Here is a 57,671-nt window from a genome sequence, read left to right as displayed (position 1 = left end):
CTACAGCGTCAGGCGAAGACGACCTTCCCGAAGAGGTCTCCGCCGATCATCCGCTCGAAGCCTTTTCGGGCTTCCGCCAGCGGCAGCACGGTGTCGATCACGGGGCGCAGCCCCGTGGCGACGAGCATCGACACGAGCCCTTCCAGCTCGATCCGGTTCCCCATGGTCGACCCGACCACCTCGACCTGTTGGAAGAAGACCCGTGCCAGCTCGACCGGCACCGTCATCCCCGAAGTCGCTCCGCACACGACGATCCTGCCCCCCGGGCGCACCGACCGCAGCGAGTGTCCGAGGGTCGCCTCCCCGACGCTCTCCATCACGGCGTCCACCCTGGCGGGCAGGCGCGCCCCCGACTCGAACACCTCGTGAGCGCCCAGCTCGAGGGCCTTGGTTCGTTTCGCCTCGCTGCGGCTCGTGGTCCACACCCTGTACCCGGCCGCCCTGGCCAGAGCGATCGCGGCCGTCGCCACGCCGCCGCCGGCACCCTGCACGAGGACGGTGTCACCGGGGCGGAGGCCCGAGCGGCTGAAGAGCATCTTGTATGCGGTCAGCCAGGCGGTCGGAAGGCACGCCGCCTCCTCGAAGGACAACTCCGCGGGCTTGGCGACGAGGTTGCGCTTGGGGACGGTGACCTTCTCCGCGATCGTCCCCTGGTGCTTCTCCGACAGCAACGACCGCTTCGGGTCGAATGTCTCGTCCCCCCTCCCTGCGCTGGGGTCGCCGATCACGGCGTGAACGATCACCTCGTTGCCCTCGGGGTCTACGCCGGCGGCGTCGCAGCCGAGGATCATCGGGGTCTGCTCGGCGGTGAGGCCGACGCCGCGCAGCGACCAGACGTCGTGGTGGTTCAGCGAGCTTGCGCGCACGTCGACGGTCACCCAGCCGTCGGGCGCCTCGGGATCGGGGCGTTCGCCGACCTCGAGAGCCGAGATCGGATCGTCGGGCGAGACGCGGGCGGCGTAGGCGGCGAGCATGCGGCCGAAGTTAGCGGCCCGGGAGTGGACTGGCGTAGGGTGGCCAACCGCGCGCCCGTGCGCCGCCGAAACGCCTCATAAGGAGGGGAGATGGGCCAGCAGGTCCCGTTGGTCGACTACCTGGTGCTCGGGGACCACCCCCACCTGGTGACGAAGGAGTGCAAGTCCTGCGGGGCCCGGTTCTTCGACCGGAGAAACGCCTGTGCGTCCTGCGGGAAGGCCGAAGGTTTCAAGCAGGTCGACGTCCCGACAGAGGGCGAGCTTCGTGCGTACACGATCGTCGCCTACGCGGCGCCCGGCATTCCCGTCCCGTTCGTGGCCGGCGTGGTGGACTGCGACGGCACAAGTGTCAGGGGGAACGTGATCAACACTTCGCCCGACCCCGAGCATGTGCGCACCGGAATGAAAGTGCGTCTCGCCACTTACGTGGTCGGGACCGACGACGAGGGAACCGAAGCGATCGGCTTCGGCTTCGAGCCCGTGGAGGGGAACTGACATGGCAAGCGACGACATCTGGATCCTGGGAATCCACATGACGAGGTTCGGCAAGCACCCCGAGCTCGACACGGTGGACCTGGCGGCGGAGGCTGCGATGGCGGCGCTCGCCGACGCCGACGTGACAGTCAAAGACGTAGGTGTCCTGGCTGCCGGCAACCTGATGGGCGCCGGCGCTCCGATCGGCCAGCAGGTCCAGAAGCAGATCGGCCAGACTGGGATACCGGTCTACAACGTCGCCAACGCCTGCGCGACAGGCGCGACAGCGCTGCGGACGGCGATCATGGCGGTCAAGGCCGGCGAATGCGACATGGGCCTCGCAGTCGGTGTGGAGAAGCTCGCAGGTGCCGGACTTCTCGGTGGTGGTGGGCAGGCAAAGAAGGACTCCAACAAGTACGAGCCGAGGGGTCGCTACGGTGCTGTCGTCCCGGTCGATGGGCGAATCGGCACGGAAACCATGCCCGGCGTCTTCGCCCAGATCGGCATGGAGTACGGGCACAAGTACGGCGGCACCTCGTTTGAGCTCTTCGCGCGGATCAGCGAGAAGAACCACGCCCACTCCACCCTGAACCCCCTGGCCGCCTACCAGAAGAAGTTCACGCTCGACGAGATCATGAACGACGTCATGATCGCCTACCCGAACACCCGCCCGATGTGCTCGGCCAACTGTGACGGTGCCGCCGCGGCGGTCGTGGTGTCCGGGTCGAAGCTCAAGACCCTCGATCCCGACCAGCAGCGGCGGGCGGTGAAGGTGTCTGCATCGATCCTGACGACGGACCCGTGGCAGGAGGCCTGCCAGGTGCTGCCCGACGTCAACACCCTCACCCGGAACGCCGCGCAGCAGGCGTACACACAGTCCGGCGTCGCCCCGGAGGATCTCGACCTCGTCGAGCTGCACGACTGCTTCGCAACAGCGGAGCTCGTGCACTACGACAACCTGATGCTCTGCAAGCCAGGTGAGGCCGTCCCGTTCTTCGAGTCGGGTGCCACGTGGCGCGACGGGAAGACCCCGGTGAACGTGTCCGGTGGCCTCGAGTCGAAGGGCCACCCGATAGCAGCGACCGGTATCGCCAACATCTGGGAGGTCTGCCAGCACCTCCGCGGTGAGGCCAAGGACCGCCAGATCGACAACGCCAAGGTCGGCCTCGCCCACGTGATCGGGCTCGGCTCCGCCTGCGGGGTTCACATCCTCGAACGCGCCGCGTAATCGGGTAATCAGGCCGAGGGGTGGGGTCCCAATTCCAGGGTCGGCCCCGCCGGAGAGGTCGTTTAGTATCGGTTCACATGGAAGAGCCGCAGGAGACCTCGACTACATCCGACGACACGGCCGCCTTCCAGCGTTTCTACGCGGAAGGGCCGGCGGCGGAGCAGCCGGAGCGCGGAATCCTCTACCGCATGTTCGTGGGTTGGTGGCGCGACCGGTCCTGACCGGGTACGTCTCGTAGCCAACGAAACAGTGCAACCAGAACCACAAGTCGACCCCGAGCAGCGGATAGAGCAGGCTCTCGAGGCATTCGCCGAGGGCGCGATACCTCACAAGCGCAAGTTCACCGCGGACGAGCTGGCGGAGGAAGCGGGTGTGGACGGGGAGCTGGCGCGGCGGCTCCGAAGAGCGATGGGCCTACCGGACGTGCCCCACGACGAGGCCGCCTTCTTCGAGGAGGACCTGCACGCCCTGGAGAAGGCCAAGGCGCTCATGGACGAGGACGGGCTCAGCCCGGCCGAGATACTCCACCTCACGCGCACGCTCGGGCTCGCGGCATCGAGGATGGCGGACGCCGTCGTCGGGTTCTGGGTCGACCGTGTTACCAGCGATGTTGCAACCGGCCGGGAGGGGGCGTTGTCCACCCCGCCCGAGCAGCGAGTCGACGACCTGGAATCGGTCGTCGGATACCTGCTCCGGCGCCACCTGCTCGACTCGGTCTCGCGCAAGCTGGCCGAGACGGCGGCCAGCGAGGGCAGCGGCCGGGCCGTCGCCGTAGGTTTCGCAGACCTTGTCGGGTTCACGTCCCTCAGCGAGCAGTTGAGCGACACCGAGACCGCCGAGCTGATCGAGCGTTTCGAGGTTCTCGCCCTCGACATCGTGGTCGGCGGTGGGGGGCGCGTGGTCAAGATGATCGGCGACGAGGTCATGTTCGCGTCCGACCCTGCTCTCGTCGCCGAGATCGCGGTCTCCCTGGCGGAGTCTTTTGACTCGCCCGACCTTCCTTCTGTGCGGGTCGGCGTGGCTGTGGGCAGCGTGCTGGCGCAATCGGGAGATCTCTACGGTCCGGTGGTCAACCTCGCGTCGCGCGCCACCATGGCGGCCCGCCCCGGTACCGTCCTCGTGTCGGCGGCCCTGGCTGAGACCATCTCCCGCGACGAGAGGTACACCGTCAGGCCTATCCGTCCCCACAAGCTCAAAGGGATCGGAACCGTGGAGCTCAGCGTCCTTCGCCGCGCGAACGAGAAGGAAAAGGTGGGCGGCGGGCACAAATAGATAGGTCATGCCCGACGGTGACGAACGCTTCACCGCCCTTGCCGACCAAGCGGAACTGCTGGCCAACCGAGACGTCAGCTCGGTCGAGCTGGTCGAACGCGCCATCGCAGCGGCGGAAGATGTGCAGCCGGTCCTGAATCCCTTCCGCGTACTGCGCGCTGATGCGGCGATCGAAGAGGCGAGGGCGGCAGACAAACGCCTGGCGGAGGGAGAGCGGCTCCCGTTGCTCGGGGTACCGATCGCGATCAAGGACGACAGCGACATAGCGGGAGAGACGACTCCTTTCGGCTGTGCGGGAGACTTCGAGCCAAAGGCGGACGACGGCGAGGCGGTTCGCCGCCTGCGAGCGGCCGGAGCCATAGTGATCGGCAAGACGAACAGCCCTGAGTTCGGGCAGTGGCCATGGACCGAGAGCAGCGCGTTCGGGGCGACTCGCAACCCGTGGAACACCGGCTACTCCCCGGGCGGGTCGTCGGGTGGATCGGCTGTGGCCGTAGCTACCGGGGTGGTCGCGGCCGCTGTCGGGTCGGACGGGGCTGGATCCGTACGAATTCCCGCCTCTTGGACGAACCTCGTCGGTATCAAACCTCAGCGGGGGAGGATCTCCACCTGGCCCGACCCGGAGGCGTTCAACGGGATCACTGTGTACGGCCCCCTGGCGCGCACCGTAGGCGACGCCGCGCTGCTGCTCGACGTGCTCACTGGGAACCACCGGTTGGACCTTCACAAGCCCCCGGCGCCGGCGGAGCCGTTCGCGGCCTCGGCGACGAGATCGCCGCGGCGGTTGCGCATCGCGCTCTCCACCCGGATCCCCTTCAGCCTCGTGAGGACATCACTCGACGGCGAGGTGAGCGCGGCGGTCGAGTCGGTCGCGCAGGACCTCGCCGGGCTTGGCCACGACGTGGAGGAGGAGGATCCCGCTTACGGGCTGATCGGGCTGTCCTTCGTCCCGCGCTCCACAGCGGGGGTGGCGGACTGGTGCAACCGCGTGCCCGACGAAGACCTGCTCGACCCCAGGACTCGCGCCAACGGTCGCCTCGGCCGCATCCTGAGCGGGCCCCCGCTTCGTTTGGCGCGACGCCTCGAGCCGTTCTTCGCGGCAAGGGTGGGGCGCATATTCGAACGCTTCGACGTCATCCTGGCGCCGACGACCGCCAAGCCGCCCATCCCCATAGGAGCGTTCGAGGGGCTCGGGGGCTGGGCCACCGACCAGTTGATGGCCGGCGCCTGCCCGTACGCCTGGCCGTGGAACGTGCTGGGGTGGCCGGGGGTGAGCGTCCCGGCCGGATTCACCAGGAAGGGACTGCCCGTGGGAGCCCAGCTCATCGGTCCCGCTTGCAGCGAGAGCCTCCTGATCAGCCTGGCGGCCCAACTCGAACCGGTCAGGGGCTGGGCGGGGCGCCACCCAGAGTGGCGCAAATGAAGTTCCGGGCTGTGCCTGCCGAATCATTCATCCGGACAAGGGGTAGGGTCCCGGGTGTACCGTTTCGGCGTATTCAGGGGGATATGAACGTGTTGTCCTGTGACGTGCCCGGCCTATGGCAGAAGGACAGAGTAAGGCTGCCGTCGAATAGTCCCTCAATACATCCCGCGGCCGCTGCGGCTGCGGACAGTCATTGGATCCGGGGGATGGCTAAGTGAGCGCTCGAAGAAGTGGTCTCTGGCGTTACGGTCGCTGGGCAGCCGCGGCCACAGCCGGCGGCATGATCGCCGCAGGCGCCTTGGGTCTGGCGACGGGCGGGACGGCGGTCGCGGACGGCGACCCGGGCGTCGGTTCCTCTTATGCCCAGGGCTTCCAGGTGACACCCCACGAAGGCTCATTGGCTGTCGGGGCGGTCTTCGACGAGGCTCTTGCCGGGCACACCGACAAGATCGCGCGCGCCCAGTCCCAGGGCCTCGATCTCGGTGCGGTCGGAACGTCGATCAAGGGCTACAACTGCGGCCAGCAGCCGACTGCGCTGGCGAACTACGTGCCGGACCCAATACAGGCGGAGACGCCGTCCACGGGCGGCACCGACCAGTCGTCCGCAGGGCCCAGCCCGAGCGACCATAACTCTGACGGCAGCGTCGAGCACGTGCTCGCTTCGGACACCCCCTACGGCGAAGCGGATACCACCTTCGCCGGCCCAGTCAACGCGGCCAACAACTTCATCGGCATATCGGGTGTTGCCAGCAAGGCGTGGTCCGGTCTGGTCAACGGAGCCCGAGACGCGGCCGCGACCGCCGACATCGGTCAGGTCACTATCGCCGGCCTGGTGACACTGAGCCATCTCCACTGGCAAGTTGACTATCCGGCGAACGGGAAGGCCACCAGCACCTTCACGATCGGGCAGGCCACGATCAACGGAACGGCCGTCCCGACGGCCGACCCGTCGCAGGTGCTGAACGCCGCCAACCAGGTTCTCAGCAACATCGGGGTGACGATCAGCGGCCCGAGCCCGACCTTTGCCCCGCCGACCGGGTACAACCCGTCGGGCATCCAGTTCGAGTCGCCGCTCCAGATCGCGGTCGTCCCCAACAGCAACCGCAACGGGGTCACCGACCCGGTGATCTCCGGCGTGGTGGAGCCGAACTACTACCCGCTGGCCAACGGTCTGGAGAACGGCTTCGCCAACACGTCAGCCCCGTGGAACTCGCTGGCCCCGGTGGAGCAGAACGACCCGACCGGCCAGCTCGAGCAAGCGCTCTGCCAGACCGACACGCCGATCACCGTCGCCGACATCACGGTCGCTTCCTTCACCGCCGCCGGCTACTTCAACATCGCACTCGGCGGTGTCAACGCTTCCAGCGGCCCGCTCCCAACCAACAGCTTCAACCTGGCCGAATTCAGCTTCGGCAGCCTTTCGAGCGGGTCGAGCTCGCTCCTGCCCGGCAGCAGCGGTTTGGACGCGACCGCGGGAACACCAGCAATCGCCGGGGTTCCCGGGCAGGCAGTATCGGGACCGTCCTCCACGGGCTCCAACAACCAGCAACGAGTCGTACCGGCAGCATCAGTGACAACTGAGGCAGCAGGACCGCTGCTCGGGATCGGCTTGGGCGTGCTCGGTTTACTCGGGCTACTGGCCGAAGCAGACCGGCGGATGATCCGACGCACCCTCAACACCGCAAGCTTCGAGGAGTAACAACTCATGGCAGTTTCCCCCAATGGGACCGCGCCCGGTGTTCGAAACCGGTTGATGCGTGGCTACGGCCCGGCAGCTGCATTAGCGGCGCTTGTCGTGATCGTCGCCCTCCTGGTGCCCTCGAGGATCCCGAAGACGACCAACGTCGTCTCGGCGGGCACTGGCACCCAGGCCGGCGCAGTGCAGTCCGGATCGAGCGGCCCAGCTGTCACCACGGGTGGCACGGCGGGCTCGGCTGGGTCAGCCGGCAGTGCTGGATCGGCCGCCTCGGCCGGGGCCACCAAGTCGGCCAGCGGCACGGTGGCAGCGTGCAACGGCCAGTCCCTGCAGGTGCCGGGTGACCCGTACTCGCCGCCGTGCGAGACGTTCTCGGGCAGCAACGGCGGCGCCACCTGGCAGGGGGTCACTGCGAACACCATCGACGTATCGGTGCGCCTAACGACGGACCAGAGCTTCCAGAACACCCTCGCCCAACTCGCCGGAGCCCAGCTGCGTGACAGCAATGCCGACAACCAGCGCACCCTGACGGCGCTGGCGAACTACTTCAACACCCACTTCCAGTTCTACGGCCGCAAGATCGTCCTCCACTTCTTCACCGGCCAGGGATCGCTCTCCAACGAGCTGCAAGGGTACGGCGAGGCGGCCGCCGAGGCGGATGCCGAGACGGCGAGGGGCATGCACGTCTTCGCCGACCTGACCGCCGAATCCGAGCCGTACGCGACCGCGCTCTGGAAGCAGGGCGGCCAGGGAGCCATCCTGGGCTTCGGCGATCCCTACATGCCGAACTTCTGGCACACTCAGCACGCCCCATACGACTGGTCCATCGCGACCGACGGCACCAAGGTGGCCACTGCCGCCGCCAACTATGCCGTGGCCAAGCTCTGCTCACCCAACGGCGGGACACAACCACCCGCTGTCTACGCGGGCGCGGGTCTGAACACGAAGCCCCGCGTGTTTGGAGGCATCGCCCCGGAGAACGAGCTCTACAAGGTCTCGGCCGACGTGTTCAAGCAAATAATGGGTGCCCACGGGTGCACGCCGAAGCAGTACTACTACCCGCTCGACCTCGGTCGTGAGTCGCAATATGCGGACAACCTCGTCGCTCAGATGAAATCCGACGGCGTCACCACTATCATCTGCGGCTGCGATCCCATCTTCCCGGTGTACCTATCCGGTGCCGCCGCTCAGCAGGGTTGGTTCCCGGAGTTCATCGATATCGGTACGGCCCTCACCGACCAGGACTACGTGGGCCAGCTGTACAACCCGAAGTTCATGGCACACGCCTTCGGCATCAGCCCGAACGCGCCGAGCATCCCGTACACGCAGACGATCGGCTACGCGGCCTACAAGACCCAGCGCAGCGACGAACCGTCGTTCTTCGTGAACCTCATCTACCTGCAGATGGACATGCTGGCTATCGGGATCCAGTTGGCCGGCCCGAATCTCACACCGACGTCTTTCCAGGCGGGAATGTTCAAGTTCACCCCGCGGGTGGGCCCGGCCGGTCTTTGGGGATGGAACCCGCAGCAGTACACAACGCCCAACGACGTGCGTGAGATCTGCTGGAGCAACACGACCATCTCCCCTTACAACAGCAAGCAGGGGGCGTTCGTGAACTACACGAACAATGCCCGCTGGGACCTGAACAACATCCCCGCGGGTAAGCCCGCCTGCCCGATCCCGCAGTCATGAGTGCCGCTGCCATCGCCCTGCGACGCTGGCGGGGTCTATCGGGCCGGGCGCGGGTCGCCTCGGTGATCGCAGCGGTGGTTGTCGCCTATTTCGTCGCTCTCCTCACCACCGGACCGCACGGGTACGTCCACCAGAAATCCCCCATCGGGATCATCCTTCTTGGCCTTGTGTATGGCTCTGTCAATGCCCTGGGCGCTATGGGCCTCATCCTTGTGTACCGTGCCAACCGGTTCATCAACTTCGCACACGGCGCAATGGGGAGCATCATCGGCGTCCTCGCGATCGGCCTGGTGAAGGTTCACGGGCTCAACTACTGGATCGCGCTGCCCGTCGCGGTCATCGCCGGCGGTGCACTCGGCGCGCTGATCGAGGTGTCGACAATCCGGCGGTTTGCGAACGCTCCCCGTCTGATCCTGCTCGTCGCCAGCATCGGCCTCGCCCAGGTGCTCGGCGGGCTCGAGTTGCTCGGGTCCAAGCAGGAGGGGTTCACATCATTAACCGGCGCATTCACGCCACCATTCAGTGTGGCAGTGCACGTCGACGTCTATACGTTCCACAGCGCCGAGATTCTCGCGGTCGCCGTCGTGCCAGCCGTGCTCGCCTTCCTCGGCTGGTTCCTCTTACGGACAGACGCCGGCATAGCCATCAGGGCGGCAGCCGAGAACAGCGACCGCGCCCTACTGCTGGGTGTCCCAGTCCGGCGGCTCGCCACGATCGTGTGGACCCTCGCCGGAGCTCTCGCGGTCCTCACTTACATGCTGTCCGCGCCCTTCGAGGGGGTCAAGCCCGGGGTTGCTTCGAACGGCCCCACCGTCCTGGTGCCCATGCTCGCAGTGGCGATCGTCGCGCGCATGGAGTCGATGCCCACCGCCTTTGGGGCCGGCATCGCCCTAGGAATTATGGACTCTCTCGTTCGATGGAACACGACTGGAAGTCCTGCCCTGGTGTGGCCCATCTATTTGGGGGTCATAATCGTCGCCCTTCTCGCCCAGTCGGGGAAGTTGTCGAGAGCCCAGGAATCCGGCACGTCCTCGTGGTCCGCCGTAAGCGTGCTGAAGCCCATACCGGACGAGTTGAAGAAGCTCCCCGAGGTGATCTGGTTCCGCCGGGCGCTCCTCGCTGCGGTGATCGCAGCGTTCATCGTCATCCCACACACATGGGGATCGAGCAACCAGCTTTTGGCCGGATTCGCGATCGTCTGGGCAATGGTCGGCGTGTCGCTGGTGGTGCTGACCGGTTGGGGCGGCCAGATAAGTCTCGGACAGTTCGGCATAGCCGGTGTGGCGGGTGTCGTTGGCGGCAACATGGTCGCCCACTGGAACGCGGACTTCTTCTTCGTGATCCTCGCGGCGGGTGCCGTCGGCGCGCTGGTAGCGTTGCTCGTCGGGCTTCCTGCTCTAAGGATCAAGGGACTGTTCCTGGCCGTGACGACGCTTGCGGTCGCGGTCGCACTCGACCAGTACTTCCTCAACCAGTCGACTCTCCCCCAGTTGATCCCTCTCCAGGGAGTCCGGCGTCCACTGCTGCTGCAGCGATTCAACCTGGACAACAACTACGAGCTCTACCTCACCTGCCTCGCATTCCTGGCTCTGACCATCCTCGCCACCATGGGCATGCGAAAAGCAAGAGCGGGTCGTGTGCTCATAGGCGTGCGTGACAACGAGCGGGCGGCTGCATCGGTATCGGTGCCGACCACCAACGTGAAGCTGGCGGGGTTCGCGGTGGCCGGCGTGATCGCGGGCGTGGCCGGCGCACTCGACGTCTACCTCCTTCAGGCGCTCAACCCGGGCAGTTTCGCACCCGTGGACAGCATGACCGTCTTCGGGTACTCGGTGATCGGCGGTCTCGGTTCGGTTACGGGCGTGCTCCTCGGGGTGCTCATCTTCAAGTACCTGGAGTCGATCACGGCGTTCGGACAGTTCCACCTCGCGGTCAGCGGCGCGGCATTGCTGTGGGTCCTTCAGGTCATCCCGGGTGGTTTCGGCCAGGTGGTATATGACGTGAGGGACCGCTTGCTGAGGGTCGTCGCCAGCCGGCGGGGGATCCTCGTGCCGAGCCTCGTCGCCGACAAGCGTGCTGCCGACGGAGGCGGCCGCCAGGACGACCTTCTCACGGCCATCGCCTCGGGTCAGGCCGCGACATCCAACGGCCACGGGAACGGCAATGGTTCCGCCCATTCCGTCAAGGCGGCGGAGACAGCTCCCCTGGAGGTGAAGTCTTGACGCCCCGCCGATCGACTCCCAACCAGGACGTCGTCGACGTGACGACCGAGATCGAACCGATCACGGACCCTCTGCTGGCATGCCGCGGCATCGACATGGCCTACGGCCCCGTCCAGATTCTCTTCGGGGTCGACTTCGACGTGTGGCCTGACGAGATCGTCGCCCTCCTCGGCACCAACGGTGCCGGTAAGTCGACGTTGTTGAAGGGCATCTGCGGTCTGGTGCGGCCCAAGGCCGGCAAGGTGACGTTCAAGGACGAGGACATCACGAAGCTGTCAGCGGACGTCACCGCAAAGCGTGGGATCTCGCTGATGCCCGGCGGCAAGGGAGTCTTCCCGACGTTGACGGTGGCCGAGAACCTGCGGATGGCTGCGTGGCTCATACGCGACGACCAAGAGCGGATCGAGATCGCACGCGACGAGGTGCTGGACCTGTTCCCGGTCCTGGCACAGCGCCACAACCAGATGGCCGGGAACCTGTCCGGGGGAGAGCAGCAGATGCTCGCGCTCGGTTCCGCGCTGATGACCCAGCCCGAGCTACTCATGATCGACGAGCTGTCCCTTGGCCTGGCGCCGACCATCGTCGGCCAGCTCCTCGAGGTCGTGAAGGAGGTGCACAGCCGCGGGACCACGATCGTGATCGTCGAGCAGTCCATCAACGTGGCGCTCAACCTCGCCAAGCGCGCGGTGTTCATGGAGAAGGGTGAAGTCCGTTTCGAGGGGCCCGCTGCAGAGCTACTCGAGCGACCCGACATCCTGCGGTCCGTGTTCATCGCCGGTGCCGGCGCCCAGGACGCGGCCGAGTCCGCGCTCGACGTCGAAGGGCAGAAGAAGCCCGCGAGGACCCGCTCCACCAAGAGCCGGGCGAAGGCAGAGGCGCCGCGCGTCCCGCCCGATGCGAAAGTGGTGCTTCAGTGCCGCGACCTGGTGAAACGCTTCGGTGGCATCACCGCGGTGGACCACGTCGACCTGGATGTCCGCCAGGGGGAGATCGTCGGTCTGATCGGCCACAACGGGGCCGGCAAGACCACCCTCATGGACTGCGTCTCGGGATTCCTGGAGGCCGACGGCGGGCGGATCATCCTCCGCGGCGTCGACGTCACCGACTGGCCCCCGCACCAACGCGCAAGGGGCGCGATGGGGAGATCGTTCCAGGACGCGCTGCTCTTCCCGTCCTTGACGGTCGCGGAGACGATCGCGGTGGCATGCGAGCGGCACCTCGCCAGCCGTGACATGTTCGCGGCGGCCCTGCAGCTTCCCGCGTCCTACGAGTCCGAACTGGCGATGTCCTACGTGGTCGAGGAGATGATCGACCTGATGGGCCTGGGTGCCTACCGGCAGAAGCTCACGGGAGAGCTCTCGACCGGAACCCGCCGCATCGTGGACCTGGCGTGCATCGTGGCCCAGGATCCGAAGGTGCTGCTACTGGACGAGCCGTCCGGAGGTGTGGCGCAGAAGGAGACCGAGGCTCTCGGGCCCCTGCTTCGGCGCATCCGGGAACGCACCGGCTGCTCGATCCTCATCATCGAGCACGACATGCCGCTGCTCAGCGGCCTCTGCGACCGGCTGATCGCCCTGGAGCTCGGCTCTGTCATAGCCGAGGGGACCCCTACCGAGGTCCTCAACCACCCTGCTGTCATCGCCTCCTATCTCGGCACGGACGAGAAGGCGATCGCCCGCTCGGGCTCGCTCGCCTAAAGAGCCTCTTTAGACCGTCAGGCTCACGCGGTCGCCGGCGCGGCCGCCGTCTGCTGCCCCCCGGCCGTCGCGCGTGCGCTGCCACGGCGGACCATGGTGTGCGCTGCGTCGGAGTCGTTGACCGTCAGAGCGGCTACCGCTGCGAGGACCGCAACGCCGGCCGCCACCATGAACGCCGTGTGATACGAGGAGAGGTTGGGCAGGACCCGGTGCGAGACGATGCGAACCGGACCGACCGCCGCGATGACACTGCTCAGCATCGCCACACCGACGGCGCCGCCGAGCTGGCGTTGGGCGTTGAAGACCGTGGACGCCCTCCCGGTGTCCGCAGCCGAGATCGTCGCGAAGCCTGCCGCCTGTGCCGGCACGAAGACGTGAGACATCCCGTACCCGCTCACGAAGAGCAGGAGTCGCATCCACCAGAGGTTGGTGTCGCTGCCGATCAGCGTCATGAGCCCGAGAGTCACGGCGAGGATGAGAAGGCCGCCGATCATGACGCGACGTGGGCCGAGCACGGGGTAGAGCAGGCGTGTCACCACCTGCGCGCCGAGCATCACGCCCAACGCCTCGGGAAACGTGCTCAGACCCGACTGGAGGGCGGACAGACCGAGCCCGTCCTGGAAGAACAGTGCGACGAGGAACAGGAGCCCCAGGAAAGCGGCCGACCCGAGCGCCAGCACCACGCAGGAGCTGCGAAACAGCCGGTCTTTGAACAACCTGATGTCGATCATCGGTTGCGGCGTGCGCAGCTCTATCAACACGAGTACGACCAGCAGGAGCGCCCCCGCGCAGATGGTGCCGAGGATCATCGGGTCGGCCCAGCCGCGGAACGGCCCCTCCGACACCCCGTACATGGCCAGACCGAGGCCCGCTGCGGAAAGCACGAACCCGGCGACATCGAAGGCCCCGGCCGCGTGCTCGCGCCGTTCCTCCAGGAAGTAGAACCCGAACATGAACGCGGCTATGCCGATCGGAAGGTTCACGTAGAACACCCAACGCCACGAGACCTCGGTGACGAACAGGCCACCGAGGACCGGGCCGAGCGCGGGGGCCATCGCCGTCGGCACGACCAGGATGCTCGACGCCCGCACCCGCTCCGCCGGCGGGAAGGTGCGGTAGAGGAGGGCCATCCCGACCGGCACCATGAGGCCGCCACCGACTCCTTGCAGGATCCGGAACACGACCAGTTCGGGCAGGCTTGTCGCGGCGCCGCACAGCGCCGATGCAGCCGTAAAGATGACGACCGAGGTGAGCATCACCTTCTTGCTGCCGAAACGGTCGCCGAGCCACCCGGATGCGGGGATGAACACCGCGAGGCTGACCAGGTATCCGATCGCCACGGTGTCGACCGAGTCCGGCCGGACGTGGAATTCGCGGCCCAGGGTCGGAAGGGCGACGTTGACGATCGTGGCATCCATGATGTTCATGAACATCGCCGCGACGAACACGACGCTGACCGCGATCTTCTGGTTCATCGGGCGGGCGAACACGTTCCGTCGAGGCTACCGAAGGGGCCCCGAGAAGCGGCGGGGGTTTAAGGAGGTACTGCGACCCTCTTTACGCGACGCTCGCCCAGTCCTTGAACCCCGTCGGGTCGTGCCTTCCGATCGAAGCGTGCTCGAACAGGCCCCAACCCTCCTGGCCCTCGCACATCGCTCGTGCCGCGTGGTCGACGACCCCGAACGGGACACGCGCCGCAACCGTCGGGTCAGCGAGGTCGTAGACGGCGGAGTCGATCCAGTTCCGACCACGCCACTGGCCGTGCGACCATTCGGGGTCGCCTCCGTAACCTGCGCCTACGTGCAGAGCGACCGATGTGAGTGTTTCTACTTCGACGTCGATCGAGCGGCGATCCGGCGTACGCATCCGGAGCGTGGCCCGCTCCGGATGGCGCGAACCGGGGCGGTACGTGATGTCGACCTCTGGCCACCCGAGCTGCTCGTGGCGACCGTCGGCCCACATCCGGCTGGCGGCGTTGAGAGTTCGCGTGCCGTCGGGGTCCTCCTGCATGATGACGATCAGGGCGAAGTCCTCGAACCGCACCGGTACGTACAGCCACCAGAAGCCCTCACGGGCGTCGTCGGCCGAGCGCCCCGGGGGTTCGGATTCTCCCACCGGCCGGATTCCCCAGGAGCGGTCACGGCTGCCCAGCCAAACGTCCGGGATCACCGCGTGGTCGGTGCCACCGGCGTGCAGCGTCCCGGACCAGGTGCCGACCTGCGCGAAGCGGCAACCCTCGACGATGACCCTGCTTCCCGAGTGCAGGAGGTGGCGCGGCTCGTCGACGCACGCGAAGGACCCGTCCCACGTCAGATCGAAAGCCACGCCCCGCTCAGGTGTGTCGCACACCAGCCGCACCTTCGAGAGCGGTTCGAGCACTTCCACGCGGTAGGGACCGACCGCCGCGTTCAGTCCGCGCTCGCCCAGGGCGTCGGACATCCTGACCGTCCACTGCTTCTCGGCCGCGCGGACCGTCGCGTAGGCGTCGGTCACGCCGAGGTTGGGGTACACGCCGAGACCGGTCACGAGGAACACGTCGCTCGTGCGGTTGGTCGCGTTGAAGTAGCAGCGGTCGTAGAAGTTGCGGTCGCTGCTGCCCACCTCCCGCATCGACAGCGGAAGCTGGTGGATCGGGTATTCGTCGAGGGGCGAAGGCAAGCGGGGCTCCTCGCGTCCTAACGTTCGGGTAGGAGCGAGTAGCTGGGGAAATTGCCGTACAGCTGCTCGTCGGCGCCTTCGAGAAGTGCGAGCAGATCGCGGTGCTCGGTCATCGAGTCGACCGCCTCGGGGGCGACGGAGACGCACCGGCCGTAGGTCTCCCACCACGACGTGCCGGGCTTGAGCATCAGTGCCATGCGGTGACGTTAGTGGGTCGTGCTGTCAGGCCTCCCCGCCCGGCGCCTACGGTGTGTCGCCATGGAGATGGCCGCGTAGTCGCCATGGAAAAAGTAGTGGTACTGCTGGCCGGCGACGGGACCGTCGGGTGGCCCGACTTGCTGGATGACCTGGCAGGGGCTTCCTCGGGACAGCTGCGCCATCGCGGCGCGTCGTGCATCCAGGTGAACGTTCTCGACGAGTCGCTCGGGCCTCCGCACGGGATACCGCCGGCGGCGGGTTCGTTGCAGGTGGGCGCGATGGTTTCGTACTGGGTCTCCGCCGCCGGCGAGCACGGCATACACGCGGACATCCTGCCTCCGCTCGAGGAGGGAAGGTGGTACGGGTACCTAGTGGCCGAGGCACTTCAACTCACTGGCCCGCCGGCACCCGGCGACGGGAGCAGGAGCACCGGGTTCACGCAGATCGTCCCGCTGAGCGTGCCCGCCGGCCTCAGCTGGGCGGAGTGGCGCAGGCGGTGGCAGGCCGGCCACACCGCGGTCGCGATGGAGACCCAGTCGAGCTTCCGCTACGTGCAGAACGTCGTCGTGAGGCCGCTCGACGAGGGCGCGCCGGCGTTCGCCGCGGTAGTGGAGGAGTCGTTTCCTTTGGCGGCCGCGTCGGACACGGCCGTGTTCTATGACGCTGACGGCGACCCGGAATGCCTTGCCGAGAACACCCGGCGGATGATGGAGAGCTGCGCCAACTTCATAGACGCGCCTGTGCCCATCGCGTGGACGGCGGAGTACCGGCTGCCGGACTAGAGAGGTTCAGCGAACCTCTCTAAACGCGTGCGGCCGCGGCCCGCCCTGCGCGACGGCCGAAGAACGTGCCGTCCCCCAACGAGGTGCCGCTGGAGTATCCCCACGACGGTATGCCCGACGTCGCGCGGCCCGCCGCGAAGAGCCCCGGGATCGGGTCTCCACCGGGACCGACCACCTCGCCGCGCACTGTCGTGACGAGCCCGCCGAGGGTGAACACGCTGTAGGGGAGGCCGGTGAGCTTGATGGCGCCGAACGGAGCCTTGAGCGGCCTCAGGAACTCCGCTCGCTTGTGGAACAGGAGGTCCTCGCCGCGCTCGGCGTGCTTGTTGTACAGCTCTACCGTCGCCTGCAGGGAACCTTCCGGCAGCTCCATCTCCTTCTCGAGCTCGGCGACCGTCTCGCACACCCACGTCGGTCGTGCTCCCCAACGTTCGGCCTCGGGAACCGACTCGAAGATCTCCTCGTCGAGCACGAGCGAGCACATCGCCTGCTGGTGGAAGATCGCGGCCTGCCCCACCCGACCGCAGTACGTGTCCTCGTTGATGAACCGCTGGCCGAACCGGTTGACGAGCATGGACGGGTACACCAGGGGCGGGTTGCTCGGCAGCGCCGTCTGTGCAGCGTCCATGTGCGCGATCGCAGCTCCGAGACCCTGGCCGAGGCGAATGGACGTGCCATCGTCGCCATCGGTTCCGAGCACCGCCTGATCGGCGATCAAAGGCGCGTGGAGAGCCGTCATGTCGCGGTTCGCAACGAAACCACCGCTGGCGAGGACGACCCCGCGGTTGGCGCGGATCGCCTTATCCTCGCCGAAGCTCCGGGCGATCACACCTACGACCTCGCCGGCTGCGCCGACCACGAGCTGGGTGACCTTCGAGTCGGGCATCACCTTTGCGCCGGACTTCTCAGCGGTCGCTGTCAGGTGGTGCATGAGCATCCAGCCGCCCGACTTCTCCATCAGTCGCTTGTTCTGGATCTGCGGCACGTGCCCGCGCGGCGCCGGCTTCGCGATCTCGTTGAACGGCCAGGCGTTCTCACCTCCGGTGTACACCAGGCCATCGTCTGTCGGCGGCTCCCAACACGGCGTCGCGTAGAAGCTCGCCTTGAACGGCACCCCGCATGCGACCAACCAGTCGAAGTGTTCGACGCTACCCTCGCAGTAGACGGAGATCTTCTCCTCGTTGGGGCCGGGTCCGGTCGCCGCCATCAGGTAGGCGAACATCGCCTCGGGTGTGTCGTCGAAGCCGCACGCCTTCTGGATGGGAGTTCCGCCGCCGAGGTAGATCTCGCCGCCGGCCATCGAGCTCGCCCCGCCGCCGGCTCCGGCTCTCTCGAGGACGAGGACCGAGGAGTCCCGCTCGCGGGCGGCGATCGCGGCCGACGCGCCGGCACAGCCGTAACCGACGACCACCACGTCGGCCTCGGCGTCCCAGCCGGACACCTCCCTCTCGGGCAGCGGCGCTATGGGAGTGGCTTCTGACACGGCGCTCACCGTAGACCGGCGCCGCCGCCGGCGTGTCCGGGCATGTCCCGTTCGGCGGAACGTCCCAGGAGCACGACCGTGGAGGGGCGCCTACGCTCGGCGACCATGCTCACCGATCGTCTCCGGCTCGACGGCCGGGCCGCCATAGTGACCGGCGCGAGCCGCGGGATTGGTGCCGCCACCGCACTCGCTCTCGCCGAGTCGGGCGCTGACCTGGTCGTCTCCGCCAGGAACGCGGGCGACCTGTCCGAGCTCGCCGGCAAGGTTGGGTCGTCCACGGGCCGGCGCGTGCTCGCCGTGCCGGCCGATCTCAGCGACCTCGGCTCCCTGCCGCCTCTGGTCGAAGCCGCCAAATCGGAATTCGGCCGCCTCGACGTCGTCGTCAACAACGTCGGCGGGACGATGCCGCGGCCTTTTCTCGACACGAGCCCCCGCTACCTCGAGGCGGCGTTCCATTTCAACGTGACCGTCGCGTACGAGCTCACCCGCCTCGCGACGCCGGTCATGCTCTCCGGCGACGGAGGTTCGGTCGTGAACGTGGCCTCGGCGATCGGAAGGCTCGTCGACCGCGGCTACGTCGCGTACGGGACGGCCAAGGCGGCCTTGATCCACATGACCCGGCTGGTAGCCGCGGACCTGGCCCCGCGCATCCGCGTCAACGTGGTCGCACCCGGCGCCATCGAGACCGACGCCCTCGCTACCGTGCTCTCCGAGGAGATGCGCCAGACGATGATCTCCATGACGCCGGCGAGGCGTCTCGGCCACGTCGACGACATCGCCGGCGCCATTGTCTACCTCGCGTCGGACGCCGGCTCCTACCTCACCGGCAAGGTGCTGGAGGTGGACGGGGGGATGACCGCCCCGAACCTGCCGCTGGGCCTCCCAGACCTGACGTGACCCTCGACGCCGGGCGCTTCCGGACGGTCCTTGGTCACTTCGCCAGCGGCGTCGTGGTCGTGACAGGGATGCATGACGACGGGCCGGCGGGATTCACCTGCCAGTCGTTCTTCAGCCTGTCGCTGGACCCGCCGCTGGTAGCTCTCGCTCCGGGCAAGTCGTCCACCAGCTGGCCGAAGGCGTCGCTTACGGGCAACCTGTGCATCAACGTGCTGTCGTCATCGCAGGAAGCAGTGGCGCGCACGTTCGCGGATTCAAGTGCCGACAAGTTCGCCGGTCTCGGGTGGTCGCCTGCAGGTCATGGCGCGCCGCGTCTGGAGGGCGTTCTCGCGTGGATCGACTGCAAGGTCGAGACGGTCCACGAGGCCGGCGATCATTGGCTCGTCATCGCGCGCGTGACCGAGCTGGAGGCGTGCGAGGGCGAGCCCCTCCTCTTTTACCGAGGTGGTTTCGGGACCTTCAGGGTGTGACGCCTTCCGCCCACCAGTCGTCGGTGAGGGTGATCCCGTCGCGTTGGAGGCTCTCCTCGTAGAGCCGGCGGTAGCCGGTCCGGCGGATCCGCCACTCCCCGTCGAGCTTGACCAGCTCGTCCTCGTAGTAGGCGGCCCCGCGGATCATGAGGTTGGACGCCGCGAAGATGACCACGTCGTCCAGCGCCCAGCGAGCGGTTGCGGTGTCCGGGCCGGTCAATTCGATCTCGGGGTGGTGAACCCGGTGCGCGCTGAGCATCTCCCTCGGCGGCATCGAGGCACGGAGGAACCCGATGATCGCTTCGCGCCCGTCAAAACTGAGTTTCCCCGCGCTGTAGCGGGCGCAAGCGTCCTCAGTGAACGTTGTCGCGAGAAGATCCCAGTCCCTCAGGTCGACTGCCCGGATGTAGCGGTACTTGACCGCCTTGATTGCCTCGATCTCGACGAGGTCCTCGGGTGTGAGCGCCGCCATCAGATCATCACGTCGGTCGGGGGGAAGCCCATCGCCGTCATGCCGAAGCTGTGGTGCGAGCGGTCCACCGAGTTGACGGTGTGATGCCGTCCGGCGTGTGCGTCGCGCCACAGCCTCTGGATCGGGTTGGACAGGTTGATGGTCCCGGCGCCGCTGCGGTCGAAGATCTCGTCGATCGCAGCGATGGCACGCGCGGTGCCTTGGACCTGGTCGCGCCGAGCCCTACTGCGCACCTCGACCGTGATCGTCTCACCTTTCACAGCGGCCTCGTACATGTCGCCGATGTTGCGCAGCAGCTGGGTGCGGCACGCGTCCACCTCGGAGGCCGCGCGCCCGAGGGCCGCGACGGTGTAGGGATCTTCCGACGCTTTGCCCCAGCTCTTGCTCACACGGGCCTTGGTGTACTCCAGGTTCTCCGCGAGGATCCCTTCGGCCATGCCGATGATGGCACCCGTGATCGCGTTGGAGAACATCGTCCCGAACGGCAGCCGATACAAAGGCGAGGCGTTCACCTCCAGGCCGGGGCTCTCCCAGGAGAACATCTTGACCAGGTCGATGGTCCGGTGGGAGGGCACGAATAGGTCCTCGACGACGATGTCGTTGCTGCCGGTGCCGCAGAGGCCCATGGTGTGCCAGACATCCTCGATGCGGTAGTCGCTCCGCGGGATGAGCACGTTCCACATCTCGGGGGTCGCCCCCTCGCCGCGGTCGAGGATCACCCCGAGAATGACCCACTGGCAGTGGTCGCAACCCGAGGAGAAGCTCCACCTCCCGTTGAGCACGTAACCGCCGTCGGTCGGTGTCATCCGCCCACCCGGCATGTACGACGAGCTGACCCACGTGTCGGGATCGTCGTCCCATACCTCGTGCTGGACCTCGTCGGGGAAGAGAGCGATCTGCCACGGGTGCACCCCCACGACCCCGCAAACCCAACCGGTCGACCCGCACGACGCTGCAACGGTGAGCAACGAGTCGTAGAACAGCCGGGGATCCGCCTCGTAACCACCGAAACGCTTCGGCTGCAGGAGCCTGACGATCCCGGTCTCCTTGAGCTCCTTCACGGACTCGTCGGGCAAGCGGCGCGACTCCTCTGCTGCCGCGGCACGCTCACGCAGAGCCGGTGTGAGCTCTCGTATGCGCTCCAGTACGTCGACTTCGCTCACGTCGCCTTGCTCCTCTCGACCAAGCGTCCACGGGTCGGGCTTCCGCCGGACTGGTTGCCCATTCCGACGATAAGAGTGTGTCGCCTCGCCGGTAAGCGTGCCACGTGCCCATTCCGATGGCCGGGACATCGGCCCTCCCGGTGCAACGCCCGCCCTTTGTAGGCTTCGGCACCGTGAGCGCTGCCACGTTGGACTTCGAAGCCACCAGCCGCTACCTCGAGGGCGACTACCGGATCCACTACCACGAGGCCGGATCCGGGCCGGCGCTGATTCTCCTCCATGGCTCAGGGCCGGGCGTGAGTGGTTGGTCGAACTTCAGGGGGAACTTCCCGGTGTTCGCCGAGCAGTTCCGAACGGTCGTGATGGACATGCCCGGCTTCGGCAGGAGCGAACGCCCGGACTTCGACAGGGCCTATCCCAAGATCGCCGCGGAGGCGACAGCCCGCCTCATGGGCGGGCTGGGTATCGACAAGGCGCACCTGCTCGGCAATTCCATGGGCGGCTACGTGGCACTCGAGTTCGCGCTCGCGCACCCCGACAAGGTGGACCGACTGGTCCTCATGGGACCCGGCGGCCTGGCCGTCAACGTGCTCGGGCCCGAGCAGAGCGAAGGCGCCCGCCGGCTCGGGGAGTTCATGGTGGCCCCGTCGAAGAAGGCCATGGAAGCCTGGGTGGACACCATGGTCGCCAACAAGGCCGTCGTCGACGACGCGTTAATCGAGGAGCGCCTGGCCAACGCTCAAGCTCCTGGCGCGCTCGAGTCGGCCATGGCGATATTCGCGTCCCTGGGCCAGCACCCCGACCCGGTGCCGATGTACGCACGGCTGAAGGGAATCAAGGCGCCCACCCTCGTGACGTGGGGCCGGGACGACCGGATGCTGCCGGTGGAGGGAGCGCTGATGGGCTTCCGGCAGCTGCCCAACGCGGAGCTGCACATCTTCTCCCGTTGCGGGCACTGGGCTCAGGTGGAGCGCAAGGACGAGTTCGAGCGGATTGTCACCGAGTTCCTGACCCGGTAGAGGCCACGGCCCCGGTTCACAACCATTCGCCGGCGACCTGCTCCAACCAGTCGCGCCATTGCCCGACATCCCAAGGGTTGCGCGAATCCTCGGCCGACGTGCTCCCCGGGTCGGTGTTGCGCCTGCCGAACAGCTGGTTCCAGATGTCCGCGGCGCAGCGGCGTACCAGCGGGACCATCCGGCTCACGTCCATCTTGTGCACCGGACCGCTCACCGATACTGCCGCGATCGCCCTTCCCGATCCCCTGATCGGTGCGGCGACGCAGCGCGTGCCGGGGATGTTCTCCTCGGTTTCGAGGGCCCAGTGCGCGGTCCGTACCGTGCCAAGCTCCTGGCGGAACAGCTCCGGGACGACGATCGTGCGCCCGGTCCGGCGTTCGAGTCCTTTGCTGATGACCTCGTCGACCACCTTGTCCGTCGAGAAGGCCAGGAGCACCTTGCCGGCTGCCGTGCAGTGCGCCGGCATCCTGCCGCCGACCCGGGTCGGCAACGAGGGGGCCCCGTGCCCCCAGAGCTTCTCCAATATGACGACCTCTCCGCCCTCCAGGATGCTGAGGTGCACCGAGTGGTGGGTCGCCGCCTGGAGGTCCTGGAGGTAGGGGAGGGCCCGTTCCCTCATGTTGGCCCTGGTGTGGACCAGGCCGCCGACCTCGAAGAAGCGGATTCCGAGGCGGTATCCCGTGGTCGTCCTCTCCAGCCAGCGGAGGTCGACCAGCTGGTCGGCCATGCGGTGGACGGTCGACTTCGGGAGCCCGGTGCGCTCCGTCATCTGGCTGAGAGTCAGCGTCGGCGAGCGGGCGTCGAACGCATCGATGATCGCTGAAATACGCTCCGCTACGGATTCGCGGTGGGTGCGCTCGTCCTCGTGCGCTTCAGCCTTCGTCGTGCGACCTTCGCCCCCCACATCCAGCGCCACGGCACAAGCGTACCGCTGGGTGGGAGGGCGATGACCTCAGGTTTCGGCGATGTCAGCCACCGGCGCTATCACCTTCTCGGCGTAGCGGTTGAGGGCATCCACCTTCTGCTGCAACGTCTCGGTGTCAGCCTCGCGGCCGTAGGGGTTGAACGAACTGAACCCGCCGACCGCGTGCGTGACCCCGAGGTCGGCGAGGCGCCTGACGCCGTCGGCAGTGAAGGCGTCCATAGAGATCGCATGCACGGAAAAAGGTAGGTGGTCGCGCTCGTAACGTTTGCGGAGCTCCCTAAGGCTGGACATGGCAATCGCCAGCTCGTCCGTCGACATGCCGGCGGGAAGCCAACCGTCGCCCAGACGCGCCGCACGTTCGAGACTGCGCTGCGAGTGCCCCCCGATGAGGATGGGCACCCGGGCACCGGGGTTGAGGCGGATGGAGCGGAAGTCGTAGAACTCCCCGCGGTGCTCGACGTACTCGCCGCTGGACAGGGCGGCGACGATCTCGATGCACTCCTCGAACCGGCGGCCCCGACCCTCCCATGGGACGCCGCAGACCTCGTAGTCGTCAGGCCAGGGGCTGATCCCGACACCGAGATCGAATCGTCCTCCGGTGATCGCCGCCAGCGACGTGACCTCCTTGGCGAATATCACCGGGTTGCGTATCGGCAGCTTCAGCACCGCGGTGTGGAAGCGGATCTTCGTGGTCACGGCCCCCATGGCCGCAGCGCAGATGAGCGGTTCGATGAAGGCCTTGTTCTCGAGGAACTCACGGGAGCCGTCGGGTGTGTACGGGTAGGTCGAGTCGGATTCGCGGGGGTAGCAGATGCTGTCGGCGAGCCCGATGCTGTGGAAGCCGGCCTCCTCGGCGGCCTGCGCCAGGGGCGCGTAGTACGACGGGTCGATCATCGAGTACATCGTCGTGAACCGCATGGTCCGGCACAGTAGGCCCGCCCGCGCCGTGCCTACCGATGGTCACGTCTCGCTGGCCGGAACAGGCCGTTGGTGGGGTGCATGCGGATGGGCCATCCTGGGACGGTGCCCGGGATGACCCCTGACCAGCGAGAACAGGCCGCGGAGGCCCTCTGGAACGCCGAGCGCGAACGGGAGCCAATCGGGCCGCTGACCCTCGATCACCCGGGCATGGACGTGGTCGACGCATACGAGATCCAGCTGATCAACATCCGCAAGCGGCTCGCGGAGGGACGCCTGATCAGGGGACACAAGGTCGGGCTCTCCTCGAAGGCCATGCAGGAGATGATGGGCGTCGACGAGCCGGACTACGGGCACCTGCTCGACGACATGTTCGTCTTCGAGGACGACGAGGTCGACACCGCGTCGCTCTGCTACCCCAGGGTCGAGGTCGAGGTCGGGTTCATCCTCGGTTCGTCTCTCCCGGCTCCGGGATGCAACGCGGCGGATGTGTTGCGCGCCACGGAGTACATAGTCCCGGCCATCGAGATCATCGACTCGCGGATACGGGATTGGAAGATCTCGCTGTGTGACACGATCGCCGACAACGCATCGTCGTGCAGGGTCGTGCTCGGTGCCCGTGCCACCCGCATCGATCAGGTCGACCTCAGGACCGTCGGCGCGACGCTGCGCCGCAATGGCACCGTCATCGCGACCGGCAGCAGCGGGGCTGTGCTCGGCAACCCGGTCACGGCAGTGGCGTGGCTCGCCAACAAGGTTCACGCCTTCGGCGTGCGCCTCGAGGCCGGGCACGTCGTGCTGCCCGGCTCGTGCACCCGCGCGTACGACGTGGCCACTGGGGACAACATTCGTGCCGACTTCGACACGCTCGGCGGGGTGTCGATCAACTTCAAATGAGAGACGGAGGCGAACTATGGCGAAGGTGACGGCGGCGATCGTCGGTTCGGGAAACATCGGTACCGACCTGCTGTACAAACTGCTTCGCTCGGACTGGATCGAGCCCCGCTACATGGTCGGGGTGGACCCCGAGTCACGGGGTCTGGCGGACGCCCGCCACCTGGGCCTCGAGGCATCTCACGAAGGCGTCGACTGGCTCCTCGGCCAGCCGGAACTTCCGCAGATCGTGTTCGAGGCGACCTCCGCCTACGTGCACCGCGCCAACGCCACCCGCTACCACGACGCGGGGATCCGGGCGATCGATCTCACGCCGGCGGCCATCGGTCCGTTCGTGATACCGCCGGTGAACCTGGTCGAGCACATCAACGAGGCGAACATCAACATGGTCACCTGCGGCGGGCAGGCCACCATCCCGATGGTCCACGCGGTGTCGCGGGTCGTCGACGTCGACTACGCCGAGATCGTCGCCACGGTGTCGTCGGTGTCGGCGGGACCGGGAACGCGTCAGAACATCGACGAGTTCACCCGCACGACCTCACGTGCCGTCGAGGTCCTCGGCGGGGCGGCGCGCGGAAAGGCGATCATCGTCCTCAACCCGGCAGATCCGCCGATCATGATGCGCGACACGATCTTCTGCTCGCTGCCGGCGGCCGCGGACCACGACAAGGTCGACCGCTCGGTGCGCCAGATGGTCGAATCGGTACAGGCTTACGTGCCCGGCTACAGGATGCGAAGCGACCCGCAGTTCGACGAGGTCCCCGACGGGAAAGGCGGAACCACCGGCCGGGTGGCGATCTTCGTGGAGGTGGAAGGCGCCGGCGACTTCCTGCCGCCATACGCGGGGAACCTGGACATCATGACGGCCGCTGCGGCGAAGGTCGGCGACGAGATCGCCCGCCACATCTCATCGGGAGAATAGAGCGATGCCCTACTCCGACACACTCGACATCCGCGTCACCGACACATCCCTTCGCGACGGGTCGCACGCCAAGCGCCACCAGTTCACCGAGGACGACGTGATCACGATCGTGGAAGCACTCGACGCAGCGGGCGTCCCCGTGATCGAAGTGACGCATGGCGACGGGCTGGGGGGCAGCTCGTTCAACTACGGCTTCTCGCTCGTCGACGAACGCAAGTTGATGAAGGCCGCCGTCGCGACGGCAAAGAAGGCGAAGATCGCTGCGCTGATGCTCCCCGGAGTGGGCACCAAGGACGACATCACGGCCGTAGCCGAGCTCGGCATCTCGGTGATCCGCATCGCGACGCACTGCACCGAAGCGGACGTGTCCGAGCAGCACTTCGGCCTGGCACGCGAGATCGGCCTGGAGACGGTCGGGTTCTTGATGATGGCCCACAGCCAGCCGCCGGAGATCCTCGCCAAGCAGGCTCGGATCATGGTCGACGCGGGGTGCCAGTGCGTCTACGTCGTGGACTCCGCCGGCGCCATGGTCATGGAGGACGCCTCCGACCGGGTGGCCGCGCTGGTGGCCGAGATCGGCTCGGAGGCCCAGGTTGGGTTCCACGGGCACGAGAACCTGTCGTTGTCGGTCGCCAACACCGTTCTCGCCGTTCGTGCCGGTGCGGTCCAGGTCGACGGCTCCACGCGCCGCTTCGGCGCCGGCGCCGGCAACACGAGCGTCGAAGCGATGGCGGCCGTGTTCGAGCGCCTCGGCATCCGCACGGGAATCGACGTCCTGGCGATCATCGACGCCGCCGAGGACGTCGTGCGGCCGGTCATGGACGGCGAGTGCACCCTGGATCGCCTCGCCCTCATCATGGGTTACGCCGGCGTGTACTCCAGCTTCTTGAAGCACGCCTACCGCGCCGCCGACCGCTACGGCGTTTCAGGCGCAGAGATACTCCTCGAGTGCGGCCGCCAGGGGCTGGTCGGCGGGCAGGAGGACCAGATCATCCAGATCGCCGCGGAGCTCGCGAAGCAAGCGTCGTAGGGTTGATCGGGCAGGGATCCGGCGTGGTCGACTAGTTGACCATGCGGTCGGCGCCGCCCCAGTACTGAGCCCGCAGCGCCTTCTTGTCCGGCTTGCCGAGCGGGCTGACCGGGATGGCGTCCACGAAGTCGACGGTCTTGGGAGCGGACACCGGACCCTTGCGGTCCTTTGCGAGCGCTATGAGCTCGGAATCGGCCACTTCGCTCCCCGGCTTGCGGACGACCACCGCCTTCACCGCCTCACCCCACTTGTCATCGGGAACGCCGATGACAGCGGCAGCGGACACGGAGGGGTGCGACGAGAGGACGTCCTCGATCTCCCGGGGGAAGACGTTGAACCCTCCGGTCACGATCATGTCCTTCTTGCGGTCGACGATCGTGAGGAAGCCCTCCTCGTCAGCACGGGCGACGTCGCCTGTGTGCAGCCAGCCGAACCTCAGGGCTTCGGCCGTCTGCTCAGGCTTGTTGAGGTACTCCTTCATCACGAGGGGGCCGCGAACGCAGATCTCGCCAGGGTCGCCCTGGGCGACCTCCTGGCCTTCGTCGTCGAGCAGCGCGACGTCGAGCCACGGAACGGGGCGACCGCAGGTGGAGAGTCGCTCCCTGTCGCCCGGGGTGTGCTCCTCGGTTCGCAACACCGTGATGGTCATGGGGCACTCAGCCTGCCCGTAGTACTGGAAGAAGATCCGGCCGAGTAGGTCGATGCCCTCGTCGAGACGGGTCGGCGACATGGCAGCGGCGCCGTAGTAGAGCATCTGCAGGCTCGACAGATCGGACGTCGCAGTCTTGGGGTGGTCGAGCAGCACGTAGATCATCGTCGGAACCAGCATGGTTGCGGTGATGCGGTGCTTCTCGATGGTGTCGAGCACCCTCTCGGGGTCGAAGTGGGGGAGGACGTAGAGCGAGCCGCCGCGCAGCAGTGTCGGCACGAAGAAAGCTGCGCCAGCGTGGCTGAGCGGCGTGCAGCAGAGGAACTTCAACTCGTCCGGCCACTGCCACTCGGCCATTTGGATCGTCGTCATGGTCGACATGCTCCGGTAGGTGCCGACCACACCCTTGGGCCGGCCCGTGGTGCCCCCCGTGTAGGCGATCGAATAGGGCGCGTCGGGTGCTGCGCCGGCGGGGCGCAGGGTGCGGGTACCGAAGCGGGCAGCCGCCGTCGGGACGTCCTCCGCGGCATCGGTCGGTGCCAGAGCGATAACCCGCTTGAGTCCCGGGACCTTCTCCTTGAGGGCCATGGCCCTCTCCTCGTAGGTGGAGGGGTCGTAGAACAAGGTTTCGATACCGGCGTCCTCGAGGATGTAAGAGTGGTCGTCGAGCGAGCCCATCGGGTGCAGGGCAGTGCCGCGGCAGCCGGCCACCATCCCGGCCCCGATGGCGAAGAGGACCTCGGGACGGTTCGCTGCGAGCGTCGCCGTGGGGCTCCCCTGAGTGATCCCCCATGCCTCGTACGCCTGGACCCACCTGCTGATCTCATCTGACATCTCGGCGGACGTGAGCACCCGGTCACCGAGGTAGACGGCTGGCTTGGACGGGTTCCGCTTCAATCCTCGAACCAGCAGATCGCCGCCGTAAGCGGGGCGGTGAAGATCGTCGGTTGCCGGTGCCATCGCCGTGGGTCCCCCTCGGTGTCGTCGTCTAGGCTAGAAGCTTATTCTTGTTCTTGAAGAGGCCACCACCGCGCAGACGATCCCGGCGCTCCTAGAAGCGGTCGCCGCCGCGTACCCCGAAGCCGAAGCGGTCGTCGAGGGTCAGGCCAGGATCACCTACCGCGAACTGGCGGAGCTCGCCATGGATGCCGCCGGCGCTCTGGTCTCCTGCGGGGTCGAGCCCGGCGACAACGTCGCGATCTGGGCCCCCAACTCCGCGAACTGGATAGTGGCCATGCTCGGGATCGCATGCGCCGGCTGTGTCCTCGTGCCGCTCAACACCCGGTACCAGGGTCCCGAGGCCGCTCATATCCTCAACCGCAGCAGGGCCAAGCTGCTCATCACGGTCAGCGACTTCCTCGGGCGCGACTACCGGGCCACTCTCGAAGGAGAACAGCTGCCGCACCTGCGCCGGACGGTCGATCTGGTGACCGAGTGGAGCTCGCTTCTCGAGTCCGGCCGGAAACGCGCAGCGGCCAGCGAGGCACGCCGGCGCGCGGCGGCGGTCCAACCCGGCGACACGTCCGACCTCATGTTCACCTCCGGTACGACGGGCGCCCCGAAGGGAGTCCCCCTCAAGCACGGCGCGACGATCCGTTCGTACCGCTACTACGCGCAGAACCTGGGCATCACCTTCGGGGATCGCTACCTGCTGTCCAACCCGCTGTTCCACACGTTCGGGTCCAAGGCGGGACTCGTGGCGGCGATGACAGCCGGGGCGACTCTGTTCCCCGTGCCGGTGTTCGACGCGTCGAGCGCGGCGGAGCTGATCGCGCGCGAACGCATCACCGTCTTCCCCGGGCCACCCACCGTCTACCACTCGCTGCTGGCGCTCCCGCCGGAGCGAAGGGAGCAGCTGCGGTCACTGCGCTTGGCCGTAACCGGGGCGGCCGCGGTCCCCGTGGAGCTGCTGCGGCGAATGCGCGAGGAGCTCGGGTTCGACGTCGTCCTCACAGCTTACGGGCTGACCGAGACGACCGGCCTCGTGACGATGTGCCGTGCCGGCGACCCTCCCGAGGTGGTGTCGGCTACATCAGGCCGGGCGATACCGGGGGTCGAGGTGCGCACAGTCGACGCGCAGGGGCGACCGACGCCGATGGGCGAGGCCGGTGAGATCGTCGTACGCGGTTACCCGGTTACGGAGGGCTACTTCGAGGACGAGGCGGCCACTGCGGAGACGATCGACACCGACGGGTGGCTGCACACCGGCGACGTGGGGATGCTGGACGGCGACGGCGGGCTGAAGATCACCGACCGGATGAAGGACATGTTCATCGTCGGCGGGTTCAACGCGTATCCGGCGGAGATCGAGGCAGCTCTCATGGAGTTCCCCGGTGTGGCGCAGGTAGCTGTGGTCGGCGTGCCGGACCAACGACTCGGGGAGGTCGGTCTGGCCTTCGTCGTGCCGAGGCCCGGTGAGACGGTCGTCGCCGACGCGCTCATCGACTTTGCCCGTGGACGCATGGCGAACTTCAAGGTGCCGAGGCGCGTCGAGATAGTCGCGGCGTTGCCCTTGAACGCCAGCGGGAAGGTCCTGAAGAACGTGCTGCGCCAGAAGGCGCTAGAGGAGAGAGGTGTGCTGTCTTGATCTGCGAGGGAAGGGTCGTGATCGTCACCGGTGCGGGCCGCGGCATCGGGAGAGCCCATGCCTTGGAGTTCGCCCGGCAAGGCGCTGCCGTCGTGGTCAACGACTTCGGCACGGCCCTCGACGGCGCCGGCGCGTCAGCCACGCCAGCGGAGCAGGTGGTCGAGGAGATCAGGTCTTCCGGAGGGAAGGCCGTCGCCAACTTCGACGACGTAGCTGACTGGGAGGGTTCCAAGCGGATCGTTGCCAGCGCGCTCGAGTCGTTTGGCCGGCTCGATGCCGTGGTCAACAACGCAGGATTCGTGCGGGACCGGATGTTCGCGAACGCCACGGAGGACGAGTGGGACGCCGTGGTGAGAGTCCACCTGAAGGGGCATTTCTGCGTCGCGCGCCGGGCTGTCGCGCACTGGCGTGACGAGGCGAAGGCAGGCCGGGGCAACGACGCAAGGATCATCAACACCTCGTCCGGTGCCGGTCTGCTCGGGAGCGTCGGGCAGTCCGCGTATTCCGCTGCAAAGGGAGGCATCCTGTCGCTCACCCTGGTGCAAGCGGCGGAGCTCGGCCGGTATGGAGTGACCGCGAACGCGATCGCTCCCGCCGCGCGCACCCGCATGACCGAAGACGTGTTCACCGAGACGATGAAGGCTCCAGAGCCCGGTGCCTTCGACGAGATGGCCCCGGACAACGTCTCGCCGCTGGTGGTCTGGCTCGGCTCGGCCGAGTCCGCGTGGGTGACAGGGCGGGTCTTCGAGGTCGAAGGCGGCCGAATCGGTGTGGCGGACGGTTGGCAGCACGGGCCCACCTTCGACAAGGCGGCGCGGTGGGAGCCTGGCGAGGTCGGAGCGGTTGTCAAGGATCTGCTGGCGGAAGCTCCTCCGCCGGCGCCGGTCTACGGCGCGGCACCCCCGCAGGGGTCGAAGCCTTGAGCGACACGGGTCTGGCGAAGCAGCCGGAGTACGTGTCCGGCCACGGGCTGCTCGATTCGAAGGTGGTCGTCGTGACCGCCGCGGCGGGCACGGGCATCGGGTTCGCTACCGCCAGACGCTGTGTGGAGGAAGGCGCCACTGTCGTGGTGAGCGATGCGCACGAACGCCGTCTGAGCGAGGCGGCGGATCAGTTGGCCGCTATGGCCGGGGAGCGCCCTCTGGCGATCCCTTGCGACGTAACCGACGAGGCCCAGGTGCAGGCACTCTTCGCGGCCGCAGTTGCCCGCCATGGCGGCATCGACGTGCTGGTCAACAACGCCGGCCTCGGGGGGACCGCGGACCTTGTCGACATGACCGACGAGCAGTGGGGCAAGGTCGTCGATGTGACCTTGAACGGCACGTTCCGCTGCACCCGCGCCGCCCTGCGCCACATGCGCGAACGCGGCGAAGGTGTGATCGTCAACAACGCGTCGGTGTTGGGGTGGCGCGCTCAGCAAGGGCAGGCCCACTATGCCGCGGCGAAGGCCGGTGTGATGGCTCTGACCCGGTGCGCTGCCACCGAGGCCGCGCCTTACGGGGTCCGTGTGAACGCGGTGGCACCGAGTCTCGCCATGCACCCGTTTCTCGCGAAGGTGACCACCGAGGAGCTGCTCGAAGAGCTGAAGTCGCGGGAGGCATTCGGTCGCGCGGCAGAGCCGTGGGAGGTCGCGAACGTGATCGTCTTCCTGGCGAGCGGCTATGCCAGCTACCTGACCGGTGAGGTCATAAGCGTGAGCAGCCAGCACCCATGACCATCGGGCAGGGCACTACCGGGAAGTCGGTCTTCGAGACACCCGACGAGCTGATCGGTGCCGCCGGGCGCCACCTCGGGGTCACGCCGTGGGGGACCGTTGAAGCGGCGGAGGTGAGTGACTTCGTCGACGCCACAGGTGTGCCGGCGGCGAACGGTGACGTTCCTCCGCTGATGGTGCTGTCCTTGACGAACCGCTTCCTTCCGGATCTGCTCGAGGTGCGCGGCGTATCCAGCGGCGTCAACTACGGCACGGGCGCGGTCAGGTTCCCCGCACGTGTGCGCGAGGGAGACAGGATCCGTGCCTCGGCGTGCCTGGCCGAGGCCGTGGAGGTCCCCGGCGGGGTGCAGACCACCGTCGAGATCACCATCGAGGTGGAGGGCTCGGAGGCGCCTGCGTGCGTGGTCGAGTCGTTGTCGAGGTGGATGCGTTGACCCGGGTGGGGCGGGTGGTCCTGGTGACCGGAGGCGGGCGGGGGCTCGGCAAGGGACTGGTCGAAGCGTTCGCGGAGGCCGGCGATCACGTGGTGGCCTGCGGCCGCAACCAACCTTCTGCGGGCACCCTGGCTGCGTCTTTTTTCCCATGCGACGTCCGCGATCCGGAGCAGGTGCGCAGCCTGGTGTCGGCGGTCGTCGCCGATCACGGTCGCGTCGACGTCCTAATCAACAACGCCGGCGGGACGCCCTACGCCCCGGCCGCCACCATGAGCCCGCGCCTGTTCGAGAAGGTCGTCGCGCTCAACCTGCTGGGCCCCTTCTACGTGGCGCAGCGTGTCAACGAGGTGATGCAGGCCCAAGACGACGGCGGCGTCATCATCAACATCGGCAGCACGGTCTCGATGCGCCCCTCGAAGGACGTGTCCGCCTACGTGGCTGCCAAGGCCGGTCTCGTCGGGCTTACCCGCAGCCTCGCGCTCGAATGGGCCCCGAAGGTGCGGGTGAACCTGGTGAGCCCCGGCCTGTTGCGCACGGAGCTGCTCGAGGAGACCTACGGGCAGAACCCGGGCGCCGTCGAGAAGACGGTCCCTATGCGGCGCTTCGCGACTGCACAGGACGTGGCCGCGGCGTGCCTACTCCTCTCGTCACCCGGCGTGTCGTACGTGACGGGCGCCGAGCTCGTCGTGGACGGCGGGGGAGAGGAGCCGGCGTGGCTGGGTGCGGTCGTTCGCGACGCGGGCGGAGAGGAGCTGTAGCGCGTGGATCTCACGTGGAGCCCGGAGGACGAGGCTTTCCGCGCGCAGGCTCGGGCATGGCTCGAGGAGAACGTTCCCCGGCCGGCGCTCCCGTCCGGTGACACACGCGAAGGGTTCGCGCTGCACCTCGCGTGGGAACGCCGGCTTCACGAGGATCGCTGGGCGGTCGTGTCGTGGCCTGAGCAGTACGGCGGTCGGGGCGCGTCGCTCTGGCAATGGCTGATATTCGAGGAGGAGTACTACCGCGCAGGAGCGCCGCAACGGGTCACACAGAACGGCATCTTCCTGCTCGCGCCGAGCATCTTCGAGTTCGGCACACCGGATCAGCAGTCGAGGATCCTGCCGCGCATGGCTGCCGCGGAGGACCTGTGGTGCCAGGGATGGTCCGAGCCGGGCGCCGGCAGCGACCTGGCGGGCATCAGCAGCCGGGCCGAGCGAACCGAGCGCGGATGGGCACTTCACGGCCAGAAGATCTGGACGACGCGGGGCGCGTTCTGCACCCACCTGTTCGGCTTGTTCCGAACAGACCCCGAGTCCAAGCGCCATCGAGGTCTCACATACTTCCTCGTCCCGCTCGACGCTCCGGGGGTCGAGGTGAGGGGATTCGGCCGCCTGGACGGTGACGAGGGATTCGCCGAAGTGTTCTTCGACGGTGTCGAGGTGACCGACGACGACGTGCTCGGGGGGGTGGGTCAGGGTTGGTCGGTCGCGATGGCGACCACAGGGTCGGAGAGAGGCCTGACACTGAGGTCGCCGGGTCGTTTCCTGGCGGTGGCCGACAGGTTGATCTCGCTCTACAAGGAAAAGGACGCCGCCGGCGCGGTGGCAGACCGATCGCTGCGTGAACATGTCGCGCAGGGATGGATGGAGGCGGAGGCTTACCGGCTGTTCACTCTCCAAGCGGTCACATCGATCGTCGACGGCGCCAAGCCAGGAGCAGAGTCGAGTCTCAACAAGATCTGGTGGTCAGAGATGGACGTGCGGCTCCACGATACGGCGCTCGCTCTTCAGGGCGACGATGGTGAGCTCGACGACGCGTGGATGAGGGGATACGAGTTCTCCCTGTCGGGTCCGATCTACGCCGGGACCAACGAGATCCAGCGCAACATCGCCGCCGAGCGACTGCTCGGGTTGCCGAGGGGATAGGCGTGAGGTTCGCGTTCGAGGACCACCAGGTTGCGGTCCGAGACACCGTCGGCTCGCTGCTGGAGAAGCGCTGCGACAGCGGGATGCTCGAGCGGTGCTGGGAGGTGGGCTCCGCCGAGCCGATGCTGGCGCTGTGGCGCGAGCTGGCGTCTGTCGGTGCCCAGGGGTTGCTCGCCCCCGATTCCGCCGGCGGTTCGCAACTCGACGGCTTGACGATGGCCGTGGTGCTGGCCGAGTGCGGCCGCGCCGCTCTGCCCCTGCCGGTGATGGAGACCGCAGCAGTGGCGGTCCCCCTGATCGCCGCCGCGGGCGACCCGGCGTCCGTGCTGCCCTCGATCGTCGACGGCTCGTCGATCGTGACCTTGGCGTCGGGTCCTTCGCGCCACGCACCCGCCTCCACCGTCGCCGGCTACTTCCTCGTCGCCTCCGATGGCGAGGCGGCCCTGTACCCGAGGGACCAGGTGGAGCTGGAGCCGGTCCGGTCGGTCGACCGGACTCGGGACCTCGCCGTGGTCACACCCCGGGGGGAAGGGGTTCCGATCGCGACGAAGGCGGGTGTCGACGAGCTCGCTGCTCTCGCTTCTTCAGCGGTGCTATTGGGTCTGGGCCGGGCGCTCGTGGAGACGACCGTCGCGTACGTGAAGGACCGCAAGCAGTTCGGGGTAGCGGTCGGGAGCTTCCAGGCCGTCAAGCACCATCTCGCCAACGCTCATCTGCGCACGGAGTTCGCCGCGCCGGCCGTCTGGGCCGCGTCGCACTCCTGCTATCCGGGAGAACCTGGCGGAGCAGACCGCCTCAGGATGATCTCGATGGCCAAAGCGATGGCCTCCGACGCGGCCAGCTTCGCGGCCAAGGTTGCGCTTCAGTGCCACGGGGCCATGGGCTACACCGACGACTACCCGCTGCACATGTGGCTGAAGAGGGTCTGGTGCCTGGCGGCCGCCCACGGCTCGGCAGCTGCGCACAGGTCGCTCGTCGCGACAGAATTAGGGATCTAGAGGAAGGAACCCCATGAACGAGGCTTACATCGTCGACGCTGTCCGCACGCCGGTTGGCAAGCGAGGGGGCGGCTTGTCGGGCGTGCACCCGGCAGATCTCGGCGCGGCGGCGATCAACGCGCTGATGGAACGCACCGGTGTCGACCCCGCCGCCGTTGAGGACGTCATCTTCGGTTGCGTCGACACCATCGGCCCGCAGGCCGGTGACATCGCCCGGACGTGCTGGCTGGCTGCAGGGTTGCCGGACGAGGTACCGGGCACGACCATCGACCGCCAGTGCGGTTCTTCCCAGCAGGCCGTCCACTTCGCGGCTCAGGCGGTGCTGAGTGGAACCAGCGACGTGGTGGTCGCGGGCGGGGTGCAGAACATGAGCCAGATCCCGATCACCGCCGCCATGCTCGCCGGGCAGGCCTACGGATTCGACGACCCGTTCTCCGGTTCCGAGGGCTGGAAGTCGCGCTACGGAGGCGAGGAGGTCTCGCAGTTCCGCGCCGCGGAGATGATCGCCGCGAAGTGGGAGATCAGCCGCGAGGACATGGAGCGCTTCGCCCTCGAATCGCACGAACGGGCTATCAGGGCGATCGACGAAGGGAGATTCGAAACCCAGATCGTCCCCGTCGCGGGAGTCACCGAAGACGAGGGGCCGAGGAGGGGGACGTCGCCGGAGAAGATGGCGTCGTTGCCGACGCTCGTCGAAGGCGGGCGGCTGACTGCGGCGGTGTCCAGCCAGATATCCGACGCTTCCGCGGCATTGCTGATCGTCAACGAGCGGGGCCTCGCGACTCACGGGCTGAAGCCACGCGCGCGCATCCATCACATCAGCGTCCGGGGAGCCGACCCGGTGTGGATGCTGACGGCGCCGATACCCGCGACCGCGTACGCGCTGGAGAAGGCCGGAATGAGCCTCGACGACATCGACCTGGTCGAGATCAACGAGGCGTTCGCCTCAGTCGTGCTGGCGTGGCTGGCCGACACCGGGGCCGAACACGCGAAGGTGAACGTCAACGGTGGGGCTATTTCGCTTGGTCATCCGCTCGGCGCCACGGGAGCACGCCTCATGACGACGCTGCTCGCCGAGCTCGAGAGGACCGGGGGGCGCTACGGCCTGCAGACCATGTGCGAGGGTGGCGGCCAGGCGAACGTCACCATCATCGAGCGCCTGGGCTGACCAGCCGGCTCCCGAGGCTGGGCCTAACGCTCGTCGGGGTTCGCTCTCCCGGCGAGCGAGGAGATCGTCGCGGTCGCTTCTCGGACGATCTCCTCGATCAGCTCGGAGACCGTAGGTAGCTCCTCGATCAGGCCGGTGACCTGACCGGTGGGGAGGATGCCGGCCTCGAGGCGCCCCTCCACCATGGTTGCTCGGGTGAGCATCGGCGCGTTGGCCGCCATGGCGACCTGCGCCCAGGTGAGATCCCCGTTGCGCTTCATGGCGAGCCCCTCCCTGACCAGGGCCCGCAAGGACGTGTCGGTCAGGCGCCTCAACCGCAACGCGTTGGCGACCGCCTGCATCGCCGCCGCGGGGCGGAACCTGCCTTCGAGGTGGTCGACCAGCTCGGTCCGGATCACCCGCTGTGGGGCGCCGTCGATCGAACGGGTGACGACCGTATCGGTCAACGCTGCTGCGAGATAGCGGGCCTTCACCTCGTCGGGCACCGTGCTCTCCTTGGTGAGCAGGAACCTGGTCCCCATCGCGATTCCGGCGGCACCCCACGCGAGCGCGGCGACGAGCCCCCTCCCGTCGTGAAAACCGCCGGCACCCAACACGGGCACGTCGACCGCGGCGGTGACCTTCGGAAGAAGAAGGCTCGTCGGGATCGGGCCGGTGTGGCCGCCACCCTCGTGACCCTGGGCGATCATCGCATCCACACCGAGTGCGGCCACCTTCTCGGCGTGCCGGGGTGCCGCAATCGTGGGCATGGTCACGATCCCGGCGTCCTTCAGCCTGCCGATGATCGCGGCGCTCGGGGCCTGGGCGAAGCTGGCGACCCTCACCTCCTCGCGAACCAGCAACGCCACGAACCGCTCGACGTCGGCATGGTCGCTGCGAAGGTTCACGCCGAAGGGGTTGGAGGTGCGCTCCCTCACCTCGGAGATCGCGCGCTCGAGCTGCCCGTAGGTCATCGTCGCCGACGCGAGAATTCCGAGACCGCCGGCGTTCGAGGTTGCCGCTGCCAGCCGCGCGCCGGCGACCCAGCCCATACCGGTCTGCACTATGGGGTAGCGCACCCCCAGCAGATCGCACGCCGGGGTGCGCAGGGCCCCCGCCGGGTCGAGACTCACTTGGAAAGGATCACGCAGGACCCGTGCCCGAAGAGCCCCTGGTTGATGGTGAGACCCACCTTGGCCCCCTCCACCTGGCGTTCGCCTGCCTGCCCGCGCAGCTGCCAGGTGACCTCGCAGACCTGGGCCACGGCCTGCGCCGGCACCGCCTCGCCGAAGCACGCGAGCCCACCTGATGGGTTCACCGGGACGCGACCCCCGAGGGTGGTCACTCCTTCGTGCAGGAGCTTCTCGGCCTCACCCTTTTGGCAGAGCCCGATGTCCTCGTACCAGTCGAGCTCGAGCGCAGTGGACAGGTCGTACACCTCGGCGAGCGAGAGGTCCTCCGGTCCGAGACCGGCTTCTTCGTAGGCCGCCGCGGCTATCGACTCGCGGAAGCTGAGCGCCGGCGCGGGCACCGCCGCAGCCGAGTCGGTCGCGATGTCGGGCAGATCGACCACGGTGTTGGGGAAGGTGGGGGAGACGGTGGATACCGACCTGATGCGAACCGGGTTGGCCACCCCCAGGCGGCGGGCCGCGTCCATCGACGCGAGCACGACTGCCGCCGCCCCGTCGGAGGTGGCGCAGATGTCGAGCAGTCTCAGCGGGTCCGCGACGACTGGGGACTCCATGACCTCGTCAGCGGACACCTCCTTGCGGTACCGGGCGTAGGGGTTGTGCAGCCCGTGACGGGAGTTCTTCACCTTGACAGCGGCGAAGTCGGCCGGGCTCGCGCCGTACAAGTCGATCCGCCTTCGGGCGTACAGCCCGAAGTACGCGGGGTTCGTCGCTCCGATCAGGCGGAACCGGAGCCAGTCCGGGTCGTCCCAGCGCTCACCGGCGTTCGGGGCGAGGAAGCCCTTGGGTGTGGTGTCGGCTCCGACCACCAGGGCGATGTCGCACAGCCCGGCGAGTATGCGGGTGCGGGCGGCCTCTATCCCCGCCGAGCCGGATGCGCACGCGGCGTAGCAGGTCGCGACCCTGGCGCCGTTCCATCCGAGCGCCCTGGCGATCGTTGATCCGGCGACGTAGCCGCCGTAGCCGTTGCGGACGGTTTCACCACCGACGACGAACTGCACGTCGCTCCAGGCGACTCCGGCGTCCTCGAGAGCTGCCCGGGCGGCAGCGACGCCGTAGGTGACGAATGGCTTTCCCCACTTGCCCCAGGGGTGCATCCCCGCTCCGAGGATCGCGACGTCGCCGCTCATCGAGGCTCACCCCCCCCGCCGGCTGTGGCATCAGGGGAGGTGGGCCTCCAGCGCCACACCATCTTGTCCGGCTCGTCCGCGTAATCGAGGGGCTCCACGACCAGCTCGACGGGCGCACCGACATGCAGGTGCGAGACCCCGTACCCGCTGGCTACCTGCCCGAGCACGACGAGGCGCTCCTCGGCGAGCTCGACTGCGGCGATCGCGAAAGGCTTGTACGGATCGGTCGGGGAGACGTAAGGGGCGGGGGGCTGATACTGGGCGTCGGTGTAGCTCCACACCGTCCCGGTCCGCGAAAGCGCAACGGTCTCTAGCTCGTCGCAGCTGCAGGACGGGTTGGGGCACCAGGCGCCGGTGGGCGGGAACATGTAGGTGCCGCAGCTCGGGCACTTCCTTCCCAGGAGCGCCGGTTGGTCGTCCACCGTCAGCCAACCTTCGACGGCAGGCACTCTCATCGTCATATCTCTACCTCTTCCGTCTCGTCAGTCCGGGATCCCATTCAGTCGGGTAGTTCTGTGCGGCGCAGCCCGTCGGGATCGATCACTTCCCTGATCAGCCTCAGCTCTTCCGCGCTGGGCAACCGGGTCTCCATGATGTCGGGAGCCATTGCCAGCTCGAAGCCGGTCGCTGCGACCACCTCGTCCACGGTGACCCCGGGGTGGACGCTGAGCAGCCGCATCCTGTGCGAGGGACCCCCGAAGTCGAGCACCGCGAGGTTCGAGACGACTCGGCGGAGATCGAAGAATTCGGTCGCTCCCGGCCCTGCCGCCTCCGCGCGGTCCCATCCGACACCGGTGACCACGTCGACCTTGTCCACGAACACTCTGGGGGAGTGCCCTGACACCCAGTAGCTCGTTGCGTGGTTGACGGTGTTCCCCGGAGCTCCGCGGAACCCGATCAGCTGCGTCTTGGGGGCGTGGTAGTCCGATCCGATGGCCGCGAAGTTCTGGTTGCCGTAGGCGTCGATCTGCGAGGCACCCATCACGACGTGGCGCCTGCCGGACCACACCACGTCGAACATCGAGCGGTAGGGGTTGTAGTACTCGACGATCTTTCCGTTCGGCCATGCGAACGCTTCGTCTCCTGCCACGAGAGAGGCTTCACCGTCGGTGACCATCAGGTCCGGCTCGAAGCTGGCGCGCGCCAAGCGTCCAGAGATCATCGGGATCGTCCCGATGGGGTTGGCGACGATCTCGCCATCGCCGCGGAAGCACTCGGCCAACGCGACGATGCACACCTCCGCTCGGGTGACCAGGTCGGCGATCATCGGGCGCGCACCTTCGCCTGGAACTCTTCCTCGCTCACGTCGACCCATTCCTTCTTGAAAGCGTCCCACGCCTCGGCCGACCTGGCTGCCGAGGCGTACTCCTTCTGCAGGCCCTCGTCGCGCTCGTAATCCGGTACGCACGAAGTGAAAAGCGCACCGCCCGCGCGCTCGACCACGCCATCGACCATCATCCTGGCGATGCGGAGGCGAAGCTCGGTCCCGGCTTCTCGCGCGAGCTCCGCGGTGGGCACGACCTTCTCGACGGAGATGAAGCGCCGCGTGGGCGCAGCTCGCAGCAACAGGTCGTCGAAGTAGAGGTCGGGTCCGAGGAACGCGGCGTTGCCTCGGGCGTCGGATCGGTTTAGATGGCAAATGGCCGCATCCAGGCGGATCGCCGGTACCGCCACCAGCTCCATCTGATCCTCGTACGGGGATCGGACGGTCTGGAGCATCCGATTGTGCACCAACAGGTCACTGCCGAGGCCGACCCGGCTGGGAAGGAACGGGACCCGCCACGCCGCTGCCTGCAGTCCCAACACGAACATGCCTTCGTCCCAGGGAACGTCCTCGATCATGCCGTTCTGCCTGGCAACACGGAAATGCGGTTCGAGCGCGATCGAATCGAGCGAGACGAACGGGTACAGCGCGCGCGAAACCTTGCCTGATGCACACAACAGGCCGAGGTCGGGGCCGGCGAAGCTCACGATCGTCAGGTCGCGCAGGTCGCTGCGTGCGATCGCCCGCACGATCGACATCGGCTTGCGGCGGCTTCCCCAACCGCCGATGCCGATGGTCATGCCATCTGCAAGCTGGGCAACCACTTCTTCTTCGGTGATCACCTTGCTCATCGTCCGGGTGTCGCTCATCGGGTCGTGTCGGTGTCGCGCTTGGCGACGAACGCGTCACGGTGCTCGTCGGCAACCCCGGAGAGGTTGAGCTCGAAGGTGAAGCCCTGTTCGTAGCGGTACGAGCGCTTCACGTCCCAGAGGTCGATCCCGTTGAGCGACTCCTTCGCCGCGCGGATGACGGTCGGGGACTTGGCGGCGATCGTTTCTGCGAGCGAGGTCGCTTCGAGGATCAGATCGGAGCGTGACGTCACTTTCCAGACACTGCCGTATGAGAGAAGCTCGGCGGCTGATGCCGTCGCGGATGTGTAGACCATGGCCCGCATCTTGTGCTGGGGTACCAGACGGCTCAGATGTGTGGCGGCGCCGAGGGCCCCCCTGTCCACCTCGGGAAGGCCGAAATAGGCGTCGTCGGAGGCGACGACCACGTCGGCGTTGCCCACCAGGCCGATGCCACCGCCGAGGCAGAATCCGTGGACCGCGGCGATGACAGGGACCGCGCAGTCGTAGACGGCGGCGAACGCGGCGAAGCAACCCCGGTTGGCTCCGATCAGCGCCTCGAAACCCTCCTTGTCCTGCATCTCCTTGATGTCGACACCGGCGTTGAACCCCTTGCCTTCGGCGCGCAGGACGACGACCCTCACGCCAGGGTCGCGGCCGAGACTGGTAAGAGCCTCAGCCAGGCCGTACCACTCCGCGACCCTGAGCGCGTTGACCGGCGGGCAGTCCATCACCACCTCGGCGATTCCCTGGTCGCGGATATCCGTTCTGATCGGCAATTCGGTCCTTTCTGTGCCGGCTCTCGGTGGCGCTGATCCTGCGTCAGGCGAGCGCCGCGTGGCCGAGTGACTCGGCGGGAAGGCGCTCGGAGAACTCGAGGATGATCCATACCGATTTGCTGATCCGGTCGTAGACGTCGGCGATCGACTGGGCCCCGACCACCCACTGCCTCAGCTGCAGGTCGAACACCGAGGTCGCGACCCGGACCACGTCGCGGGTGAGGTTCTCGGGGAGACCTTGCACCGCTTCGACGTATACGTCGTTGTTCCGGGCCATGTTGCGGGCGAAGATCTCACGGGTGAAGGGGTCGTCGGACGCCTCGAGCGTCATGACCACCCGGGCCAGCTGGGGCCACCCCTGGAAGGCTCTCATCGAACGGTGCAGGACGTCGGTGAGCCGCTCCGCGTTGGTGGTCCCCCTGAGAGGCTTGCGCTCCACGTTGATCCGCAGCTGGCTGCCCCAAGCCGCCAGGACCTCGGCGAAGAGGTGGTCCTTGGACTGAAAATAGCGGTAGACGGTTCCTAGAGCCACCTCGGCCTCCGCGGCCACGTCCTTCATCTGGATCTGATTGTGTTCGTGGGTTCGCAGGAGCGTCAGTCCCGCCTGCACGATCCGGTCCCGGCGTTCCCGCTGGGTGCTGGAAAGGGTGTCCGGAAGCGGTGGGGCGGTGACTCTGGTGGCGGCTCGCTTGGACACTGGGCGGACTCTCGCCACCTCTCTCTGGTCGAAGGTGTGTTCGGAGGATCTGGGAGGCAGGGCCCGCGTGCGCCGGGCACGGGTCCCTTTGACTTCAGCTGGAAGCTGATTCTAGCGTAGCCACCCCAAGGGGGCCCGGGTCGGTGCGGGGCCCCTCTGCAGAGCCGACGAGACCAGGAGTGAAGGAGCCGATATGGCCATGCCCGAGGGCCAGCCGATCATCGACACCATGATCGGGTTCCCCGTCAAGGACTTCGGGGAGACGTACGGCTTCATACGCCGGCAGACCAAGGACCGCGAGTCCAAGGAGAACATGCGCTTCCCGGCGGAGTACATGTTCAAAGACGTGCCCGAGGGCCGCACCGGCGACATCGATCCCGTCGCCTCGACGCTCGAGCAGATGGACCTCTACGGAATTGCCGTCGGGGTAGTCGGAACGCCCCGCGACGGGGTCTCCGACCGGGCGCTGAGAGAGCACCCCGACCGGTTCGTCGGCAGAACCAGCGTCGACCCCAACCAAGGGATGGACGCCATCCGCAAGATCGTCGACGACCACCGGGAGCTGGGCACGCGCGCGGTCAGCGTGTTCCCGGCGGGGACCTTCCCCCAGGTCCCGATCAACGACAAGAAGATGTACCCCATCTACGCCAAGTGCGTGGAGCTGGGACTCTCCGTGTGGGTCAACGCCGGCATACCGGGCCCGCGTTTGAAGGGAATGTGCCAGCACGTCGAGCTCATCGACGAGGTGATGTTCGACTTCCCCGACCTGACCTTCGTCACCATGCACGGATGCGAACCGTGGGAGGAGCTCGCCGTCAAGCTGATGCTCAAATGGCCCGGGCTCCACTACTGCACTTCCGCTTTCGCGCCCAAGTACTACCCCAAGGCGGTGGTGGACTTCGCCAACACGCGGGGCGCCGACAAGGTGCTGTACGCCGGTTACTACCCGATGGGTCTGAGCCTGGAGCGAATCATGACGGAGATGCCGTCCGTGCCCTTCCGCGACCACGTCTGGCCCAAGTTCCTTCACGACAACGCCGCCCGGATCCTCGGGCTCGACCGGGAGTGACACCGGGGCTCGCGTACCTTCGCTGGGACGAGGACCGGCTTCTTCCCGACCAGGCAAGAGACGCGCTCACCGGACCTGGCGCACCGTTCCAGATGCGCGAGGAGAACGTCCTCGGCGCCGACATGCAGGTGTTCGCCCGCCGCCCACGTTCGGCTCGGCAAATGCTCGAGTTCGGAGCCGACCGTTTCGGCGAGCAGCCGTTTCTGATCTTCCCCGACCGCACCTACACCCACAGGGGGATCCACGAACCGGTCCGCCGGATGGCGAGTGCCCTCTCAGACCGGTTCGGCATCGGCCCGGGCGACCGGGTCGGCATCGTCGCGGCCAACATTCCCGGTCACGCCATCATCGCCTGGGCGACCGTGTGTCTCGGCGCCGTCGTCGTGGAGCTCAACGGTTGGTGGACGGGACCGGAAATGCTCCGCGGGATCGGCCTCGCGCGCCCGAAGCTGGTGTTCGGGGACCGCCGGCGCCTGGAGAGGCTCCCCGGCGGATCGATCGACGTTCCGCTCGTGTGCATCGAGGACGACTTCGACTCACTCGTCGAACGCGGCGATGACAGGTCCCTACCCCTCGACCAGATCGCCGAGGACGACCCCCTGTGCATCCTGTTCACGAGCGGGACGACCGGGCGGCCCAAGGGCGCGGTGCTCACCCACCGCAACCACGTGAACATGATGATGCAGGCGGCGCTGCAGGGTCAGGTAGGGGCAATCCTGGAACTGGCTTCTAGCCAGGGGACGTTCGGTGCTTCCGGCGATGGCCCGCCGCAGACCGGCCAGCAGTGCTCGATCGGCGTCTCTCCGATGTTCCACATCTCGGGCTTCTCCGTAGCGCTGATCGGAGGGTCCCTCATCGGCGCCACCATCGCGTACCCGCCGGCGGGGCGCTGGGACCCGGAGGTGCACATGGAGATGACCGAGAGGTTCCGCGCTGCTGCGTGGTCGATCGTGCCGACCCAGCTGTGGCGGATCCTCGAGCACCCGCGCCTCGGCGAGTTCGATCTTTCTTCCTTGCGCAGGATCGGCGGAGGCGGGTCGACGTTCCAGCCGGAGCTCTGGCGCGCCGTGCGGGAGAAGCTGCCTCAGGTCACCAGGATGGCGACCGGCTACGGGATGACCGAGACGTGCGGCGCCGGGACGCACCAGGATGGCCGGGCGGCGGTGGAACATCCCGATGCGGTCGGCGCGCCCGTTCCCGGATACGAGATCTGCGTGCGCGGCCCCGAAGGCGAGGTGCTGCCCGCCGGCGAGGTGGGAGAGATCTGCCTGCGCGGTCCCAGCAACTTCTCCGGCTACTGGGACGATCCGGAGGCGACGGAGGCCGCGCTGGACGCCGACCGCTGGTACCGAACCCGCGAGCTCGGGCGAATCGAACGCGGCCTTCTCTTCCTCGAGGGCCGCGGGGCCGATCTGATCGTGCGCGGCGGCGAGAACATCTATCCGATCGAGATAGAGAACCGTCTCATCGAGCACCCGGCGATCGCGGAAGCGGCGGTGATCGGGGTCCCCGACAGGGTGCTCGGGGAGGAGGTCAAGGCGGTTGTGGTGACCCGCCCGGGAGCGACGGTGGACCTCCCCGAGGTGCAAAAGTGGGTCGCGCAGGAGCTCGCCGCCTTCAAGGTTCCGACGCACCTCGAGGTCCGTTCCGAATTGCCCCACAACGCGGCCGGCAAGGTGCTCAAGCATCTTCTGAGGTCTACGAACCCGTCCGGGAAGCCGGTTGCACCGACCTTGGAGGAGGACTGACGTGCTCGATCTTCAGGAGATATCCGACCGGATAGAGATCCAGGACCTGCTGGCCCGCTACACGCAAGCGATCGACCAGCGGGACTGGGACGCGCTCGACCGCGTCTTCACCCCGGACGCGCACATCGACTACAGCGCCATGGGAGGGGCCGCCGGCGGGCTCGAGGAGATCAAGCGCTTCCTCGCCGAGGCGATGCCGATGTTCGAGGTCTCCCAGCACCTCGTGGGGTCGAGCGTGGTGGACATCGACGGCGACACCGCGTCCGCCCGAACCATCTGCCACAACCCGATGGTGCTGCGCGGCGGCGACGACCCGCACCTTCTGGTGTGCGGCCTGTGGTACCGGGACAAGCTCGTGCGCACGCCGGCGGGATGGCGCATATCGGAGAGAGTCGAAGACCGTGCCTATATCAAGGAGGAACCTCCGTGCCCCAAGTGATCGTCGAGCGTTCCGGCGCAACGATGGTGCTCACTCTCAACCGCCCGAAGCGCATGAACGCGTTCACCGGCACGATGCTGGTCACCCTGGTGGAGGCCTACGCCGAGGCGGCCACCGACGACTCGATCAGGTGCATCATCCTCACCGGGGCGGGAGGCAACTTCTCTTCGGGCGCCGACCTGAAGGCCATGGCCGGCGACGCGGATGAGGAGGAAGCGCGCCCGGACGCCGCGCAGCGCATGGCCGCGGACCCGGATCTGGCCTGGCGAGGGTTCTTGAAGGTGGACCGGCCACCGAAGCCGATCATCGCGGCGGTGGAAGGCGTCGCGATCGCCGGCGGGACCGAGATCCTCCTCGGGACCGACATCAGGGTGGCAGGCGAGAGCGCGCGCTTCGGCGTGTCCGAGGTTAGGTGGTCGCTGTACCCGATGGCCGGATCCGCGGTGCGGCTCCCACGCCAGATTCCCTACACAGCGGCAGCGGAGATCCTTCTCACCGGCAAGCACATCCGGGCGGCCGAAGCCAAGGAACTCGGACTCATCGGCCACGTGGTCCCCGACGGCAAGGCGCTGGAAAAGGCGAAGGAGATTGCGGACCAGATCTGCCTCAACGGACCGCTAGCGGTGGAAGCGGTCCTCAGGACCCTGCGCACCTCCGGCGGCCTGACCGAGGCGGACGCGTTTGCCGAGGAGTGGCCACGCGGCCAGGCCGTGTTCGCCAGCGAGGACGCGAAGGAGGGGCCGAAGGCGTTCGCCGAGAAGAGGGTCCCGAACTTCCAGCGCAGGTAAGGCGCCCGGCGGTCCCAGGAAGCCGGTCTGCTACGCTCGACCGAAAATAGAACGTGATCTAAAAGCTGCCAAGGCACCACTCGCCTTGGGAGCGCTGGAGGACGAGGTGAGCTCGCAGCTGTTGTTGCCCCCTGGATTCGACGTCACCGACCCCGACCTGATCGAAACGGGCGTCCCGTACGGGGAGTTCGCCAAGCTCCGCACCGCCGCGCCCGTCGCATGGAACGCGCAGCGGCGCGGCATCGGCGGGTTCGACGACGAGGGTTTCTGGTTGGTCACCCGGCACGCCGAGGTGCGCGAGGTCTCTCTGAAGCCGGAGGTGTACTCGAGCTGGGAGAACACAGCGGTCGTCAGGTTCATGGAGGGGATCTCGCGCGACGAGATCGAGATGCAGCGCCTGATGATGCTCAACGTCGATCCCCCCGACCACACCAAGCTGCGGCGGATCGTCTCGCGCGGTTTCACCCCCAGGGCGATCCGGATGATCGAGGAGGCCCTTTCGGCGCGCGCCGAGGCGATCGTCAAGGAAGCTGTCTCGCGTGGGAGCGGCAACTTCGTGACAGAAGTGGCCGCGGAGCTCCCGCTGCAGGCGATCGCCGAGATCATCGGAGTGCCTCAGGAGGAACGGGCGAAGATCTTCGACTGGTCGAACCAGATGATCGCCTACGACGATCCCGAGTACGACATCGATCCGGTCGTCGCGTCCGCCGAGCTGATCAACTACGCGATGGCGCTGGGCCAGGACCGTACGGAGAATCCCCGCGACGACATCGTGACCAAGCTCGTATCCGCCGATGTCGACGGCCGGGGTCTCACCTCCGACGAGTTCGCATTCTTCGTGCTGCTTCTGGCGGTGGCCGGCAACGAGACCACCCGCAACGCGATCACTCACGGGATGATGGGCTTCTTCCAGTTCCCGGACCAGTGGGAGCTCTACAAGGCCGAACGGCCGGCGACCACCGCAGACGAGGTCGTGCGTTGGGCAACGCCCGTGATCGTGTTCCAGCGAACCGCCCTGGAGGACACGACTCTGGGAGGCGTCGAGGTCAAGAGGGGCCAGCGGGTCGGCATCTGCTACAGCGCCGCCAACTTCGACCCCGAGGTGTTCGACGAACCGGAGCGCTTCGACATAGCCCGGGACCCCAACCCCCACCTCGGTTTCGGCGGCGGCGGCCCTCATTACTGCCTCGGGGCGAACCTCGCCAAGATGGAGATCAACCTGATGTTCAACGCCATCGCGGACCATATGCCCTCGGTGGCCCCGGCAGGTCCGGCGAGGCGCCTGCGCTCGGCGTGGATCAACGGCATCAAGGAGCTCCCCGTCAGGTACGCCCCGTGAGCCGCTTCGCCGGCAAGACCGCCATCGTCACCGGAGCTGCTTCAGGGATAGGCCGGGCAACTGCGATCCGGTTGGGGTCCGAAGGGGCCGCGGTGGCGTGTCTGGACATGGCAGCACAGGCGGTCGAAGCCACTGCAGCGACCATCGCCGACACTGGCGGCCGCGCCGCCGGCTTCGCGTGCGACGTCTCCGAGCCCGACAGCGTCGCCGAGGCGGTCGAACGCGCAGTATCCGCGTACGGGCAGCCCGACGTGGTCTGCAACATCGCAGGGATAGGGCGCTTCTACCACAGCGTCGACATGGCAGCCGGCGATTGGGACCGGATCATCGGGGTCAACCTGACCGGGACGTTCCTGGTGTGCCAGGCGGCTCTCCGGCACATGCTCGACCGGGGTGGCGTGATCGTCAACACGGCGTCCACGTCGGGCGTGATGGCCCAGCCGTACCAGGCGGCGTACTGCGCGTCGAAGGGCGGGGTGGTGATGCTCACCAAGGCTCTCGCAATCGAGTACTGGGACCGCAAGGTCAGGATCAACGCCATCTGCCCGGGTGGCGTGGACACACCGATCATCAAGGACTTCGCCGACCTGCCCGAGGGGGCGGACATGAACCGGCTGACCCGGTACATGTCCCCGATGGGGTTCTGCCAGCCGGAGGACCTGGCCTCCCTGTTCGCCTACGTGGCGTCCGACGAGGCGCACTACATGACGGGATCGATCGTGACCATGGACGGCGGGATCACGTTGTGAGCTCACCACGCCCCGCCGTGGACACAGAGCCCGGGGACGAGCGAGCGCTTCCTCCCAAAGGTGAGCGTCTCTCCGCGAACCAGGCCGAACGCCGCCGCCGGATGGTGGCCGCCGCGGTGGAGCTCGCGTCCGAGGGAGGCTACGAGGTCGTGCAGATGCGCGACGTGGCGGCGCGGGCGAAGGTGGCTCTGGGAACGATCTACCGATACTTCGAGTCCAAAGACCAGATGCTCGCGGCCGCGTTGGTGGATTGGACCTCTGAATTGGAGCGGCGGCTCGAGCAGCGGCCTCCCTCGGGGGAGACCGCTGAGGAGCGGGTGGTGGAGGTGGTCCGCCGCGCGAGCGCGGCCGTCGAGCGCAACCAGATGATCAGCTCTGCGCTGGTCACGGCGGTCGCGAGCCCCGATCCGGGGATCGGTCGCTACCAGGGAGAGGTTCATGAGATCCTCATCCGGATCTTCGACCGGGCCCTGTCAGGCGTGGAGCCAGCCCGGCGCGACGCGGTGGTGCGGATCCTCTGCAACGTGTGGTTCACGGCGCTGATCGGATGGGTTCACGGATGGCGCGCCGTGGCGAGCATCGGCGAGGAACTCGAGTTCGCCGCCAGGTTCCTTCTGTCCGGGGAGGCGAAGCCGCGCTAGGGCCCGGCGACGACTTCCTTTGCCCACTGATAGTCGGGCTTCCCGCTCGGCGAGCGCCTTATCTCGTCGACCACGTTGAGCTGGCGCGGGATCTTGTAGCCGGCGATGCGCGTCCTGCAGTGGGCCTGTAGCTCCTCGAGCGACACGTCCTGGCCCGGCCTGACCTGCACTACCGCGGCGACGCACTGGCCCCAGCGCTCGTCCGGCGCCCCGACGACCGTGGCGTCGAACACCGCAGGGTGGGCCTTGAGCGCGGCCTCGACTTCCTCGGGGAAGATCTTCTCGCCGCCGGAGTTGATCGAAACCGAGCCGCGCCCGAGCAGCGTGAGCGTCCCATCCGCTTCGACAGTCGCGAAGTCGCCCGGCACCGCGTAGCGCACCCCGTCGATCGTCAGGAAGGTCTCTGCTGTCTTGACGGGGTCCTTGTAGTAGCCGATCGGGATGTTCCCGGTTCGGGCAACCTTGCCTATCACCCCCGACCCTGGTTCGAGGATGCGGCCGTTCTCGTCCAGCACGACCGTGTCCCGGAGGCTCTTAACCGTCGGACCGCCCTTCATGGCTGTGCTGCCCGGGGTCACAAAGGACACACCGTTCGCCCCGCCCTCGGAGCTGCCGATCGAGTCGGTCATGTAGAGGTTGGGGAAGTGGTGGAAGAAGTCTTCCTTCACCGAGGGCGAGAAGACAGCCGCCGTCGAGCTGATCGACACCAACGACGAGGTGTCATACGAAGCGCCTGGCTCGTCGAGTGCCTCGACGAGTGGACGGCCCATCGCGTCGCCGGTGATGAACAACGAGTTCACTCTCTCCTGCTCCACCAGGCGCCAGACCCGTTTGGCGTCGAAACGAGCCACGAGCACGATCTTGTTGCCCGAGAAGCTCTGGCCCATCACGCCCCACTGGCTCGCTCCGTGCATGAGAGGCGCGACCGGCAAGAACGTGAGAGGAGACCCGGCCGCCGCATTGCGGGTCAGGTCGCCCGGGTCGGCGACGCGCTCGTTGGTCATGGCATTGATGCCGCCACCCAGGGCGTAGAAGACGTCTTCTTGGCGCCAGACGACACCCTTCGGCATCCCGGTTGTGCCGCCCGTGTAGAGGATGTACCGATCGTCGCCCGAGCGCGCATCGAAGTCGCGATCGGGTGACTGCGACGCGAGTGCCTTCTCGTAGTCGACAGCGTCGGAGCGCACGTCCTGATGGCCGGAGCCGTCCTCGATCACCAAGGTGAAGCGCAAACCGCCGAGGACGTCCTCCACCTCCGCGACGCGCGGGCAGAACTCGCGGGCGTGGATCAGCCCGACGAGGTCGGCGTTCGTGAAGATGTAACGCAGCTCGTCCGCCACGTACCGGTAGTTGATGTTGATCCACACGGCGCGAAGCTTGAAGATCGCCCACAGGGCCTCGACCCACTCGACCGAGTTCAGCGCGTAGATGCCCACGTGGTCGCCCGGCCCCACCCCTTGCTCCGCCAGATAATGCGCCAGGCGGTTGGCCCTGGCCTCCATCTCCGCGTAAGTCCGCCGCTTGCCCTCGGCGACGATGTACTCGCGGTCCCCGAAATGGTCGACCGCGAACTCGAACAGATCAGCCAGGTTCGCCTCCACTGCCCACAAGTAGAACGAAATTCGGATTCGGCCACAACCCTGAGGGTCCCGACCAGCGGGAGGCAGCCGCGGGACTGGCGAACTAGAACGCGTTCTTATATGGTTTCGCCGGAGGGAGGGTTGCCGTGTATCTCGCGTACACCGACGAGCAGGAGAGCCTCAGGCGCGAGCTCCGCTCCTACTACGAACGGCTGCTGACGCCTGAGGTCGAGGCCGAACTCGCAGCCAGCCACGGCGTCGGCCCGGCGCTACGCCGGGTCGTTCGCCAGATGGGCGAGGACGGATGGCTCGGGATCGGCTGGCCGACGCAGTACGGCGGCCAGGGCCGGTCGGCAATCGAGCAGTTCGTCTTCTTCGACGAGTCGATGCGCGCCGGCGCCCCGGTACCGATGCTGACCATCAACACCGTCGGCCCGACGATCATGAACTTCGGGACCGACGAGCAGAAGGCGCACTTCCTGCCCAAGATCCTCAAAGGCGAGATCCACTTCTGCATCGGCTACACCGAGCCGGGCGCAGGGACCGATCTCGCGGCTCTGGTGACCTCGGCCGTGCGCGACGGCGAGGAGTACGTCATCAACGGCCAGAAGGTATTCACCAGCCTCGCCGGCGGCGCGGACTACATCTGGCTTGCTGCACGCACCGACCCCGAGGCCAAGAAGCACAAGGGGATATCGATCTTCGCGGTGCCGATGGACACGCCGGGGATCTCGTTGACGCCGATGCACCTCCTGAGCGAGCACGACATCAACCAGACCTACTTCGACGACGTCAGGGTCCCCGCCAGCGCTCTCGTGGGAGGCGAGAACAACGGCTGGACCCTGATCACCAACCAGCTCAACCACGAGCGGGTGACGCTCTGCTCGCCCGGGATCATCGAGAGGACCCTGGCCGAGGTCCACCAGTGGGCACAGGAGAACAAGCTCGCAGACGGGTCGCGGGTGATCGACCAGCAGTGGGTACAACTGAACCTGGCTCGCGTGAGGGCGCGCCTCGAGTTCCTGAGGCTCATGAACTGGAAGGTCGCCTGGACCGCTACGCAGGGAAGGCTCGACGTGGCGGACGCGTCCAGCGTCAAGGTGTTCGGGACCGAGTTCTACCTCGAGGCCTTCCGGCTCCTGTTCGAGATCATCGGTGAGCGCGGCTACTTGCGCGATGGTTCCCCGGACTCGGTGCGCGGCCACCTCGAGCGCTCCTACCGCAGTCTCCTCATCCTCACCTTCGGCGGCGGCACCAACGAGATCCAGCGCGACCTCATCGCGACTTTCGGCCTCGGCTTCCCCCGGGCGTCCAGGTAGGAGTGAAGCATGGACTTTTCGTTGAGCGAAGAGCAGGCGGCGGTCGTCGAGTCCGTGGAGAAGGTCTTCACCGGCCATCTCACCGATGAACGCAGAGCGCAGGTGCAGGCTGCCGGCGAGGGATTCGACCGCGCGCTGTGGGCCGCTCTGGCCGACGCCAACCTCCTCGGTCTCGCGGTGGACGAGTCCGACGGCGGGAGCGGCTACGGGTTCGCCGAGGTCGCGATGCTCCTGGAGCAGGCCGGTCTGGCCGCCGCGCCCGTCCCGCTATGGGCCGCGCTGGTCCTCGGTGGGCTTCCGGTCGCGAAGTTCGGGTCGCCTGAGATCCGGCGCGAGCTTCTTCCGCCGCTTTGCACGGGCGAGAAGATCCTCACTGCCGCGCTGATAGAGGCTGGGACAGACCCGACCCGTCCGCTGACCACCGCGCACCGAGAAGGGGCCGGGTGGATCCTCCATGGCACCAAGATCTGCGTGGCGGCTGGCTCTGTCGCCGACGAAGTTCTCGTGCCGGCCGCGACAGGCGAGGGGGAGGTCAGCATCTTAGTAGTCGACCCATCCGCGCCGGGTGTGAGCCTCACCCGACTGGAGACGACGACGGGCATCCCCGAAGCCCGGTTCGACTTTGACGGCGTGACAGTCACCGGCGATCGGATCCTCGGCGGTCAAGGCGCCGGCCGTGAGATCCTGGAGTGGCTGTTGCCTCGCGCGACCGCCGGTCTTTGTTCCCTGATGGCCGGTACATGCAAGGCCGCGGTCGATCTCACCGCGACATATGCCGCCAGCCGCCAGCAGTTCGGGCGCGTGATCGCCACCTTCCAGGCAGTGGGCCAGCGAGCCGCTGACGCGTACATCGACGCCGAGGCGGTCCAGCTCACCGCCCGCCAGGCTGTGTGGCGGCTATCGGACGGCCGGCAGGCCGACGAGCAGGTGGCGATCGCCAAGTTCTGGGCCGCCGAGGGCGGACAGCGCGTTGTGCACGCCGCACAGCACATCCACGGCGGCGTCGGAGTCGATCGCTCGTACCCGCTCCACCGCTACTTCCTCGCGGCGAAGCAACTCGAGCTGACGCTCGGGGGCGCGACGGCCAGCCTCGTCAGTTTGGGAGAGATGATGGCAGCGAGGCCGGCATGACAGGCGTGGACCTCGACGGGAAGAAGATCCTTGTGGTCGGCGCGACCGGAATGGTCGCATCGCCCATCGTCCGTCACCTCGCCAAGAACAGCAAGGTGTGGGGCGCCGCGAGGTTCCGCGACGCGAACGCCAGGAAGTCGCTCGAAAGCGCGGGCGTCACGACCGTGGCCCTCGACCTGTCGGAGCCGGACTTATCGGTCCTCCCGCAGGGGCTTGACTACGTGATCAACCTGGCGGTCACCCACGCCCCCGACTTCCCCTCCGCGCTCGCGTCGAACGCCGAGAACCTCGGTCTGCTGATGGCCCACTGCCGGGACGCGAAGGCGTTCCTGCATTGCTCCTCGACGGGCGTGTACCAGGAGAATGGCCCTCACCCCATGCGCGAGACAGATCCTCTCGGTGACAACCACAGGGTTCTGCTGCCGACATACAGCATCTCGAAGATCGCGGCGGAGGTCGTTGCGAGACTCAGCGCGCGCCTGCATGGTCTGCCCACAGTGATCGCCCGGCTCAACGTTCCCTTCGGTGAGTGCATCGCCTGGCCCTCGATCCACCTCGAGTGCATCCTCTCCGGTCAGCCGATCCAGGTGCTGCCGGGAGAGGAGAGCGTGTACTCGCCCATCCACAGCGACGACATCATCCGCCAGATCCCGCTCCTCCTCGGCATCGCAGACGTGCCCGCACCCACGGTCAACTGGGCCGGCCCCGACGTCGTCAGCGTCCAGGAATGGTGCCGGTACCTGGGGGAGCTCGTCGGCTCCGAACCCGTCTTCGAGGAGACCGAGTTCGCGCTGCCGAGCGTGGCCGTCGACGTCACCCTGATGAACGAGCTGATCGGGCCCTCCCGGGTCCACTGGAAGGACGGCATGCGACGGATGGTCGAGGCGCGGGTCGCCAGCTAGCCGCACCCGAGGATGCTGGCGTTCGCGACCCAGCCGGGGCTACAGTGAGTATGCGCAGGGGACGACGTAAGTCTCCGGGCGCGCGGCTGGCGGCCGCAGCCCGAGGGGAATTTGGGTAGAGCAGTAGGGCCGGGAATGGAAGGAAGCCCTAGCAGGTTAAACCGGTAGGACCCCGGGCCAGCCCGGGGCCAGTTGGTGGAATCGGAACCACCGGGCAGGCCTGCAAGGCGGGCCGGCCCGTCCAGCGCAAGCCTGGTCCTGGGTCCGTCCCACCGTCAGAAAGAGAGTGGAGAACAAGCTGGACCGTATCGCCTGGGAAGCAGCGGTTGCTGCCGACGCCGGAGGGTGGGCCTCCGACGCTGAGCGCGTCGCGCTCGGAGCCGATCCCCTCCGTTGGGCCGCGGCCTTGCGACTCCTGATCCACGAGACCGACGACGCGCTCCGCGCGGCCGCCTCGATCGCCGGAGAGGAACGTCAGCAGGTCCTTTCCGACCTCGACGAGGAGCGGCAGCGACTGTCAGCCGCCTTGCTGCGGGTCGCCGGGGACACCATCGACCTCCCCGCTCTCGGGCCCGCGGGCGGCAACGGTGCCGGACCCCACCACAACAGTGCAGCCGGCGCCGAGACCGCCGCGAGCGCGGACGGCGCTGCCCCCGAGGAGTCCGAGCCGGGGTCCTGCCTGCTCCAGGCTTCCTGGGGCGAGGGACGCGTGGTCGTGTGGGCCGGCGGTCCCGGCGCGGTTCCCGGACCGGACGACCTCGACGAGCTCCTCGCGAAGGCCGACGCAGCGGGTATCGGCTGGGAGCGCCACGCCTCCGTCGCGACCCCCGGCGGGCAGTGCGACGCCCTATCGGCGCCGCTGTCGCAGACCCTCGGGTGGCTCGTGGGCATCGGCGGGGGAGACGTGCGGGAGGGTGTCGCACCGAGCCTCCGCTGGATGGGCGAGGTCGCCCTCTGGGGTACCGAGCTGGTCGCACAAGGCCGCATGGTTCCGGTGATCAGAGGCACGTCGTCGGGAGGTGCGTCCGCTACGAAGCCGACCGGGTCGCGTCACCGCGTCCGCTGGGTTCCGGCCCTGATCTCCCGCGAACGCCTCCACGGGCTCGTGACCCGAATGCCGGGCGCGGTCGGTGCGGTGCAGACGGGATTGCAGTCGGATGCCGTGTGTCGTTCGCTGCTCGCCGCGGTCGTCGACGCCGTTTCGAGGGCCGGGGCGGGACGGCTGGTCGCTCCGGCTGCAGCCCCGCATTCCCGGACTCGTGCCGAGATAGCGGAGGCCGTGCTCTCGGGTCTGGACGGTCGACCGTTCGTCGCCGACGCCGAGCCGGCGTCGAGAGTCGGCGAGGACCTCAAGCGATGGGCGGCACCAGTCACCGCGAATCACCGCGTCGGTCTGCTCGTAAGGCTCGACCCACCGGAATTCGACGGCGGGTGGCAGCTGTCCGTCGAAGCGACGGGCGTGGACAAGCACCCGATGCCGGTGGAACACGCTCTGGTCGTTGCGTCCGGTACCAAGTCGCAGCAGGTCGAAGCCCAGCTGCGCCGGCTCGAGCGCCTCATCCCCGCGCTGCGTCGCCCGTCGACGAGACGCGGGCAGGTCGTGCTCGACGGCGACGAGGCGGTGGAGCTCATGTTCAACATCGGCCAGGCCCTCGGCCCCGCCGGCTTCGATGTGATGCTCCCCAAGGTCTCGGCTCGCCGGCCGAGCCCGCAGCTGCGTCTCTACGCCGACGCGATCGGAGGACCGTCGCAGGTCGGCGTGCAGCAGCTTGCCAACGTGCGCTGGTCCGTGTTCTTCGACGACGTGGAACTAGACGCAGCGGGGATCGCAGCACTGGCCCGTGAGGCGCAGCCGCTCGTGAAGGTACGAGGTCGATGGGTTCACATCGATCGTGCCGACCTTGCTGCTGCTGCTGCTGCCTTGGCCGAACGCTCGTCGATCACCCAGCTTTCCGGTGCGGCGGTGATCCGCCAGGCCATAGGTCTCGAGGGCACCGCGCTCGGCGGTGCGGTCAGGGTCGACGGAAGCGGCTGGGCGGCGGACCTTCTGCGCGGTGCCACGACCCACGCGCCGGCGCCGATAGACACGCCCGACGGTTTCAACGGCCAGCTCCGCAGCTACCAGGCGGAGGCTGCGAGTTGGCTCGGGTTCCTGGACCGTGCGGGTCTGGGCGGGTGCCTCGCGATGGACATGGGCCTCGGCAAGACGCCCACTCTCCTCGCGCATCTGCTCGTCGATCACGGGCACGGCCCCACACTCGTCATCTGCCCGCCCGCGGTTCTCGGCAACTGGGCGGAGGAGGCGGCGAGGTTCACCCGCGGACTGAAGGTGTCCATGCACCACGGCCCGCGCCGAGCCGAAGGCGAGTCGATCGGCAGGCTCGCCGCGACATCCGACGTGGTTCTGACGACTTACGCGACCGCCGTGCGCGACATCGACGCGCTGTCGGCGATCACGTGGCGCCGTGTCGTCGTGGACGAGGCACAAGTAATCAAGAACCACCAAAGCGAGACCGCGCGCGAGCTCCGGCGGCTGCAGGCCCATTCGCGAATCGCCCTCACCGGGACCCCGGTGGAGAACGGGCTGGGCGACCTCTGGGCCATTCTCGATTTCACCAATCCCGGGTTGGTTGGCCCGCGCAACGCGTTCATCGAGAAGCTGTCTCGCAACACTGATGCGAGTGTCGCACCCGTCCCTCAGGCGGGATCAGCGGCACGAGCCTCCGAGGAGAACGCGCTGCGCGCTCTGAACGGTCTGTTGATCTTCCGCCGCACCAAGAACGAGCCGGAGATCGCCGCGGAGCTTCCGGACAAGGTTGACAAGCTCGACCACTGCTCGATGACTGCCGAGCAGATCGGTCTCTACCAGGCCGTCATCGACAGGCTCATTGCCGGCGGGCTCGACGGGGACTCGAACGCGAGAAAGGGCCAGGTGCTCGCGGCGATCACCGCCCTCAAGCAGATCTGCGACCACCCGGCGGCCTACCTCGGCGCGGAGGACGAGCAGGACACCCTTGTCGCGCGCAGCGGCAAGCTCGCCCGGCTCGAAGAACTCGTGCACGACGTGTTCGCCGCCGGCGAGCGCATCCTCATCTTCACCCACTTCGCCAGGTGGGGGGAGCGCATGGCGACGCACCTCAGCGAGAGGACCGGTGTCAAGATCGGCTGCTACCACGGCGGACTCTCGCGTACGGTCAGGGACTCGCTCATCACCAAGTTCCAGGAAGGCACCGGGCCCGGAGCCCTGGTGTTGTCGATCAAGGCAGGAGGGTCCGGGCTCAACCTCACCGCTGCCAACCACGTCGTGCTCTACGACCGGTGGTGGAACCCCGCCGTCGAGGACCAGGCACGTGACCGCGCGTGGCGGATCGGCCAGGACAAGACCGTCATGTGCCACCGGTTGGTGTGCCCAGGCACGGTGGACGAGCGGGTGGAGGAGATCGTCGCCGGCAAGAGGCGCGTCGCCGGCATGGTGCTCCCGGCCCGCAGCAGCCTCGGCGATCTCGACGCGGCGCAACTGCGTTCGGTGCTCGGTCTGCGCGAGGACCAGCTGGTCGAGGAAGAGTCGACCGACGAGAGCGGCGAGGAGGTGGCAGCATGAGCAAGCGTCGCCGGCCCGCCGCGAGCCGCCGCCTCGCGGAGCAGAAGTTCTGGGGACAGTCGAGCCCCGAAGCGAGCGAGGGCGTTCGGATCCGTCCCACCCCGGACCCGGCCGCGCTGGTGAGGTCGCTCGGCGCGGCACCGCTCGCCCTGGACCCAGCGGTGGTCGAGCGGCACCTGACAGCGGTCTACGAGGAGGCGGTCAGGGCCGCAACCGCGCTGGCCGCGGCGAACGGCCTCCTCGACGAGGACGAGGACCTCGGCTGATCGGCGCGCGACCGGCCAGGCCCAGTCGCGATCTACTTGTAGCGGAAGTATTACGGCCAGGGCCGCGACCTGCCGTTATTGCTTGGAAAGGGCCTCTCACCAGGACTTTCCCTTATCCAGCCGTGACCGTCGGTTACTGCCGTTTGCCGACGTTCTGAGGACCTATTGAGGACTGGCTGAGGACCGGGGACCCTAGGTAGGCAGCCGACCCGTTGCTCGGCTGGTTGGTGCCCGTCAGGAGCAGCA

The 57,671-nt window shown here is 67.5% G+C and carries 54 protein-coding genes; 36 read left to right on the top strand and 18 right to left on the bottom strand.

Features of this window, described 5'->3' with window-relative positions:
* Nucleotides 1-8: 8 nt before the first annotated feature.
* On the bottom strand, nt 9-974 hold the full coding sequence (locus VNF71_07580; GenBank protein ID HVA74412.1) for a zinc-binding dehydrogenase: 966 nt from the start codon (nt 972-974) through the stop codon (nt 9-11).
* 90 nt (nt 975-1,064) lie between these two features.
* On the opposite strand from VNF71_07580, the gene VNF71_07575 reads away from it, so the two are divergent.
* From VNF71_07575 to VNF71_07535, 9 genes are all read left to right on the top strand, one after another.
* Nucleotides 1,065-1,469 carry an OB-fold domain-containing protein gene (locus VNF71_07575; protein ID HVA74411.1) on the top strand — a complete coding sequence of 135 codons (405 nt, stop codon included), beginning with the start codon at nt 1,065-1,067 and terminating at the stop codon, nt 1,467-1,469.
* Nucleotide 1,470: 1 nt separating this feature from the next.
* On the top strand, nt 1,471-2,676 hold the full coding sequence (locus VNF71_07570) for a thiolase family protein (protein ID HVA74410.1): 1,206 nt from the start codon (nt 1,471-1,473) through the stop codon (nt 2,674-2,676).
* A 77-nt stretch (nt 2,677-2,753) separates the two neighbouring features.
* The gene (locus VNF71_07565; GenBank protein ID HVA74409.1) at nt 2,754-2,897 is read left to right on the top strand and encodes a hypothetical protein; all 144 of its coding nucleotides are present in this window, start codon (nt 2,754-2,756) and stop codon (nt 2,895-2,897) included.
* Between the two features lie 28 nt (nt 2,898-2,925).
* Nucleotides 2,926-3,948, top strand: coding sequence for an adenylate/guanylate cyclase domain-containing protein (locus VNF71_07560; protein HVA74408.1), 1,023 nt, complete (start codon nt 2,926-2,928; stop codon nt 3,946-3,948).
* Nucleotides 3,949-3,955: 7 nt separating this feature from the next.
* Nucleotides 3,956-5,371, top strand: a complete 1,416-nt coding sequence (locus tag VNF71_07555) for an amidase (GenBank protein HVA74407.1) — start codon at nt 3,956-3,958, stop codon at nt 5,369-5,371.
* Between the two features lie 214 nt (nt 5,372-5,585).
* Nucleotides 5,586-7,070, top strand: a complete 1,485-nt coding sequence (locus VNF71_07550) for a hypothetical protein (GenBank protein ID HVA74406.1) — start codon at nt 5,586-5,588, stop codon at nt 7,068-7,070.
* A 6-nt stretch (nt 7,071-7,076) separates the two neighbouring features.
* A complete protein-coding gene (locus VNF71_07545) occupies nt 7,077-8,762 on the top strand; it encodes a hypothetical protein (protein HVA74405.1) in 1,686 nt (561 codons plus the stop codon).
* The gene (locus VNF71_07540; protein ID HVA74404.1) at nt 8,759-10,984 is read left to right on the top strand and encodes an ABC transporter permease; all 2,226 of its coding nucleotides are present in this window, start codon (nt 8,759-8,761) and stop codon (nt 10,982-10,984) included. The genes VNF71_07545 and VNF71_07540 overlap by 4 nt, the downstream gene beginning before the upstream one ends.
* Nucleotides 10,981-12,681: an ATP-binding cassette domain-containing protein gene (locus VNF71_07535; protein ID HVA74403.1), complete on the top strand. Its 1,701-nt coding sequence runs from the start codon at nt 10,981-10,983 to the stop codon at nt 12,679-12,681. The genes VNF71_07540 and VNF71_07535 overlap by 4 nt, the downstream gene beginning before the upstream one ends.
* Before the next feature lie 23 nt (nt 12,682-12,704).
* Here VNF71_07535 and VNF71_07530 read toward each other — a convergent pair whose 3' ends face one another.
* From VNF71_07530 to VNF71_07520, 3 genes are all read right to left on the bottom strand, one after another.
* Nucleotides 12,705-14,171 (bottom strand): MDR family MFS transporter, encoded by a 1,467-nt coding sequence (locus tag VNF71_07530; GenBank protein HVA74402.1) that lies wholly within the window; start codon nt 14,169-14,171, stop codon nt 12,705-12,707.
* A gap of 67 nt (nt 14,172-14,238) precedes the next feature.
* A complete protein-coding gene (locus VNF71_07525; protein HVA74401.1) occupies nt 14,239-15,339 on the bottom strand; it encodes a hypothetical protein in 1,101 nt (366 codons plus the stop codon).
* Nucleotides 15,340-15,356: 17 nt separating this feature from the next.
* On the bottom strand, nt 15,357-15,536 hold the full coding sequence (locus VNF71_07520; protein HVA74400.1) for a hypothetical protein: 180 nt from the start codon (nt 15,534-15,536) through the stop codon (nt 15,357-15,359).
* Between the two features lie 84 nt (nt 15,537-15,620).
* Between VNF71_07520 and VNF71_07515 the strand changes: the two genes are divergently transcribed.
* Nucleotides 15,621-16,319 carry an EthD domain-containing protein gene (locus VNF71_07515; protein HVA74399.1) on the top strand — a complete coding sequence of 233 codons (699 nt, stop codon included), beginning with the start codon at nt 15,621-15,623 and terminating at the stop codon, nt 16,317-16,319.
* Between the two features lie 19 nt (nt 16,320-16,338).
* On the opposite strand, the gene VNF71_07510 is transcribed toward VNF71_07515, so the two are convergent.
* Nucleotides 16,339-17,802: an FAD-dependent oxidoreductase gene (locus tag VNF71_07510; GenBank protein ID HVA74398.1), complete on the bottom strand. Its 1,464-nt coding sequence runs from the start codon at nt 17,800-17,802 to the stop codon at nt 16,339-16,341.
* A gap of 105 nt (nt 17,803-17,907) precedes the next feature.
* On the opposite strand from VNF71_07510, the gene VNF71_07505 reads away from it, so the two are divergent.
* Nucleotides 17,908-18,699: a glucose 1-dehydrogenase gene (locus tag VNF71_07505; protein HVA74397.1), complete on the top strand. Its 792-nt coding sequence runs from the start codon at nt 17,908-17,910 to the stop codon at nt 18,697-18,699.
* On the top strand, nt 18,696-19,169 hold the full coding sequence (locus VNF71_07500) for a flavin reductase family protein (protein ID HVA74396.1): 474 nt from the start codon (nt 18,696-18,698) through the stop codon (nt 19,167-19,169). Before VNF71_07505 ends, VNF71_07500 begins: the two co-directional genes overlap by 4 nt.
* On the opposite strand, the gene VNF71_07495 is transcribed toward VNF71_07500, so the two are convergent.
* Both VNF71_07495 and VNF71_07490 read right to left on the bottom strand, forming a co-directional pair.
* Nucleotides 19,159-19,641, bottom strand: coding sequence for a nuclear transport factor 2 family protein (locus VNF71_07495; protein HVA74395.1), 483 nt, complete (start codon nt 19,639-19,641; stop codon nt 19,159-19,161). The genes VNF71_07500 and VNF71_07495 overlap by 11 nt on opposite strands.
* Nucleotides 19,641-20,804: a hypothetical protein gene (locus VNF71_07490; GenBank protein HVA74394.1), complete on the bottom strand. Its 1,164-nt coding sequence runs from the start codon at nt 20,802-20,804 to the stop codon at nt 19,641-19,643. The genes VNF71_07495 and VNF71_07490 overlap by 1 nt, the downstream gene beginning before the upstream one ends.
* 173 nt (nt 20,805-20,977) lie before the next feature.
* Between VNF71_07490 and VNF71_07485 the strand changes: the two genes are divergently transcribed.
* Nucleotides 20,978-21,823 carry an alpha/beta fold hydrolase gene (locus VNF71_07485; GenBank protein ID HVA74393.1) on the top strand — a complete coding sequence of 282 codons (846 nt, stop codon included), beginning with the start codon at nt 20,978-20,980 and terminating at the stop codon, nt 21,821-21,823.
* A 16-nt stretch (nt 21,824-21,839) separates the two neighbouring features.
* Here VNF71_07485 and VNF71_07480 read toward each other — a convergent pair whose 3' ends face one another.
* Both VNF71_07480 and VNF71_07475 read right to left on the bottom strand, forming a co-directional pair.
* Nucleotides 21,840-22,739: an IclR family transcriptional regulator gene (locus VNF71_07480; protein ID HVA74392.1), complete on the bottom strand. Its 900-nt coding sequence runs from the start codon at nt 22,737-22,739 to the stop codon at nt 21,840-21,842.
* 36 nt (nt 22,740-22,775) lie between these two features.
* Nucleotides 22,776-23,666 (bottom strand): TIGR03619 family F420-dependent LLM class oxidoreductase, encoded by an 891-nt coding sequence (locus VNF71_07475; protein ID HVA74391.1) that lies wholly within the window; start codon nt 23,664-23,666, stop codon nt 22,776-22,778.
* Between the two features lie 114 nt (nt 23,667-23,780).
* On the opposite strand from VNF71_07475, the gene VNF71_07470 reads away from it, so the two are divergent.
* From VNF71_07470 to dmpG, 3 genes are read left to right on the top strand one after another with little or no spacing between them, the layout of a single operon-like run.
* Nucleotides 23,781-24,563, top strand: a complete 783-nt coding sequence (locus VNF71_07470) for a 2-keto-4-pentenoate hydratase (protein ID HVA74390.1) — start codon at nt 23,781-23,783, stop codon at nt 24,561-24,563.
* A 16-nt stretch (nt 24,564-24,579) separates the two neighbouring features.
* Nucleotides 24,580-25,482, top strand: coding sequence for an acetaldehyde dehydrogenase (acetylating) (locus tag VNF71_07465; protein ID HVA74389.1), 903 nt, complete (start codon nt 24,580-24,582; stop codon nt 25,480-25,482).
* A gap of 4 nt (nt 25,483-25,486) precedes the next feature.
* Nucleotides 25,487-26,512, top strand: a complete 1,026-nt coding sequence (gene dmpG, locus VNF71_07460; protein ID HVA74388.1) for a 4-hydroxy-2-oxovalerate aldolase — start codon at nt 25,487-25,489, stop codon at nt 26,510-26,512.
* Between the two features lie 31 nt (nt 26,513-26,543).
* On the opposite strand, the gene VNF71_07455 is transcribed toward dmpG, so the two are convergent.
* Nucleotides 26,544-28,121: an AMP-binding protein gene (locus VNF71_07455; GenBank protein ID HVA74387.1), complete on the bottom strand. Its 1,578-nt coding sequence runs from the start codon at nt 28,119-28,121 to the stop codon at nt 26,544-26,546.
* A 43-nt stretch (nt 28,122-28,164) separates the two neighbouring features.
* Here VNF71_07455 and VNF71_07450 point away from each other — a divergent pair, with 43 nt between their 5' ends.
* The 8 genes from VNF71_07450 to VNF71_07415 are packed head-to-tail and all read left to right on the top strand — an operon-like array spanning nt 28,165 to nt 35,966.
* Complete coding sequence (locus VNF71_07450; GenBank protein ID HVA74386.1) at nt 28,165-29,748, top strand: FadD3 family acyl-CoA ligase; 1,584 nt, start codon at nt 28,165-28,167, stop codon at nt 29,746-29,748.
* A complete protein-coding gene (locus VNF71_07445) occupies nt 29,745-30,671 on the top strand; it encodes an SDR family oxidoreductase (protein ID HVA74385.1) in 927 nt (308 codons plus the stop codon). Before VNF71_07450 ends, VNF71_07445 begins: the two co-directional genes overlap by 4 nt.
* Nucleotides 30,668-31,462 (top strand): SDR family oxidoreductase, encoded by a 795-nt coding sequence (locus tag VNF71_07440; GenBank protein HVA74384.1) that lies wholly within the window; start codon nt 30,668-30,670, stop codon nt 31,460-31,462. Before VNF71_07445 ends, VNF71_07440 begins: the two co-directional genes overlap by 4 nt.
* A complete protein-coding gene (locus VNF71_07435; protein ID HVA74383.1) occupies nt 31,459-31,896 on the top strand; it encodes a dehydratase in 438 nt (145 codons plus the stop codon). The genes VNF71_07440 and VNF71_07435 overlap by 4 nt, the downstream gene beginning before the upstream one ends.
* A 5-nt stretch (nt 31,897-31,901) precedes the next feature.
* Nucleotides 31,902-32,654: an SDR family oxidoreductase gene (locus VNF71_07430; protein ID HVA74382.1), complete on the top strand. Its 753-nt coding sequence runs from the start codon at nt 31,902-31,904 to the stop codon at nt 32,652-32,654.
* Between the two features lie 3 nt (nt 32,655-32,657).
* Nucleotides 32,658-33,800, top strand: coding sequence for an acyl-CoA dehydrogenase family protein (locus tag VNF71_07425; protein HVA74381.1), 1,143 nt, complete (start codon nt 32,658-32,660; stop codon nt 33,798-33,800).
* 2 nt (nt 33,801-33,802) lie between these two features.
* Nucleotides 33,803-34,798 (top strand): acyl-CoA dehydrogenase family protein, encoded by a 996-nt coding sequence (locus VNF71_07420; protein ID HVA74380.1) that lies wholly within the window; start codon nt 33,803-33,805, stop codon nt 34,796-34,798.
* Nucleotides 34,799-34,811: 13 nt separating this feature from the next.
* The gene (locus VNF71_07415; GenBank protein ID HVA74379.1) at nt 34,812-35,966 is read left to right on the top strand and encodes an acetyl-CoA C-acetyltransferase; all 1,155 of its coding nucleotides are present in this window, start codon (nt 34,812-34,814) and stop codon (nt 35,964-35,966) included.
* Between the two features lie 23 nt (nt 35,967-35,989).
* Here VNF71_07415 and VNF71_07410 read toward each other — a convergent pair whose 3' ends face one another.
* The 7 genes from VNF71_07410 to VNF71_07380 are packed head-to-tail and all read right to left on the bottom strand — an operon-like array spanning nt 35,990 to nt 41,853.
* Entirely contained in the window at nt 35,990-37,078 is a 1,089-nt protein-coding gene (locus VNF71_07410; GenBank protein ID HVA74378.1) for a nitronate monooxygenase, read from the bottom strand.
* Nucleotides 37,075-38,265 carry a lipid-transfer protein gene (locus tag VNF71_07405; GenBank protein ID HVA74377.1) on the bottom strand — a complete coding sequence of 397 codons (1,191 nt, stop codon included), beginning with the start codon at nt 38,263-38,265 and terminating at the stop codon, nt 37,075-37,077. Before VNF71_07405 ends, VNF71_07410 begins: the two co-directional genes overlap by 4 nt.
* Nucleotides 38,262-38,726 carry an OB-fold domain-containing protein gene (locus VNF71_07400; GenBank protein ID HVA74376.1) on the bottom strand — a complete coding sequence of 155 codons (465 nt, stop codon included), beginning with the start codon at nt 38,724-38,726 and terminating at the stop codon, nt 38,262-38,264. Before VNF71_07400 ends, VNF71_07405 begins: the two co-directional genes overlap by 4 nt.
* Nucleotides 38,727-38,764: 38 nt before the next feature.
* Nucleotides 38,765-39,532 (bottom strand): CoA-transferase, encoded by a 768-nt coding sequence (locus VNF71_07395; protein ID HVA74375.1) that lies wholly within the window; start codon nt 39,530-39,532, stop codon nt 38,765-38,767.
* A complete protein-coding gene (locus VNF71_07390; protein HVA74374.1) occupies nt 39,529-40,398 on the bottom strand; it encodes a CoA-transferase in 870 nt (289 codons plus the stop codon). Before VNF71_07390 ends, VNF71_07395 begins: the two co-directional genes overlap by 4 nt.
* Nucleotides 40,395-41,156, bottom strand: coding sequence for an enoyl-CoA hydratase family protein (locus VNF71_07385; GenBank protein HVA74373.1), 762 nt, complete (start codon nt 41,154-41,156; stop codon nt 40,395-40,397). Before VNF71_07385 ends, VNF71_07390 begins: the two co-directional genes overlap by 4 nt.
* Before the next feature lie 43 nt (nt 41,157-41,199).
* Nucleotides 41,200-41,853, bottom strand: coding sequence for a TetR/AcrR family transcriptional regulator (locus tag VNF71_07380; GenBank protein ID HVA74372.1), 654 nt, complete (start codon nt 41,851-41,853; stop codon nt 41,200-41,202).
* A gap of 193 nt (nt 41,854-42,046) precedes the next feature.
* Here VNF71_07380 and VNF71_07375 point away from each other — a divergent pair, with 193 nt between their 5' ends.
* From VNF71_07375 to VNF71_07345, 7 genes are all read left to right on the top strand, one after another.
* Nucleotides 42,047-42,922: an amidohydrolase family protein gene (locus VNF71_07375; protein ID HVA74371.1), complete on the top strand. Its 876-nt coding sequence runs from the start codon at nt 42,047-42,049 to the stop codon at nt 42,920-42,922.
* Nucleotides 42,919-44,670 (top strand): class I adenylate-forming enzyme family protein, encoded by a 1,752-nt coding sequence (locus tag VNF71_07370; protein ID HVA74370.1) that lies wholly within the window; start codon nt 42,919-42,921, stop codon nt 44,668-44,670. Before VNF71_07375 ends, VNF71_07370 begins: the two co-directional genes overlap by 4 nt.
* Before the next feature lies 1 nt (nt 44,671).
* Nucleotides 44,672-45,109 carry a nuclear transport factor 2 family protein gene (locus VNF71_07365; protein HVA74369.1) on the top strand — a complete coding sequence of 146 codons (438 nt, stop codon included), beginning with the start codon at nt 44,672-44,674 and terminating at the stop codon, nt 45,107-45,109.
* On the top strand, nt 45,097-45,897 hold the full coding sequence (locus tag VNF71_07360; GenBank protein HVA74368.1) for a crotonase/enoyl-CoA hydratase family protein: 801 nt from the start codon (nt 45,097-45,099) through the stop codon (nt 45,895-45,897). Before VNF71_07365 ends, VNF71_07360 begins: the two co-directional genes overlap by 13 nt.
* Nucleotides 45,898-45,982: 85 nt before the next feature.
* Nucleotides 45,983-47,236, top strand: coding sequence for a cytochrome P450 (locus VNF71_07355; GenBank protein ID HVA74367.1), 1,254 nt, complete (start codon nt 45,983-45,985; stop codon nt 47,234-47,236).
* Entirely contained in the window at nt 47,233-47,985 is a 753-nt protein-coding gene (locus tag VNF71_07350) for an SDR family NAD(P)-dependent oxidoreductase (protein ID HVA74366.1), read from the top strand. The genes VNF71_07355 and VNF71_07350 overlap by 4 nt, the downstream gene beginning before the upstream one ends.
* On the top strand, nt 47,982-48,626 hold the full coding sequence (locus VNF71_07345) for a TetR family transcriptional regulator (protein HVA74365.1): 645 nt from the start codon (nt 47,982-47,984) through the stop codon (nt 48,624-48,626). Before VNF71_07350 ends, VNF71_07345 begins: the two co-directional genes overlap by 4 nt.
* Here the strand turns inward: VNF71_07345 and VNF71_07340 are convergent.
* On the bottom strand, nt 48,623-50,227 hold the full coding sequence (locus tag VNF71_07340) for an acyl-CoA synthetase (protein HVA74364.1): 1,605 nt from the start codon (nt 50,225-50,227) through the stop codon (nt 48,623-48,625). The genes VNF71_07345 and VNF71_07340 overlap by 4 nt on opposite strands.
* 125 nt (nt 50,228-50,352) lie before the next feature.
* Between VNF71_07340 and VNF71_07335 the strand changes: the two genes are divergently transcribed.
* The 5 genes from VNF71_07335 to VNF71_07315 all read left to right on the top strand — a co-directional run bounded on the left by VNF71_07335 (nt 50,353) and on the right by VNF71_07315 (nt 57,425).
* The gene (locus VNF71_07335) at nt 50,353-51,525 is read left to right on the top strand and encodes an acyl-CoA dehydrogenase family protein (protein HVA74363.1); all 1,173 of its coding nucleotides are present in this window, start codon (nt 50,353-50,355) and stop codon (nt 51,523-51,525) included.
* Between the two features lie 9 nt (nt 51,526-51,534).
* Nucleotides 51,535-52,656, top strand: a complete 1,122-nt coding sequence (locus tag VNF71_07330; GenBank protein HVA74362.1) for an acyl-CoA dehydrogenase family protein — start codon at nt 51,535-51,537, stop codon at nt 52,654-52,656.
* Nucleotides 52,653-53,558 carry an NAD(P)-dependent oxidoreductase gene (locus VNF71_07325; GenBank protein ID HVA74361.1) on the top strand — a complete coding sequence of 302 codons (906 nt, stop codon included), beginning with the start codon at nt 52,653-52,655 and terminating at the stop codon, nt 53,556-53,558. Before VNF71_07330 ends, VNF71_07325 begins: the two co-directional genes overlap by 4 nt.
* A 286-nt stretch (nt 53,559-53,844) precedes the next feature.
* Nucleotides 53,845-57,159, top strand: coding sequence for an SNF2-related protein (locus VNF71_07320; GenBank protein HVA74360.1), 3,315 nt, complete (start codon nt 53,845-53,847; stop codon nt 57,157-57,159).
* Entirely contained in the window at nt 57,156-57,425 is a 270-nt protein-coding gene (locus VNF71_07315; GenBank protein ID HVA74359.1) for a hypothetical protein, read from the top strand. Before VNF71_07320 ends, VNF71_07315 begins: the two co-directional genes overlap by 4 nt.
* The last annotated feature ends 246 nt before the right edge of the window (nt 57,426-57,671 follow it).

The sequence above is a fragment of the Acidimicrobiales bacterium genome (assembly GCA_035533095.1).
In the GTDB taxonomy this organism is placed as follows: domain Bacteria; phylum Actinomycetota; class Acidimicrobiia; order Acidimicrobiales; family Palsa-688; genus DATLUM01.
Note: the sequence above shows the minus strand (reverse complement) of the source record. Positions and strands in the feature narration are given on the sequence as shown.

Bases quoted from the DNA above. Each gene is read 5' to 3' on its own strand.
- VNF71_07325 (HVA74361.1), top strand. From the start codon at position 52,653: ATGACAGGCGTGGACCTCGACGGGAAGAAGATCCTTGTGGTCGGCGCG.
- VNF71_07575 (HVA74411.1), top strand. From the start codon at position 1,065: ATGGGCCAGCAGGTCCCGTTGGTCGACTACCTGGTGCTCGGGGACCAC.
- dmpG (HVA74388.1), top strand. From the start codon at position 25,487: ATGCCCTACTCCGACACACTCGACATCCGCGTCACCGACACATCCCTT.
- VNF71_07580 (HVA74412.1), bottom strand. From the start codon at position 974: ATGCTCGCCGCCTACGCCGCCCGCGTCTCGCCCGACGATCCGATCTCG.
- VNF71_07495 (HVA74395.1), bottom strand. From the start codon at position 19,641: ATGGCGGCGCTCACACCCGAGGACCTCGTCGAGATCGAGGCAATCAAG.
- VNF71_07405 (HVA74377.1), bottom strand. From the start codon at position 38,265: ATGAGCGGCGACGTCGCGATCCTCGGAGCGGGGATGCACCCCTGGGGC.
- VNF71_07435 (HVA74383.1), top strand. From the start codon at position 31,459: ATGACCATCGGGCAGGGCACTACCGGGAAGTCGGTCTTCGAGACACCC.
- VNF71_07375 (HVA74371.1), top strand. From the start codon at position 42,047: ATGGCCATGCCCGAGGGCCAGCCGATCATCGACACCATGATCGGGTTC.
- VNF71_07315 (HVA74359.1), top strand. From the start codon at position 57,156: ATGAGCAAGCGTCGCCGGCCCGCCGCGAGCCGCCGCCTCGCGGAGCAG.
- VNF71_07470 (HVA74390.1), top strand. From the start codon at position 23,781: ATGACCCCTGACCAGCGAGAACAGGCCGCGGAGGCCCTCTGGAACGCC.
- VNF71_07330 (HVA74362.1), top strand. From the start codon at position 51,535: ATGGACTTTTCGTTGAGCGAAGAGCAGGCGGCGGTCGTCGAGTCCGTG.
- VNF71_07415 (HVA74379.1), top strand. From the start codon at position 34,812: ATGAACGAGGCTTACATCGTCGACGCTGTCCGCACGCCGGTTGGCAAG.
- VNF71_07540 (HVA74404.1), top strand. From the start codon at position 8,759: ATGAGTGCCGCTGCCATCGCCCTGCGACGCTGGCGGGGTCTATCGGGC.
- VNF71_07465 (HVA74389.1), top strand. From the start codon at position 24,580: ATGGCGAAGGTGACGGCGGCGATCGTCGGTTCGGGAAACATCGGTACC.
- VNF71_07475 (HVA74391.1), bottom strand. From the start codon at position 23,666: ATGCGGTTCACGACGATGTACTCGATGATCGACCCGTCGTACTACGCG.
- VNF71_07570 (HVA74410.1), top strand. From the start codon at position 1,471: ATGGCAAGCGACGACATCTGGATCCTGGGAATCCACATGACGAGGTTC.
- VNF71_07505 (HVA74397.1), top strand. From the start codon at position 17,908: ATGCTCACCGATCGTCTCCGGCTCGACGGCCGGGCCGCCATAGTGACC.
- VNF71_07515 (HVA74399.1), top strand. From the start codon at position 15,621: ATGGAAAAAGTAGTGGTACTGCTGGCCGGCGACGGGACCGTCGGGTGG.
- VNF71_07545 (HVA74405.1), top strand. From the start codon at position 7,077: ATGGCAGTTTCCCCCAATGGGACCGCGCCCGGTGTTCGAAACCGGTTG.
- VNF71_07400 (HVA74376.1), bottom strand. From the start codon at position 38,726: ATGACGATGAGAGTGCCTGCCGTCGAAGGTTGGCTGACGGTGGACGAC.
- VNF71_07455 (HVA74387.1), bottom strand. From the start codon at position 28,121: ATGGCACCGGCAACCGACGATCTTCACCGCCCCGCTTACGGCGGCGAT.
- VNF71_07390 (HVA74374.1), bottom strand. From the start codon at position 40,398: ATGAGCGACACCCGGACGATGAGCAAGGTGATCACCGAAGAAGAAGTG.
- VNF71_07555 (HVA74407.1), top strand. From the start codon at position 3,956: ATGCCCGACGGTGACGAACGCTTCACCGCCCTTGCCGACCAAGCGGAA.
- VNF71_07520 (HVA74400.1), bottom strand. From the start codon at position 15,536: ATGGCACTGATGCTCAAGCCCGGCACGTCGTGGTGGGAGACCTACGGC.
- VNF71_07565 (HVA74409.1), top strand. From the start codon at position 2,754: ATGGAAGAGCCGCAGGAGACCTCGACTACATCCGACGACACGGCCGCC.
- VNF71_07395 (HVA74375.1), bottom strand. From the start codon at position 39,532: ATGATCGCCGACCTGGTCACCCGAGCGGAGGTGTGCATCGTCGCGTTG.